The following is a 44,788-nucleotide window of genomic DNA, read 5'->3' on the forward strand; positions in this document are numbered from 1 at the left end:
GCACCACGACGCGCAGGGACACGCCGATATGCGGCGCGGTGATGCCGATGCCCGGCGCCGCATGCATGGTCTCGAGCAGGTCCTGCGCCAGTTCGCGCAGCGCCTCGTCGAACATGGTCACCGGCTCGGCCGGCAATGCAAGGCGCGGATCGGGATAGCGCACGATGGGGCGAATGGTCATGCCCGTGTCTTAGGCCAGCGCATCGCGCCGGACAACATGCTGATGCCGGGCACCGCGTGCGGCGCGCTGTTCAGAGATGCTTTTCGAAGAACAGATCGGGGTAGGGGTCGTCATTGAAGCGCGGGATCTCGGTCCAGCCCGTCCTGCGATAGAGCTGGCCGGCTTCCGGCAGCGCGCTGTTGGTGTCGAGCCGCAACACCGCGATGCCGAGCTCGCGTGCGGCCTGCTCGGCTGCGTCCATCAGGCGGCGGCCAAGGCCGAGGCCGCGCGCGCCAGGTGCGACCCAGAGCCGCTTGATCTCCGCGAACTCGCCGCTGCTGCCCTTCAGCCCGACGCAGCCGATCGGCAGCCCTTCCGACATCGCCACGATGAAGCTGCCGCGCGGGCGCACCATGTCCTTGGCCTCGGGGTCGCGCGACAGCCTGACGTCAAAGCCCGTCTCGAAGCGCCGCGCGAGCTCGGCGTAATATTCGCCGAGGCAGTAGCGCGCCTCGTCGCTGCGCGGATCCATCTCATCGAGGGCGGTGCCGTCGCGGCCGAGCGCCGAGGCGATCAGGTCCATCGCCGCCAGCAGCGCCTCGCGTTGGCTGTGGCGGGCGAGAAAGTCCTTGGCCTGCCGGTTGGAGATCGCCTCATAGGCGCTGAACTCGCGCTTACCCGCCGCCGTCAGCCGTGCGATGCGGCGGCGCGCATCGTCGCCATGCGCCGTGGTCTCGATCAGCTCCTCGTCCTCGAGGCTGCGCAGCAAGCGGCTCATCAGGCCGGAATCGAGGCCGAGATAATCCCTGATCTCGCCGACATCGGCGCGGCCATGCCCGATCGCGTTCAGCACGCGCGCCGCGCCGAGCGGCCGGCCGCGCCCGAGGAACGAGGTGTCGAGCGCGCCGACGGCGGAGGTCACGGCACGGTTGAAGCGGCGGACGCGGGAAACGGGGTCGAGCATATATCTGACTTTAGTCAGATATCGTCGCCGCGTCAATCGGCCGGCGATCCGGACCGAATGAAGCCTTAGCGCCTAAGTGCTGCGATAGGCGACGCGTATCAGCCTGGGACGCAGCGGAACGAAGTCGCCGCTGCGTCGTCTCGTGTCGTTTCGGCGTTCACGCCGCGGCCATCTTGGCCTTGATCACTTGCGGATCGACGAAACCGCCAAAGCCGACCGCGATCCGGTTCCAGCCGTTGATGATGTTGATCAGCAAGGTCACCTTGACCTGCTCCTCCGGCGTGAAATGCGCCTTCAGCGTGTCGTAGGCTGCGACATGGGTATGCTGCTCGCAGATCCGCGTCAGGGCCTCGGTCCAGCCGAGCGCTGCGCGCTCGCGATCGGTGTAGCAGGGCGCTTCGCGCCAGGCCGACAGCAGGTAGATGCGCTGCTCGGTCTCACCCTCATCGCGGGCGAACGTCGTGTGCAAATTGATGCAATTGGCGCAGCCGTTGATCTCTGACGCGCGGATCTTCACGAGCTCGGCGAGCTTCGGCTCGAGGGTGGAGGTGATCGCAAGTGACGCGTCGAACCAGATCTTCATGATCTTGGGGGCGGCGGCGAGCGGATCAAGTCTGACAGTCATGGTCGGTTTCCCTGGTTTGGTTGACGACATCATGACGAACGAGGAACGGCGAATGTGACATGCCGGCGCGATATTTTTATCTGCCGCGGCAGCGGCGGCTCTTACAGGAAGCCGGCGATCGGGCGGATGGTCTCGTCGGCCAGCGTTTTGACCGCCTTGGCCGGAAGGCCGGCAGGCACGCGCGGTCATCCTGCGCACTGTTGCGATTGGAATGACGCGATGATCGCGATCATCAGCGGCGCTACTGGGGCGCGAGATCGCTCGCCGCTTGCCGGAGTTCTTGCAGCAGCTCTGTTTCCCATTGCGAAGGATCCGTCAGGAACCGCGCGAGATTGTCGAAACAATAATATCCGAACTCCGACTTCGATCGGGCGGCGGACGTCGCGGCTGCACGCGCCAGCAATCGCGCGGCATACTGCTGCGCCGTCATCAGGCTCGCCGCGTGCTCGGCCATCTTCGCCATGCGCCAGAGACCCGAGTGGTCGATGGCATTGCCGAGATCGCCGAAATAGAACCCTTCCGCGAGCTCCAGGCGAGCGCTCGCGCTGCCAGCGTTCTCCAGCATTAACGGGGCGATCTTCTCGAAGAAGAAGTTCTCGTGATCGGTATCGACCAGTCCGTAGTAGCGTAGTAGGACGTCGTTGCTCGACTTGTCGAGACGCGCGAGACACCACGCGGCGTAGCCGAACAGTGCGGTCGGAATCTCGTCTCCGTAAGGGTCGTACCAGGCGTTGGTGTGCGGTCCGATGTGCGTGCATGCCGCGTCGATCAGCCTTCGGATCGCAGGCGCGGCGCCGGGGCAATGCCTGGTGACATGGGTGAAGAACTTCTTCTCGTTGAGCCACTTGCCGTCGCAACGGAACACCGCCTGCAGGTGGTTGTCGTGCGGCCGCTCGTTGATATCGGGACCGATCTGCGCCGTCAGCGCATCGATGGCCGCGATACAGTCGGGCTCGCTCATCGAGGCGAGATCGACGGTGTAGGTGCTGAACCGCTTGGCGAGCGTCTCGGCCTTCTTGGCCAGCGCGGCATCCTTGTCCTCTTCTTGCGACTCGGGTGGAGCGGGCCTGAAATGATCCTCCGTTACGGGCACGACCCGGACGCGGTGTATCGGATTGTGCGGCGCGCCGGAGACTGTCACCATCCCCTCCGCGAACCGCATATCGAGGCGCCGGTCGGGCAGGGGTGTCGCCTTCGACCAGCCGCGGGCGCGCGCCAGCCAAGGACGGTCGTCCATCCCGAACCGCTCCAGCATGATCTTGGGCGAAACCGTCCCGTCCACACCGACGCAGGCGACGAACTCATGCCGCTTCAACCAGAAAGCCTGACTATCGGGTTGCCAGCCGATCACGTCGCGCTCGGAGAGTTCGAAGTCGCGGAGATTGCTGCTGACATTGGCGTAGTGGCTGTTCAGATCCGGCCACAGATCGGGGTGCGATTTCGCGTTGATCTCGTTGGTCGTCAGCGTGGCCTCGCGATCGAGCAACCGCGACACCTTGCGGTAGATCTCGCCGCGTCGTGGCGGCAATCCCTGGTTCCGCCTGTCGAGGTCGAGCTGGGTCGTGTCGGGCAACCCTTCGGCCTGCATCCACATCGGCGCGACGGAGTGCAGCCGCCGCAGCGGAAAGGCCTGCCAGATCTCGACGGCAAAGCTGAAATACTGCCGTTGCGCCGTGGTGTCTCTGCCCAACAACCGGGAGACGAGCGAGCTCTCCTCGGTGATCATGGGAAGCCGGGAATTGTCGCCGCGCAGCCAATAGCGCCCGCACGGGCTCGAGCGGATCAGAAACGACCTCGCCCGCGATCCCTCGCAGCTCGACACCTCGTGATGGCCGGTCTGCGGATCGATGCGCAGCAGCAGTGCAACGATTCCGTTGTCATGCCGGAACGCCGAAACCAGAATTCGGCCATCCTGGTCCAGAACCGGCGGGCACAGCGAGTTGCCGCTCGGCATGCCCTGAACCGAGCGGATGCTCGCCCTGCGCTCGAGGTCGATGACATGCAGGTCGGTCGTGTGCACGGCGTGATAAAGCAGCAGATAGACGAACCGGCCATCCTTGCTCTGGAGAAATCCGTAGCTCAGATAGTCGTCGCGCGCGTCCTTTCCGTCGTGTCCGCGCGCCCAGGGCGTTTGCAGCCGATCGACGAGTTGGCGACGCGCGAGATCATAGAAGACGAATCCCGCGTCGGTGTTGAAGAACCAGGCGATGCCGTCCGGCAGTAGCCCGGCATTCCGCGCGGGCCGCTTGCCGAGGGCAGGACGCATGATCCAGTCATCCTGGCCGTCGACCTGGATTGCGAAGTACTCGGTGTTGCCGATTTTGCGGATGGAATTCACGATCGGGTAACCCTGCGAAGCCGCCCCGTGTCCCGAGGCGCTTCATTATGCGGGAGCCGGGCAACATCCGATTAATGCGATCGGGAAACATGAGGTTGACCGGCCGGCGACCGCCGGCGGGGACAACTTGCCGCATGCCTCTTGCTGTGCGCCGACGAGCCGGTCAAGCGCGCGCCAGCACCAGCACGTTGCCGGCAAGGATCGCGGCGGCGCCGGCGAGCACCGGCCAGCCCAGCGTAAGGTGCTCGAACAGCGCCGACAGCACGAGCGCGACGAGCGGCACCAATGCGAGCGTGTAGGCGGCGCGGCCGGGACCGAGCCGGCGCACCAGATCGAAATAGAGCATGAAAGTGATGCAGGACGCGGCAATCGCAAGATAGAGGAAGCTCGCCACGTAGGAGAGCGAGATGTCGGCGGCAAACGGCGTGCCGGTCGCGACGGCCCACAGCGCGCTCGCTGTGGCTCCGACGAACGCGCCGCAGCCGAGCACGGAGACGACGGGCAGTCCGGCGCGCTGGTTGCGCGCACCGACCGTTGTCCCGGCGCCGGTTGCGATGGCCGCGGTGAGCGCCCAGGCGAAACCCGCAAGCGGCGCGGCTCCGTGCGCGGCCGCGCCGGGCAGGAAGATGATCGCGAGGCCAAGGATGCCGCACAGCGCGCCCGATACGAAGCCGGAGGAGATCGGCACGCCGAGCGCGGCGCGCGCGATCACGGCCGCGAACAGCGACGATGTCGACAGGACGAGTGCCGCAAGCCCGCTCGGCATCCGTGCCGTCGCCTCATGAAAGGCGATGAAAGCAATGGCGAAGAACAGCAGGCCCTGCAATGCGACCGCCGGTCGATCCCTTCGCGGGATCGTGAGCGGCACGCCGCGCAGCCGGCCGTAGCCGAGCAGGATGACGCCCGCGAGCACCATGCGCAGTGCGACCGACCACGGCGCGGGCGTCACGCCGGCCTGCATCGCCGTTGCCAGCGCGCCGCCGCCCCAGAGCAGCGCGGTCAGCGCGAACAGCAGGGCCGTCATGGCGCGTCGGCGTCATCGCGCAGTGCGCGCCAGCCCTCGGCATCGATCCGCGCGCTTTCTCCCTCAAGCCGGGTGAGGGCGGAATCCAGTGTCGTTCGCTCGCTCTCCGAGAGCCGCGCCAGCAGCCGCGTCTCGATCGCGCTGCCGAGTGCGGCGATCCGGTTGAACGCGGCCCGGCCGCTGCGGGTAATGCTGACGGCGGCGAAGCGCCGGTCGGTCTTGCCGGGCCGCCGCACCGCGAAGCCGAGCTCGACGAGTTGGCCAATGCCGCGGCTGACCGCAAACGGGTCGAGGGCGCAGGCGCGGCCGATCTCGGAGGCGTTGGCGGCGTCGCGCTCGGCGATGACGGCGAGGATACGCCAGCCGGCCTGGCTTAATCCGAACGTCTCGCCGTAGAAACGCTCGAGCGGTCGGGCGACCTGCGCCGCGACCAGGAACAGGCGGTAGGGCAGCCAGGCACTGAGCTTCAGCCCATCGTCGGACGCAGGCGCAGTCTGTTTCATGGGGTGAGAGGCTCGCGCAGATAGTTGCAAAGTGCAAGCATATCGCAAAGATAGGTTGCGACCCGGATCGCATGCGTGAAAATCCCGACACACTTGTCACTCCCACTCACCGCTGCCGCGGCGTCAGATTGGGGCATGACCAACGGCGAACGGCGGGCGGCGATGGAACCGCGCTGAGGTCCCGGAGTTCGTCCAAATCGGAGATGGAGAGACCATCATGAATAAATCAGCTGAAAACGATCGCGGCGAACTGGCGGCGATGCAGACACCGCCGGTGGTGTCGCGGGAGGCGTGGGAGGCGGCGCGCCTGGAGATGCTGGTGAAGGAGAAGGCCCAGCTGCGGGCACGCGACGCGCTTGCGGCGGAGCGGCGGCGAATGCCCTGGATGGCGGTCGAGAAGCCGTATGTCTTCGAAGGACCGAACGGCAAGGCGAGCCTGCTCGACCTGTTCGAGGGCCGCCGGCAGCTGATCATCTACCGCGCCTTCTTCGAGCCCGGCGTGTTCGGCTGGCCGGACCACGGCTGCCGCGGCTGTTCGCTCGGCGCCGATCAGGTCAGTCATCTCGCCCACCTGAACCAGCGCGACACCACGCTCGCCTACGCCTCGCGCGCGCCGCAGGCCGACGTCGCGCGGCTGAAGGCGCGGATGGAGTGGGACATGCCGTGGTACACGATCACCGACAGTTTTGACGCCGACTTCGGCGTCGCCGAGTGGCACGGCCACAACGTGTTCATCCGCGACGGCGAGCGGATCTTCCGCACCTATCTCGTCAACAGCCGCGGCGACGAAGCGATGGGTACGGTGTGGAGCTATCTCGACATCACGCCGCTCGGCCGCCAGGAACTCTGGGAGGACTCGCCGAAGGGTTATCCGCAGGGCCCGACCTACAAATGGTGGAATTGGCACGACAATTACGACGCCGAGGCCGCGCCGAACGCAAAATGGGCGGCGGTGACCGATGCCGGCGAAGCCGCGTTCCGCAAGATCGCGGAGCAGGAGCGCAAGGCGACGTAAGGGGTAGAGCAGGGAGGGCGCGTGGCGTCCTCCCTAGCGGCCCTCGTTCTTTGCGGCCGAGAGTGCCTTCAGCGCCGACAAGGTCTGCCGCAGCCCGCGATCGAGGCGCTTGTCGCGGCGGATCACCACCGCGAGCCGGCGGTAGAGCTTAGGTGACAGCGACCGGACGATCAGGTCGCGCTGCTTGGTGCTGGCGGGAACGGCCATGCCGGGCAGCACCGCGCAACCTAGCCCGGCGCGCACCATCTCCTTGATCGCCTCGACGCTGCCGAGCGACATCAGCGGCTTCAGCGAAACGCCGCCGCGGGCCAGCCACTCGTCGGCGGTGCGCCGGGTGTTGCCGCCCGGCTCGAACAGCAGCACCGGCCTGGTCGCCAGCACCTCCGGCGTGATCCGCGCGGGCAGTTGCATATCGCGGGGCGCGATCAGCACGAACTCGTCGTTCACGACCGGCGTGATCTCGAAGCTGCGCCCCGACACCGGCAGCGTGACAAGCGCGATGTCGATGGTGTTGTCCTCGACCGCCCGGGCGATCTCCGCGGTGTTGCCGGTCGTGACCGTGATCTCCAGCGAGGGCAGCGCGGTGCGCAGCTCCTTCAGGATCGGCGGCAGCAGGAAGATGCAGGCGGTCGCACCGGTCCCGAGCCGCACGCGGCCTGCCGTTCCGGTTGTCTGCTGTGCAACGGCGTCGACCGCGGATGCCACCGCCGCATTGATCTGATGCGCGTGCGAGAGCAGCGCGACGCCGGCGGCCGTCGGTCTCGCCCGCCGTCCGACCCGCTCGATCAAGGTCGCATTCAGGCTGCGCTCGAGCTGGCGCACCTGCAGGCTCACCGCGGGCTGCGTGAGCTGTAGCCGCTCGGCCGCCGCCGAGAAGCTGCCGCAGTCGATCACGACAGCGAAGCTTTCGAGATAATCGAGGTTGAGGTTCTTCATCAAAGTATCTCTTATGCCACGCATAAGCTGTCAAAGCTTCACTTATATAACGCCGCGGCGCATAGTCCGGCAAGCGACGGCTTCGGCAGACCGGGAGCAGGCATTGTCCGGCCTCAAGTCCATTGGCGGTGTCATCGTCGAGCTGGGGCGCTATCTTGCGGTCTCTTCGCATTCGCGCATCCGCCGCGGGCAGGCGCTGCGTGAGCTCGACGATCGCCTGCTGGCGGATGTCGGACCGTCGCGCAGCGATGTCGAGATGTGCCCGTGGCGCCTGCAGCGTGCGCCGACGCGCCGTCGAAGCACAGGGATGATGCCGCAAGACGAGGCAAGGATGACAGACAACGAAGACACCGTGATCCGCGACGCCACAGAGGTCGACATGGCGGAGGTGCAGCGCATCTACGCGCACCACGTGCTCAACGGGCTGGCGACCTTCGAGGAAGTGCCGCCGGCACTCGATGAGATGCTCGGGCGCCGTGCCGCCGTGCTGGCCGCGGGGCTGCCGTATCTCGTGGCCGATATCGACGGACGGGTGGCCGGCTACTCCTACGCGACAGCGTACCGGCCGCGGCCGGCCTATCGCAACACCATTGAAGACTCGGTCTACGTGTCGGAAGCCCTGCGTGGCCGCCGCGTCGGCGCGGCGCTGCTGCGGGCGCTGATCGAACGGTCGGAGGCGGGACCCTGGCGGCAAATGATCGCCGTGATCGGCAACAGCGGCAACGCCGGATCGATCGCGCTGCACCGACGCATGGGCTTCGAGATGGTCGGGACGCTGAGGTCGGTGGGCTTCAAGCTCGGGCAATGGGTCGACACCGTGCTGATGCAGCGGCCGCTGGGGCCGGGCGCTGCCACGCTGCCGTCAGACAAGGAAACGGCCCGGTGATCGCACGCCGGGTCGTGATTGCCCTCGGGCTGGCTCAACTGATCTCGTGGGGCGCGACCTACTATCTGATCGGCAGCTTCGGCGAGCAGATCGCCGCGGATCTGGGCCGGAGCCGCGACATCGTCTACGGCGGATTTGCCGCGGCGCTTTTGGTGATGGGGGTGACGTCGCCCCTTGCGGGCAGGTGGGTGGACAGAAGCGGTGGCCGGCAGGTCATGGTCGCGGGTGCCGTGATCAACGCGCTCGGCTGCGTCGGTCTCGCGGTCTCGCACCAGATCGGTAGCTATTTCGCATCTTGGATCGTTCTTGGCCTCGGCATGCGGCTGACGCTGTACGATGCCGCCTTCGCGGCGCTGGCCCGGATCGGCGGGCCGGAGGCGCGCCGCGCGATGTCCGGGATCACCTTGCTTGGCGGCTTGGCCGCCACCGTGTTCTGGCCGCTCGGCCACACGCTCTCGGACCATTTCGGTTGGCGCATCGCGGTGCTGGCCTATGCCGGCATTGCGCTATTGACGATCCCGTTGCATCTGCTGATTCCGAACCAGCGATTTGCCGGCGTGCCGGGTTCTGCGGTGGCATCGAGGCAACCGCGCGCGGTGGGGCGGCGGCAGCTTGCAGCGGCGAGCGGACTCTATGCCGTGATCATGACCGGCGCGAACTTTTTGAATGCCGGCATGTCCGCGCACATGATCGCGGTGCTCACCGGCCTCGGGCTCACCGTCACCGTTGCGGTGTGGATCGCAACGCTGCGGGGGATCGGGCAATCCGCCGCGCGTCTCTGCGAAGTTCTGTTCGGCGGACGGATCGATCCGCTCGGGCTCAACCTGATGGCCTGCCTGATCATGCCGCTCTCCTTCATCGCCGGCCTGTTCAGCGGATCAGCGCGGGAGATGGGGATTGCGTTTGCGCTGCTCTACGGCGCCTGCAACGGCATTCTGACCATCACCAGGGGAACGCTGCCGCTCATCCTGTTCGATCATCGCAGCTATGGAACGCTGGTCGGCCGGCTCATTGTCCCGAGCTTCATCCTGCCGGCGGCCGCGCCGCTGATCTATGCAATCGTGATCGACCGGTTCGGCGATGCGAGCGCGCTCTATCTCTCCGCCGGTCTCGCCCTGGTGACGCTGCTTGCCGCCATCCTGCTCAAGCTGCTGTTTCCGCCGCCGCTCGCGGCCGCGAAGCAATAGCCGTGTCGGCGGTGTCGATCTCAACCCGCTGCCGGCTCGCGCGGCAGCCACAGCGACAGCCAGCCGCCGAGCGCCAGCAGCGCGACATTGCAGCCGAGCGCGATCGTGAAAGCGTGCGCGTAATCGTCGGCCTGTGGATGCGGCCCGAGCAGGCTATAGAAGACGCCGCCGATCAGCGCGACGCCGAGTGCGGCGCCGATCTGGAAGGTCGAGATCATCATCCCCGATGCCAACCCGGCATGGCGCGGATCGATGCTGCCGATCACGGCCTTGATCACCGACGGCATCACGGTGCCGAAGCCGAGCCCGCCGCAGATCAGGCCGAATTCCAGGCTTTGCGGCAGCGCGCCGCCGACCGACAACATCACGACACCGAAGCCGATGACCTGGAGCGCAAAGCCCAGCGTCAGCGTGCGCGGGCCGAGCCATTGCATCACCAGCGACGACACCAGCGAGCTGACGAAGAAGCCGGCGGCAAAGGGCAGGGTGGCGAGGCCTGCTTCCAGCGGAGATTGGTGCAGGCCACTTTGCAGGTAGACCGCGAAGGTCAAATAGAACGAGGACAGCATGTAGAAGGCCAGCGCCATCAGCAGCCCGATCACGAAATCGCTGTTGCGCAGCAGATGCAGCGCGACCAGCGGGTCGCCGCCACGGGCTTCGAGCCGCGCCTCGAAGCGGACGAAGCCGGCGAGCATCAGCGGAGAGGCCAGCAGCATCGCGACGATCCAGACAGGCCAGCCGGATTCCCGGCCCTCGATCAGCGGATAGACCAGGAGGCCGAGCGTGAGCGACAGCAGGATGACGCCGCCGACGTCGAGCCGCTGCGCGTGCGCGGCGCGCGAGTCGGCGAGGTACCGCAGGCCGCCGACGAAGGCGGCAAGGCCGATCGGCACGTTGATCAGGAAGATCGCCTGCCAGGCCAGTCCGAACGGATGCGCCGACACGAGCACGCCGCCCAGCAGCTGGCCGCAGATATTGGCAAGGCCGAAGGTCGCGCCATAGAAGCCGAGCGCGCGACCCTGTTCGGCCGCCGGAAACAGCACGCGGATCGAGGCGAGCACCTGCGGCGCCATCACGGTGGCGGTGAGGCCCTGCAGGATCCGTCCGGCGACCAGCATGGCCGGTGACCACGCGATGCCGCACAGCACGGATGCGATCGTGAAGCCGGCGACGCCGGTCAGGAACATCTGCCGCCGCCCCAACAGGTCGCCGAGCCGGCCGCCGGTGATCAGGAACACGGCGTAGGTCGCGGCATAGGCCGAGATCACGAACTGCACCTCGCTTGGGCTGGCGCCGAGATTGTCGCGAATGGCCGGCAGCGCGAGGTTGACGACATTGAAATCGAGGATCGGCAGGAAGGCGCCGGTGAGCAGCACCGGCAACGCCAGCCATCGCCGCGGGTCGACCGTCGCCGGCCGCGCGGCGTGCAATTGCAACGTCTCGGTGGTCTCGCTTGTCACCTGCCAGCGCTCCTCTGCGTTGCCGGCGCGGCACACGAGGTGCGCCCGTCGGCCGAACTTTTCGGGAAGATGGCCTGTTTGTCCGTGATAAGGTATTCGCCAACTCTGCTAATTGAGTTTGCAAAAATGAACAGCCCGCTTGACTGGAATGACCTTCGCCTTGTCCTCGCGGTTGCGCGGGAAGGCAGCCTCTCCGGGGCGGCGCGCAGACTGGGCGTCACGCATTCGACGGTGTTCCGCCGCCTCGGCACGATCGAAGCAGCGATCGGAACGCGCCTGTTCGAGCGTTTCCGCGACGGTTACGCGCCGACACCGGCCGGCGAGATCGCGGCGGCGTCGGCAGCCCGGCTCGAGGACGAGGTGCTTGCGCTCGAGCGCAAGCTGGCGGGACGGGACCTCAGGCCGTCGGGGCCGGTGCGGATCACGACGACGGACACGCTCGGCGCGGTGCTGATGCGGCATCTGCCGGCGATGCGCGCCGCGCATCCGGAGATCCAGCCGGAGATCATCATCTCGAATGCGATGGCGAACCTGACGCGCCGCGAGGCCGAGATCGCGATCCGGCCGACGCCGGCACCATCCGAGCTGCTGGTCGGGCGACGCGTTGCCGATATTGCTCATGCGGTCTACGGATCGCGCGCCTATCTCGCCCGCCGCGGTGACAAGGATCTGTCGGTGCACGACTGGATCGGGCTCGACGATGCGCTGGCGGGGACCGTCATCGCCGGCTGGATGCGCGAGAACCTGCGTTCGGCGCGGACCACATGCCGGGTCGACGCGCTTCCGGCGCTGCGCGATGCCGCGGTAGCGGGCCTGGGACTTGCCCTGCTGCCCTGCTATGTCGGCGATCTCGCGCCCACGCTGCGCCGCCTGACGCCGAAAGCACTCGTGGAGCCGCGCTCGGCGCTGTGGCTATTGACCCATGACGATCTCAAGCGCACCGCGCGCATCCGCGCGACGCTCGATTTTCTCGCCAGGGCGCTCACCTCGGAGCGTGCGCTGTTCGAGGGAAAGCGCGCCGGAGGCGCGCGCCGTTAGTCGGCCGGCGCGCAGACCGTTCAGGAGCCGACAACTTCCGTGACGGTATGGATTTCCTCTGCCGCGCGGTTCGCAGGCATCCGATGATGCTCGCGAAAGGCACCAACGATCGTCTTCAGGACCGCGCGGGATTTTGCATCTGACAGCGCCGACAGCAGCATGATCTCGGACGGCGGAAGCGCAGGCAGGCCGAGCTGCCGGCTGACCTCGATCGTCCCGGCCGGCGCGAGCCGGCGGGAGAACACCGACGTAGCGAGGCCTGCGGCGACCGCGTCGGCGACGGCAAAGGATCCACAGCCGAGGAAAGTTTCCGTCCACGGGATGCCCGCCGCCGCCAGCGCGCGCGTCGCGATGTTGAGTACGCCGCAGGACGGCGAGGAGGCGGCGAGCCGCAGCGGCTCGCCCGCGCGATGGACGAAGTCCGGCGTGGCGAACCAGCCATAGTGATCCGACGCCAGCATCTCGCCGTCGCGGCGGTCGTCCTCGCGGCGGATGATGGCGGCGTCGATCTCGCCGCGATCGAGGGCGCTCAGCAGGTCGCGGGAGTCCTCGAGCCGGACTTCGATGGTGAGCGCCGGGTCGTGCGCGTGCAGCCGCGCCAGCAAGGTCGGAACCTCCGCGCCTCCGACATGGGTGGCGATGCCGAGCGAGAAGCGACGCGGGCGCGCGGGCGACAGCGCCGCGACGGCGCGATCATGCGCGGCGAGCAATTCCTGCGCAGGGGCGAGGAAAGCCGCGCCCTGTGCCGACAGGCGCACCAGACGCGGTGTCCGTTCGATCAGCCTGTGGCCGAGCTGGCTTTCCAGCCGCTTCAACTTGACGCTGATCGCGCCCTGCGTGGTGCCGAGCGTTTCGGCGGCGCGCGTAAAGCTCTTGAGATCGGCGATGGTCACGAATGTCTTCACGGCGTCGACGTCGAGCGTGGTCATGTCAGTCATCCGGATTTGTTGTCTCTGAAATATCTAGTCATCCAATTCACCAATGCTCAAGCCGTGACTAGCTTTGCGCTGTGAAGCGCTGCGGCCACCCGATTCCTGCCGCTGCTGCCTCAATACATCGTGAGTCGATCGACCGACGCTGCTGCCAGCACCCTGGCAACAGCGTGCGGTATGCCGTTGGCTTGCCACAACAAAAGGCCTGATCATGTCTACTGAACTGAGCCGCCGCGGCGCTGTCGTGCTGTCCGCCGTATGCCTTGCCTGCCTGATGTTCGGATTGGAGATTTCCAGCATCCCAGCGATCCTGCCGACGCTGGAGCGGGTGCTGCATGCCGACTTCAAGGCGCTGCAATGGATCATGAACGCCTACACGATCGCGGTCACCACGGTGCTGATGGCGATCGGGACGGTGGCGGACCGCTACGGTCGCAAGCGCATCTTCCTGGTCGCGATCGCGGCGTTCGGCGTCACCTCGCTGATCTGCGGCATCGCCTCGAGCGTCGAAATGCTGATCCTCGCCCGGTTCCTGCAGGGCCTCAGCGGCGGCGCGCTCTTGATCTGCCAGATCGCCGTGCTCTCGCACGAATTCCAGGGCGGCCGGCTGCGCGCCGTTGCCTGGGGCTGGTGGGGCGTCATCTTCGGCATCGGTCTCGGCTTCGGCCCGATCATCGGCGGCGCGGTCGTCGCGGTGCTGAGCTGGGAGTGGGTGTTCCTCGTCCACGTGCTGTTCGCGGCCGTGGCGTTCGTGCTCACGATCGGCGGCGTGCATGAATCGAAGGATCCGAAGGCGAGCAGCCTCGACGTCGCCGGTATCGTGACGATGTCGCTCGCCGTGTTCTGCCTCGCCTTCTACATCACGCAGGGGCCGAATCTCGGCTTTGCCAGCCCGAAGGGGCTTGCGATTCTCGGCGTCTCCGCCGTGAGCTTCATCGCGTTCCTGGTTGCCGAGAAGATCACCCGGCGGCCGATGTTCGACTTTTCAGTGTTTCGGATTCCAGCTTTCTCCGGCTCGATCGTCGGCTCGGCGGCGATGAACCTCAGCTACTGGCCGTTCATGATCTACCTGCCGATCTGGTTTCATGCCGGCCTCGGCTATGACAGCGCGTCCGCGGGAGTTGCCTTGCTCGCCTATACGCTGCCGACATTGGTGATGCCGCCCTTCGCCGAGCGCCTGTCGCTGCGCTATCAGCCGGGCCTGATCATCCCGGTGGGGCTGTTCACGATCGGCGCCGGATTCATGCTGATGAAGTTCGGCAGCGCCGCCGCGCAGACGAACTGGGCGACGATGCTGCCGGGCTGCCTGCTCGCCGGAATTGGTCTTGGCATCACCAACACCCCGGTCACCAACACGACGACCGGCTCGGTCTCGAGCGACCGCGCCGGCATGGCCTCGGGCATCGACATGAGCGCGCGAATGGTTTCGCTTTCAGTCAACATCGCGCTGATGGGCTTTATCCTGGCGAGCGGCGTGCTGGCGCATCTGAAGGCGGTGCTGCCGGCGCTGGACGGCGCGCAACTTCGGGCAATCGCCGAGCGGATCGCGGCCGGCGACGTCGCATCCACGCCGGAGCTGACCGGCCCGGTCGTGCATCAGGCGCTGGCGAGCGGCTTCGGCTGGGTGATGCTCTATGGCGGCATCGGGGTGTGGATCATGGCCGCTCTCAGCTTCCTGATCTTCAACGCGCGGCCGGTGCGGCAGGCCGAGGCTCACGGCACGAAGTGAACATGATGTCGCCGTGCCTGCCCAGGGACGGGGCGGGCAGGCGGTATCGATCACTTCACGAGGGTCAGCAGCGGCTTGTCCTTCTCGACGATGTAGGTCGCAAGCTCGCTGGCGGTGACGTCGCCGACATTCCTCGCGGCATGGACAGTGCCGGCGGGAATGAACAGCACGTCGCCGGCCTTCAGCCTCGCCGGCGGCCTGCCGTCGACGTCGTATTCGAGCGTGCCGGCGAGCACATAGATGATTTCTTCGCCCGGATGCGTATGGCGGCCGAATGCCTTGCCCGGCGCGATGTCGACACGCACCTGCACGGCTTCACGCCCGCCGGCGCTGAGATCGTGGCGCTGCAGGTCGGTTCGTGTGAAGCCCGCCGGTTGCTGCGCCTGTGCGCTCGGTATGGTCAGGAGGCTGGCGGTAAACAAGGCCGTCCTTGCGAGGAGGCGCGTTGCCTTCATCAGCTTGCTGGTCATCTTGAACTCCAGGATTGGCTTGCTGTCCTTGTCCGTTCGCGAGCCGGCAAGCGGCCGGCCCGCATCGGAGATCGTCATGTGCTGGTCTCAGACCAGGGTGGTCGTGACGGCGATGTTGCCGTGAACCGCCTTGGAGTAGGGGCAGATGCCGTGCGCGGCTTCGATCAGCTCCTGCGCAACCTCGCGCTCGACGCCGGGGACGTGGACGTTGAGGCGGGCGCTCAGGAAGAAGGCGCTGCCGGCCTGGTTCAGATCGATCTCGGCGTCGACCTCGGGCTCGCTCGCGAGCTTGACCTTGCGCTGACCGGCGGCGAGCTGGATCGCGCCGATGTAGCAGGCCGACCAGGCGGCCGCGAACAGGTTTTCCGCGGCGGGGTGCGGCTGCGGCAGCTTGACGTCGAGGAAGCCGTCGCGCGAGCGGGCGGCGCCGTTCGGGCCGGCGGTGACGTGGGTCTTTCCCGTGACGAGAACCTTTGCATTGGCGGTCATGGCGAGCTCCTTTGGGATCAATATAGATCGTATCCGATCTAATCGTGTACGCGTCGAAATAGGCCCCGGGCTTGATCGTGTCAAGCACTTCCGATTTAATCGGATGCGATTTATATGGACCGCGACATCACAAACTCCGGAGACGTCCGTGACCCGCTCCTCCAAGGCCGAGACCAAGGGCCGAAAACTCTCGAATTTTCTGTGCTTTGCGGTCTATTCGGCCAATTTGGCCTTCGGCCGCGCCTACAAGCCGATCCTGGACGCGGTCGGCCTGACCTACACCCAGTACATCGCCATGGTGGCGCTGTCGGAGGCGGACGAGCAGACCGTGAGCGCGCTCGGCGAGAAGCTGTTTCTGGAATCCAACACGCTGACGCCGATCCTCAAGAAGCTGGAGCAGAGCGGCTATATCAGCCGCGCCCGCGATCCCGCCGACGAGCGGCAGGTTCGCGTGAGCCTGACGCCGGCCGGCCGACGCCTGCTCGACAAGGACATCAATGTGTCCCTGGTCGAGGCCACCGGGCTCGGGGATGAATTTCCCGTCGTGCAGAGGACCGTTGCGAGGCTGCGCGACAATCTGCTGCGCAACACGCGCGCCGATCCGAAGAAGGGCTGATCCTGCGGGCCAAATTGTAACGCGCTGTATCCGCGCCGCGCCCTTCCGCATTTTCGCCACGGCGCGACCGACAACTCCGCGCCGCTTCGGGATGACGCGGAGGAGAGATCGATTTGCGCAGACAGTTGCTGTCCATCTGCGGGATGATTGCCGTGATGAGCGGGCTTTCCGCGCCATTTCCATTCGCGGCGGCGCAGCCGGCTCCATCAGATCAAGGGCCGCCGCGTCCGCAATCCGGCGGAGAGCGTTCACCGGCGAGCGCGGCCGGGATCTGGGACGACAATCACGACGGCGTCTACACCTGCGACGAATGGAAGGCCTATCTCGGCCGGCTGTTCGATCGCGCCGACCGCAATCACGACGGGCGACTCACGCCCGCCGAGTTCGAAGCGGTTCGCCGCGCCGGCAGCGCGCTCGCCGATGCGGATTTCGGCTATTTCGACGAGGACCGGGACGGCAAGGTCACGCGCGGGGAGTTCGTCGACAAGCCGAACGAGTTCATCCTGCAATTCGACAAGAACGGCGACTGCCGCGTCACGCCGGACGAACTGAAGCAGTCCGGGTCCGATCAAAAGCGGCCGGGCGGCAGGGGCAAGCGATTCTGAACCCGATCCAGAAGCTCCTCTAGCCAACGAGCTCAGGAACTGGGGGGCGAGACGCGCTCGCCCTGCTCCGATCCGATCCGAGGTGCACGGGCCCTGGCAATTTGATGCGGACAAGAAGGCCGTGCGGCGCGTTGTCGTGCAGGGACAACTCGCCGCCATGCCCGCACACCATGGCCTGAGCGATCGAAAGGCCAAGTCCGAACCCGCTTTTCTCGTCCATGGTGCGGGCCTCGTCGCCCCGGACGAATGGCTTCAGCATTTCGGCCCGGCGATGCTCCGGAATCCCCGGACCGTCGTCCGAGACGTCGATGATGGCCTGATCGGCTGACGCGGTCAGCTTGATCTCGACTTCGCTACCGAAGCGCAGGGCGTTCTCCACCAAATTGGTCACGGTGCGGCTGATCTCGCTCGGGCGGATCAGGAGCGAAGCCCTGGTCGGGCCCTGGTAGCGCACGACGTGACCGCAATCGGAGAATTGCTCGCAGATCGTCTGCAGCAGGGCAGCGACGTTCACGAGCGTCGGCTTCGCCGCGCTGCCGCCGCTGAGGAATGACAGCACGGACTCCAGCATGGCCTGCATCTGGTCGAGGTCGTGCAGGGTCTCCGCGCGCTGGGCGTCGTTCTCGATGTATTCGGACCTGAGCCGTAGCCGGGTGATCGGCGTGCGCAGGTCGTGACTGATGGCGGCGAGCATGCGCGTGCGGTCATTCATCAGCGTGGTGATGCGTTCGCGCATGCGATTGAGCGCGACCGCCGCGGCGCGGATTTCCTCCGGGCCGGTCTCCGGCAGCGGCGCGGCCGCCTGGCTGATGCTGAAATTCTCGGCGGCGCGGGCAAAAGCGGAGAGCGGCGCACTGAGCGCGCGGCCGGCCCACACGCCGAGCAGCGTGACGCTGACGAACAGGAACAGGAACGTGCTGACCCAGAACCCACCGAAGAAGGGCGGCATTTTCGTCGGGCCGATCGTGGCTTCGAACAGGGCTCCGTCCGGCAACCGAATCGCCGCCGGCGCGGTCTTCGAGGAAAACTCATCGACATCGTCGACGCCGGGTGCCTCGGACGAAGCCTCATCGGCCAAGCCCGGACCTGCGTCGCGCAATGTGAGATGCAGGCGGGGAAAGGCGCGATCGGCAGCGCGCAACAACGTAGCGCGATCGGCCGCAGGGGCCTCGGCCAGAAGCCTGGCAACCAGCTGGAACTGATGGACCGGCCTGTCCGCAAACGATCTCGGCTTCTGGCTGACGAAATAGAGCCCGATCAGCGCATGGATGAGCACCAGCGAAAGCAGGATCAGCGCGGCGATCTGACCACTGATCCGGTGGAAGCTGAAAAGCGCGGCAATCCTGCGGGTCCAGCTCATGCGTCCTCCACATGCGGCGTGAAGATGTAGCCGCCGGTGCGAACCGTCCGGATCACCGACGATCCTTCGCTCGTATCGAGCTTGCGGCGAAGCCGGCTGACCAGCACGTCGATGCTGCGCCCGAACGGACTGGCCGGCCGGCTGCGCGTCATGGTTAAGAGGCCATCCCGCGTCAGGATCCGGCCGGGTCGCTCGCAGAACACCTGGAGCAGGTCGAACTCCGCGCTGGTCAGCGGGACCTGGGCGCCGTCGGGATCGCGCAGTTCGCGCAGGCGCAGATCGATGGTCCAGTCCTGGAAGCGCAGGCGCGCGGCGCTCTGGCCCGAGCGCCCGGCAAGGCCGGCCTGGGCCTGGCGGCGCAGCACGGCGTTGATCCGCGCCAGCAGCTCGCGCGGATTGAACGGCTTGGCGAGATAATCATCCGCGCCCATCTCAAGCCCGAGGATCCGGTCGAGGTCCTCGCCCTTTGCCGTGAGCATGATGATCGGGATCGTCGAGTCGCCGCGCAGGCGGCGACACAGGGTTAGTCCATCCTCTCCGGGCAGCATCAGATCGAGGACGACGAGATCGAGCGAATGCCCGGCAAGGTAACGATCCATTTCCCTGCCGTTCGAGGCGGTGGCCACCAGGCAGGATTGGTCGCGCAGGTAGCGGGCAATCAAGTCTCTGGTTTGCAGATCGTCTTCGACGATCAGGATCTTCGGAGTGTTTGCAAGCATGATCCGCGACTGGGTCCTCATCATGACGTTACTGACGCGCGTTCCAGCGCGCTCAGCCACCAATTGACCAGCATACGCGTCGCTTGTGGGCGGCATTGCGCCTTTTCGTAAGCATAGTGTTTCTGAACTGTAAGCGTCGCGCGCAGCCCGAAACAATCCGCGATGCCGGCCGCGTCACGTCGCGCTAACAGTCCCAAACCACTGGAAATAATCCCGCAATCCTGCAGCCACACCGCAGCCATCACCATCCCGTCACAACGGGCTTCTTGTTCGCGAGGTGTGGAATGAAGACGTGGCGGGGCTTTGTCGCGGCGATCGTGCTGTCGAGCTTTTCGATCCCGGGGACGCCGGTGACAGGGCTGTTGTTGGCACCGGTGGCAGCCCAATCGGTTGATGCGATCAGGGTCGAAGGCAACCGCAGGGTAGAGGCGGAGACCATCCGCTCCTATTTCAGGCCCGGGCCCGGCGGCCGTCTCGATCAGGCTGCCGTCGACGACGGCCTCAAGGAGCTGGTCGGGACCGGGTTGTTCCAGGACGTCAAGATCAATCAGGCGGGCGGCCGGATCGTCGTTTTGGTGATCGAGAATCCGGTAATCGACCGCGTCGCGTTCGAGGGCAACAAGAAAATCAAGGACGAGCAGCTCTCGGCCGAAATGCAGTCCAAGCCGCGGGGTACCCTGTCGCGGCCGATGGTGCAGTCGGATGCACTGCGGATCGCCGAGATTTATCGGCGGTCAGGCCGCTACGACGTGCACGTCACGCCGGAAATCATCGAACGCTCGAATAACCGCGTCGATCTCGTCTTCACCGTCGACGAGGGAGCGAAGACCGGCATCAAGACCATCGAATTCACGGGCAACAACAGTTTCTCGGCGGCGCGCCTGAAGGACGTGATCAAGACCCATGAGACGAACTTCCTGAGCTTCCTCGGCAATGCCGACATCTACGACCCGGATCGGGTCGAGGCCGATCGTGACCTGATCCGCCGCTTCTACCTGAAGCACGGCTACGCGGACGTCCAGGTCGTGGCTGCACTCGCCGAGTATGATCCGAAGCGCAAGGGCTTTCAGGTGACGTTCAAGATCGATGAGGGGCAGCAGTACCGCGTCGCGACGGTCAGTTTCCGCTCGAACATAGCGGGCTTCGATCCGACGACGCTGCGTTCATTGTCGCGCGTCGGCGAAGGCTCGCTCTACAATGTCGAGGCGGTCGAGAAATCGGTCGAGGACATGCAGATCGAGGCGTCGCGCCGCGGCTACGCTTTCGCGGTGGTCCGTCCGGACGGCGCCCGGAATTTCGAGGCCCACACGGTGGGCATCGTGCTTCGCGTGGAGGAGGGGCCGCGCACCTATATCGAGCGGATCGACATTCGCGGCAACGGCCGCACCCGCGACTACGTGATCCGGCGCGAGTTCGATCTCTCCGAGGGCGATGCGTATAACCGTGCGCTGGTCGATCGCGCCGAGCGGCGGCTGAAGAATCTCGACTACTTCAAGACCGTCAAGATCACCACCGAGCCCGGCTCGACGAGCGATCGCGTGGTGTTGGTCGTCGACCTGGAGGAAAAGTCGACCGGCGACTTCTCGGTGTCGGGCGGTTATTCCACGACGGACGGCGCGCTCGCCGAAGTGAGTATCTCTGAACGCAATCTGCTCGGCCGTGGCCTGTTCGCCAAGGCGACGGTCAGCTACGGCCAGTACTCGCGCGGCCTGTCGCTGTCCTTTGTCGAGCCGTATTTGCTCGACTATCGCGTCGCGCTCGGGCTCGATGCGTATTACAAGGAGCAATTGCCGACGGACTACACGACCTATGGCGTGAAGACGATCGGGTTCTCGCCGCGGCTCGGCCTGGCCTTGCGCGAAGACCTGACCCTCCAGCTGCGATATTCGCTCTATCAGCAGGAAATCTCGCTCGATAGCGCCTACGCGAACTGCAACAACAATCCGGCCAACCCGTCGCTCGCGTTCAATCCGACACCCGCCTACATCCAGAGTGTGCTCGGCGGCGTCGATCCTACGAACTCGGTCTCGTCAGGGCTTTATGGATATGGCTGCTACGGCGACGGCGAATCGACCTTGCCGGTGCGCAAGGAGCTGGCCGCGGGGGCGACCTGGACCTCGCAGATCGGCTACACGCTGACCTACAACACCCTCGACAACAACAAGAACCCGACCGACGGCCTGCTGATCGACTTCAAGCAGGATTTTGCCGGCGTCGGCGGCGACGTGACATATCTGAAGAGCGCGGTCGACGCGAAATACTATACGCCGCTGGTGTCCGACCTGATCGGGCTGATCCACCTGCAGGGCGGCCTGCTCACCAAGGTCGGCGACAATGATCTGCGCATGCTGGACCATTTCCAGATGGGGCCGAATCTCGTACGCGGCTTTGCCACCAACGGCATCGGGCCGCGTGACATCACCTATGCGAGCCTTGGCGCAGTCGGGGATGCGCTCGGCGGCACCAAATATTGGGGCGCGTCGATGGAGCTGCAGATGCCGTTCTGGTTCCTGCCTTCCGAGGTTGGGTTGAAGGGGGCTGTCTATGCGGACGCCGGCTCGCTCTGGGGTTATGAAGGCCCGACGTCGTGGGCCGCCACCGGCGAGGTGAATACCGCTGCTTGCAAATGCGGCCTCCAATACGACGACGGGAACGTGGTGCGAACCTCGGTCGGTGTCGGCCTGATCTGGGCCTCGCCGTTCGGCCCGCTGCGCTTCGATTACGCCGTGCCGATCACGAAGGGCAAATACGACATCGTGCAGGAGTTCCGGTTCGGAGGCGGGACGTCATTCTGAGGTGACAATCGTCGTGCCTGCGGCGCGCGTCCTCGCCGGCGCCGACCTGTCGCGATACTTGCCATGCTGGCCTGCGGCTTGCGGTATCAGGCGAAGCGGGGCAGGCTGCTTCGGTTCATTTCCGATCCGAGGCAAGATCCATGTCACGCGTGTCAATCAAGATCAGGAACGACCTGCCGGGCGAGCTCAAGCCGCTGTGGGACAAGATGACCACTTATGGCGCGTTCGAGAACCAGGCCGGCGTCATGGCGCAGCGCCCGCCGATCTTCAAGCACATGTGGTCGCTGCTGGTCGATCTCGCCGACGAGGCGGTGGTCTCGAAGCGGCATCTCGAGCTCGCGCTGGTGACGGTGTCGCTGCTCAACAAGTGCGACTATTGCGTGTCGCACCATGCGCCCAAGCTCGCGATCCAGGGGGTCTCGGAGGCGGGTGCCGAACGGCTGCTCGACTATCAGGATCATCCCGAGCTCGATGCGCTCGACAAGCTCGTAGTCGAATATGCGATCGCCGTCACCAACAACTGGAACAAGACCCGCGACGAGATTTTCGCACGCCTGCGCGAACACTTCTCGGAAGCGCAGATCGTCGAGCTGACCTGGCGGATCGCGCTGTGCGGCGCCTTCAATCGCTTCAACGACATCCTGCAGCTCGATGTCGAGCAGGGCGTTCCGCATCGCGAGGCCGCGGAGTGACGGCCTGATCAGGCCTTTTAGGTAGGACGCAGCCGCCGAGCGTAGCCAGCACGAAATCGGCCCGCTCTGCGGGCGATGTCTTCAGCAGGCTGATGACGTTGTAGCCGAGCGTCGGCAGCGCCTCCATCAGACGCTGATACTCCGCCACCGCCATCTCGAAGCCGTGCCGTCGCTCCGCATCGGTGACGTAGATCTCGGGCCATGGCGGCGTCACGAACACGCGCCGGTCGTAGCGATGTGCGGAGCAGATCGGGTGCAGCACCGGCTCGCCCGTCAACGCCTCAAGGGCTGACGCCGCGTCGACGAGGCCGCGATCGAAGAACACCCATCCGGAATGGGCCTTGGCCATCTCGACATCTTGCAGTGCGACGTCAACGGCGCGACGCAGGAAGGCCGTTGTATCGACCCAGGGCAGGGCGTTGCCGCCGGACGCAAGCTCATCGGCGATGATGCGGCGGCCGGGCTCCTCGACGACCGGATAGCCGCGGGCGCGCAGTTCAGTGAGCAAGGTCGATTTTCCGCCGCCGGAGCAGCCGGAGATCAGGACGCAGCGGTTTTGCAAAGGGTGTCCTTTCATCAATCGTCACACCGCATGAACGAGCACGCCGCGAAGGCGGGTTGCCCGATAGGTCAGAAATGTTGGGGAGGAAGGCGCGCGGAAATGTCTCGACGCGCGGAGTGAGCATAGCCTCGAATGTGACGCAAATGGGGGCGCGCTTGACGAATTCTTCAGTGCCACGCCGATAAGATCGATCAAACTGGATGCTTCCTGTCTGAAGGAAAGACGCACATGGCATCACGCTCGATCATCTGCACGACGCTCGCGCTTCTGCTCTGCGGTGCGATGCTTCAGCCGGCGCGCGCTGCCGAACCCGGCGAACCGATCCGGGTCGGCGCGGTGCTGCCGTTTTCCGGTGGGGTCGAGCTCTACGGCCAGCAGGCGAAACTTGGGCTCGATCTCGCCGTCAGGGACATCAACGCGGCCGGCGGCATTCTCGGCCGACCGGTCGAGGTGATCTATGTCGACGACAAGACACGGCCGGGTTCGGCCGCCGAGGCGATGCGCTCGCTGGTCGAAAAGCAGGACGTGCTGGCGGTGGTCGGTCCGATCACCTCGCAAAACCTGAATGCGCTGGTGCCGATTGCCGAGAGCTCGAAGACGCCGCTGCTCTATGCCACCAATTACGAGGGCGGCAAATGCAGCCGCTATCTGTTTTCGTTCGGCGCGGTGCCGAACCAGGAGCTCGGCCAGCTGCTGCCCTACATGACCCGGACTTTCGGCAACACCTACTTCCTGCTCGGCGCCGACCGGGTCTGGCCGCATCAGATCTTCGGCATCGCGCAGCCTCTGATCGAGAAGCTCGGCGGCAAGGTGGTCGCGACGAAATACACGCTGGGGACCGAGACCGACTTTTCACCGCTGATCAAGGAGATCGCGGCGAGCAAGGCCAAGGTGCTGCTGTTCGCGCTGAAGGGCGACGGGATGGATTTCATCCGGCAGGCCGACGAGGCCGGGCTGTTGAAGGACATCACCGTCGCTTTCCTTGGATTGTCGGAAGTCGACCTCGGCATCTTCCGCGGCAAGGGGCAGAACATGGTGACCGTGGTGCCGGCGGTCGCGGCGAGCGAGGATCCTGCCGTCAAGGCGTTCGTCGCGAAGGCCCGCGCCGCCGCGGAGCCGGGTATCGCGGTGTCGAACTATGTGATGACGCATTACAACACGCTGATCGCGCTGAAGGCGGCGGCCGAGAAGGCCGGCAAGCTCGACAAGGAGGCCATCATCGACGCGATGGCGGGCCTCGCCATTCCGTCGCCGACCGGCCCTGTCACGCTCGGTCGGGATCATCACGCGGCGATGAGCATGTTCATCGCCAAGACGCTAGGTCCCGAGCTGGTGCAGGTCCACGCCCTCGGCGAGATCGCGCCGCAGCCGGGGTGCAGTTTGGCTGACCGCTGACCAGCCGGAATATCTCGGTAGCCGCGCTAGACGCCGTGCTCGCAAAAAAGTGAGCTGGAACGCTCGTCGCCTGTCGGTTCCAGCCCTGTCCGCTCGTCTTCCAGCCAGAACGAGCTGCATGGGAGTTCCGGAATGAGCAATTCGACCTATCGCTGGGTGATCGTCGCGGCCGGTGGCCTGCTCGGCTGCGTCGCGATCGGCGGCATGTTTTCGCTGCCGGTGTTCCTCCAGCCCATGGCGCGCGAGACCGGCTGGTCGGTGACCGGTATCTCCAGCGCGATGACGATCGGCTTCCTCGCGATGGCCTTCACCAGCATGATCTGGGGCACGCTGTCCGATCGCTTCGGGCCGCTCCCGGTGGTGCTGACCGGATCGGTCGTGCTGGCGGCAAGCCTCGCGCTGGCCAGCCAGGCGACATCGCTGCTGGCCTTTCAGTTCGTGTTCGGCGCGCTGGTCGGCGCGGCAACGGCGGCGATCTTCGCCCCGATGATGGCCTGCGTCACCGGCTGGTTCGACACCCATCGAAGCCTCGCCGTCTCGCTGGTGTCGGCCGGCATGGGCATGGCGCCGATGACGATGTCGCCGCTCGCGGCCTGGCTGATCTCCCACCACGACTGGCGTACCGCGATGTTGATCGTGTCGGGTGTGGTCGGCGCGATCATGATCCCGGTCTCGTTCCTGGTGCGCCGGCCGCCGGCGCTGCAGGGCGACCACGTTGAAGCGGTCTCCGAGAACGGCGAGCCGCCGATGTCGCTGGCGCAGGCGCTGCGCTCGCCGCAATTCATCATCCTGATCGCGACCAATTTCTTCTGCTGCGCCACCCATTCGGGCCCGATCATCCATACCGTGAGTTACGCGGTCACCTGCGGCATCCCGATGGTCGCCGCGGTGACGATCTACAGCGTCGAAGGGCTCGCCGGGATGGGCGGCCGCATCGCCTTCGGCCTGCTCGGCGACCGCTTCGGCGCCAAGCGCGTGCTGGTGCTTGGTCTGCTGGCGCAGGCGTTCGGCGCGCTCGGTTACGTCTTCGTGCGCGAGCTTGCCGCATTCTACGCGGTCGCCGCCATCTTCGGCTTCATCTATGCCGGCACCATGCCGCTCTATTCCGTGCTGATCCGCGAGAACTTCCCGCTGCGGATGATGGGCACCGTGATCGGCGGCACCGCGATGGCCGGCAGCCTCGGCATGGCGACCGGACCGCTCGCCGGCGGCCTGATCTACGACACCTTTGCGAGCTACACGTGGCTCTATGTCGGCTCCTGGGCCGTTGGCATCGGCGCCTTCCTGATCATGATGACCTTCCGCCCGATCCCGGCGGCGCGGCCCGTGGCGGTGCCGGCGCCGGCATGAGGTTTGACCTACGTCATGCAGCGCGCCGCTCGGACAGACGCAATGTTCTTGCCGAGCGGCGGGCAAAGGGGCAACGTTGCGGCGTCATTGCATCGGTCGGGCGTCCACGGCTGAATGCCATGATTGTTGGCACCACGCCAGACGCATGAGAGCCCACTATGTACCGTGATCTCCAATGGTCCCCGGCCGAAAAGAAGATTGCGCGCAAGGCCTATGATTCTGCGGTGGAGTGCGCACTCGCCAAGGTGATGGTCGAATTCAAGAGCAGGGCCGTTGCGGCAGCGACGCCGTCGGAGGTGTGGGAAGTTGGCGCCTATCTGCACCAGCAAAGGAGGGAGCTCGATGAGATGTTCGACTATCGATACTCGCAGCTCCCGCTTGTCTTCGCGCGGCTCATCCGAGAACAGCATCTCGACGAGGCGCTGCTCGCGGGTTTGTCGGACGAGAAGCGCCAGGTGATCCGCTCCATTCTTTCTCTGGCCGAAAGGTAATCGCAAATCGCTTCACGCGCGGCTGCGCTTCGGTCGCCGGATGGCACGCACCTTGTTATTGGCGGAGCCGCTTCCGCAGAAAAAGCGGTCGCCGCCGTCGGACTCCAATCCGGAGACGAACACGCCCTGCGGCATCTCCAGCTTTTCCATGACTTCACCGGTCTGCGGGTCAATGCGTCGCACGTCGCTTTCATCGCCTTCCCAGGTGCCGTGCCAGAGTTCGCCATCGACCCAGGAGACGCCGGTGACGAACCGGTTGCTTTCGATGGTGCGCAGAACCTTGCCGGTTTCCGGATCGATCTGAACGATGGTGCGATCGCGATACTGGCCGACCCACAGCGAGCCCTCGGCCCAGGCGAGGCCCGAGTCGCGGCCGCCGCCGGGCGAGGGGATGGTGGACACCACGCGCCCGCTGTTCGGCTCGATCTTCAGAATGCGGTCCTCGGCGATCTGATAGAGGTGCTTGCCGTCGAAGGCGGTGCCGGCATGGGCCGCGATATCGAGGGTGCGTGTGGTATTGCCGCTGTCGGGATCGAAGGCCACCAGGCGGTCGCCGGCCGCGAACCAGACCTGCTCGCCGTCGAAGCTGACGCCGCCGACGTTCTCGACGCCGTCGAAGGGACCGTATTCCCGGATGATCTCGGCCGTGGCCTTTTTCATGCTGCGCTCCTTTCGCCTGGAGTTTCGGTTCTGACTGAATCAGAATCGAATCTCCAGATTCCCTGACGCGTTTTCTTCACACGAAGCGATATCCGCTTCGCTCGAAAACGCTCCAATTGCGCCCCGATGCTAGCCGTTCGGCAGCGGCGCAGGGAGTAACAACGTCGTCGTGAATCCCGGTACCGGCGGCGTCATCCAGCGCCGGGCGCGGGCACGGCCGACCGACTGCACCTTGCCGGTGGCGGCCAATGTGTCGAGCGCACGCTGCACGGTGCGCTGGCTCGCCCCCAGCGCGACCGACAGCGCCGAGCTCGACCAGGCCTCGCCGTCAGCGAGAAAGGCCAGCACCGCCGCATGCTCCTCCTCGACCGGCAGCGCCAAAACGCTCACCTCGCGCCGGCCATGTGGTTCCAGCACAAAGCCGTCAGGCGTGGCGCTGAGATCGGCGAGCGGCCGCAGCGCGCGGCGCAGCCGTCCGATCTCGACGCGTAGCCGCGCCCGGTGCGATTCATCGGCGTGCTTGCCGCGAAACGCCCGCTGGATCAGCGTGCCGCGCGACACGTCCTGCGGCCACGCTTCGCCCAGCGCGCGGGCAAGCGCGAACAGCACCGGCCGTCGCGTCAGCGAGACCGTCGTGCCGATATCGCGCACGACATAGCGGCAGGCATCGACGACGAGCACTTTCGACGCCATCAGGGCCTCGACCTCCTCGAGCAGCAGCGGCCGCTCGCTGCCGCGCGCGATCAGACGCGCCGCGGGCGTGGCGAGCAGGCGCGCGGTGCTTTCGACCTCGGCTGCGAGCTCGGCGATGCCGGCGCGGCGCGCGGCTTCCCTCGCGCGGGCCAGTGCTTCGCGTGCCGGCTTGGTCCGCAGCCGCCGCATCGCGATTCCGGCGACGACCAGTTCATGGCCGACCCGCAGCGCCGGCGGGAACGGCGCCGGGTCGAGGCCGTCAAGCATGCGCTCGGCCGCATCGAGGCTCCCGATCAGCAGCAGGCGGCGGATTTCGAGATAGCCGGCGTGGGCGGCGTTGAGTGCATCGCCTCGTGCCGCGAGCGTTGCGCGTGCCGCGGCGAGGCTCTTGCCGGGAAAGGAAAGGTCGCGCGACACCAGCGCGATCTCGGCCTCCGCCACCACGCAGCGCGCCCGCGCGACGGCTTCGCGCGGGCCGAAGGCGCGGCCTGCGCGCCGCAGCAGCTCCTTGGCGCGGGCGAAATCGCCGAGCCGGGCCATCGCGATGCCGCGCAGCGCCAGCGCCGGCGCATCGTCGCGCAGGGCCACCCGTTTCAGTGCGCCGAGGGGATCACCCGCCGCGAGCGCGCGCGCCGCAGCTATGATCAGCGAGTCCATTCGAATCCCGACACACTTGTCACTCTCACCCTCCGAGGCCCGGTCCTAACCTAGCACATGACAACATGGATCATCTCCAGAGAGATCGAACGATGACCGGTATTGAAACACGAGAAGATTGGGTGAGGGGGCGGCTCAGTGGACGCGGGCCCATCGTGGCGCGCTTTCTGTCGCTGGCGGCGGCGCCGACCTTCGCCGTGATGGCGCTGATTGCCGCGATGGCGCCGGCCGACATGATCTGCGGCGCGATGCAGGGGCCGCTGTCATTGCAGGGCATGGTCCCGATGTACGCGCTGATGAGCGCATTTCATCTGGCGCCATGGCTGCGCCTGTTCAGATGACCGGCTCAAGTCTCCGGCAAAGTGAAGACCGCGCATGGCCGCGCGATGCCGCGCAATTCATGACTGCCGAGCGCGACCAGCGGCGTCTCGGTCTCGGCGGCGAGGGCGCCCGAAACCAGCACGGTCTGCTCGAGCGGCTTGCAGAGCCCTTCGAGCCGGCTCACCAGATTGACCGCGGCACCGATCGCGGTGAAGTCGAGGCGGTCGGCGGCGCCGATATTGCCCCAGTGCACCTCGCCGAGATGCAGCGCCGCGCCGAATGGCAACGGCGGCAAGCCCTGCTTGCGTCGCTCTGCATCGAGATGCGCCATGCCGACGCGCGCCGCCGACACCGCGCGCAATGCAGCCTCGGATGCGCTGCGCGCGCTGGTCGTGACCGGAAAGATCGCAAGCAGGCCGTCGCCGATGAATTTCAACACCTCGCCGCCGAAGGCGTGGATGGCGCCCGCGATGCGGTCGAACCAGGCATCGAGCGCCGCGATCACCTCGGCAGGCGGATAGCTTTCCGACAGGGCGGTGAAGCCGCGGAGGTCGGCGAACAGCAGCGCCGCCCGGATGGTTTCGCCGGTATTGCGCCGCAATGGCGATGCCAGCACGCGCGCCGCGCTGCGCCGGCCGAGATACGCCTCCAGCGCCGCCGTCAGTGTCGCGCGCGCCGCCAGCGCGGCGAGCGGCGCGGCCATGAACCGCGCCGCCTCGCGCAATTGATCCGCTTCGGCAGGTGTGAAGGCGCGTGTCCCGATCCAGCCGAGGGTCGGGCCATCCGGCCGCGTTCCAATCGTGCCCTCGTGGATCGGGCCGGACGCGAGAGTTCCGAGCCAGCGCCGGCCGGCGTCGCCGGATCCCACCATATCGGGCATCGCAAAGGGTTGTTCCGGCGCGAATCCGAGCGCTTCGATGACCTCGCCATTGTCGGCACGCCACAGCCAGGTTCGTCTTGCAATCAGGGGGTGCGGAACCTCGAGCGTCAGAGCGCCGCCGGCAAGCGGCAGGCCATCCGTGATAAGGTGGCTACCGAGGTCCGCCAACAACCGGTTGGCGCCCGCGGTCTCAGCGGCGGCGTCGACCAGCCAGCTCAACGTCGAGGTCAATTGCATCACGCCATCATGGGGTTGACGCACCACTTTTGTCACGAATTATCCCGAGCACCGACTGTCAATGGAGCATGGATCGATGACTGAAGCCTTCATCGTTCAACGCGAGATCCAGATCGCAGCCCCGGCTGCAACCGTGTTCGCCTTCCTGACCGATCCGCAGAAGATCGTGAGCTGGATGGGGCTGGAAGCCGCGACCGAGACGCATCCCGGGGGCCTCTACTTCCTCAAGGGGCTCGGCAGCGATCGCAGCCGCGCCGCGCGCGGTGCGTTCCGCGAGGTCGTGCCGGTGCATCGTCTCGCCTACAGCTTCGGCTGGGAGGGCAGCGAGGAAGTGCCGCCGGGCTCGAGCCTGATCGAGATCGACCTGATGGAGCAGGACAACGGCACGCTGCTCCGCATGACCCATAGCGGCCTGCCGAACGCCGCGCAGTGCGAGAGCCACGACAAGGGTTGGGCGCACTATATGAGCCGGCTCTCGCACGCGGCCGCCGGTCGGGATCCCGGCCCCGACCACGGTCCCGCCAATCGCCATTGACGTCGCGTCATGTCGGCCATTTCGAGCCGAGGATGATCGAGCAGAAGTTCATCCTGGTGTAGTTCATGTTCTTCAGCGCCAGCACGTCGGCCTTGACGTTGCCGAAGGTCGTCAGCGGCTTGTTGATGGTGCCGGCGGCGAAATGATCGATGATGTTCTCCTTGAAGTTCGCCTCGCGCGGATGGTGCGCGCAGACATGGTCGCGGTGCTCGTGCGAGAAATCGTCATAGGCGATGCCGAGCACGTCCATCTCGACGCCGGCGGTGACCAGCGCAATGGTCGGACGCATATGCTCGGGGAGACCGGGCGTGGTGTGCAGGGCGATTGAGGTCCAGACGTCCTCGATGTCGCGCTCCGGAACGCCGTAGCCCTTGAGGAAGTCGCGCGCGGCGTTGGCGCCGTCGACCTCGAAGCGCAGATCGGGGCTCGCATGAGCGGCGGTGAGGCCCATGTCGTGAAACAAGGCGCCGATATAGAGCAACTCGGGGTCGAATTTCAGCTTGCGGCGGTTGCCGGTCAGCGCGCCCCAGAAGAACACGCGGCGGCTGTGATTGTAGAGCAGGTCGTCCTCGGTATCGCGCACCAGTTGGGTGGCGGCGCGGGCCATCGCGCTGTCGGGTACGCGGATGCCGGCGATGATCTCGGTCATTTCAAGACGCTCCTCGATGTGGCAAGACGATGCCGTGGCGTGCGAACACGCGAGCCCGGCGCTTGTCTCTGCGGTGTGTGCGGATCGCCGGATGGCGCGATCCGTGGGGTGTTTGTCGTCCGTTTTGACCCGATCCCGCAACGATCGCGCGCCGCCGGATCGGGCCAACCAGACGTCGTTTCGCGCCAGCGGGCAGGGAGAAGGTATGGCGGTTCAGAGGGTCGCGATCGCGATTCACGAAGGGGTTCAGGCGCTCGATGTCGCGGGTCCCGTCGATGTGTTCGCGGAGACGAACGGCTTTGTGCCGGCGGGCGATGGCTATGAGACCGTGCTGGTCGGGGCCGGCTGCGAACCGCTGCGCGCATCGAACGGCATGAAGATATCGGCCGATCTCAGCTTCGCCGAGGCACAGGAGAGGTTCGATATCCTGCTCGTCGCCGGCGGGCCGGCATTGCCCGACGCCGCGCCGGATCCCGAACTGACACAGTGGCTGCGTGGGGCGCCCGCGCGCGCCGAGCTCTACGGTTCGATCTGCACCGGCGCCTTCGCGCTCGGCCATGCCGGGCTGCTCGACGGCCACAAGGTGACGACGCATTGGCAGAATGCGCAGCGGCTGGCGGCGCGCTTTCCAGCGGCCGAGGTGATCTTCGACCGCATCTACATTCGCGACGGACATCTGATGACCTCGGCCGGCGTGACCGCGGGGATCGATCTCGGCCTCGCGCTGGTCGCCGAGCGGCACGGGCCGCAGGTTGCGGTCGCGGTGGCCAAGCGGCTGGTCGTGGTGGCGCAGCGCCAGGGCGGGCAGTCGCAATTCAGTCCCTATCTCACCGCGCCGGTCGATGAGGATTCGCCGATTGCGCGCGCGCAGGCGCATGTGATGCAGCATGTCGGCGAGCGCCACACGCTGCTGTCGCTGGCGGAGGCCGTCGGCATGAGCGTGCGCAATTTCGGCCGCGCCTTTGCGCAGGAGACCGGCATCACGCCGCACGAATTCGTCGAGCGAGCGCGGGTCGACGCCGCGCGCCGGCTGCTCGAGGGCTCAGACCGGCCGCTGAAGGCGGTGGCCTTCGACTGCGGCTTCGGCTCGGCCGACCGGATGCGGATCGTGTTCAGCGAGCGGCTCGGCGTGTCCCCCGCGCAGTACCGCGCGAGTTTTCGCAAATTGTGACGCCGTTCATGACGCGGAACATGCCGCCAGCGTAGGATGGAGATTGCCGTTGTCAGCTACACATCTTCCCCCGCGAGGCCGCCATGGACGCGCTCACGCTCTTCATCATCCGTCACGCCGAAAAGCCTGATGATGGCTGGCCGGGGCCCGGCTTCACCGCGGACGGTGTGTCCGATACCGAGTCGCTTGTCCTCCGCGGCTGGCAGCGCGCCGGCGCTTGGGCTGCATTGTTTGGCACCGACCTCGCCAAGGGCGACTATGCCAAGCCTGACGCGATCTATGCCGCAACTCCCGGCACCACGCCCAACCGGGGCCCGAGCAGCCGTCCCGCCGAGACGATCTCGGCGCTGGCGGCGCGTCTTGGCGCGACGCCCAACGAAGATTTCGGCAAAGGTCATGAACCGGCGCTGATCAAGGCGCTGCTGGCGCTCAATGGCGTCGTGCTGCTGTGCTGGGAGCACAAGGCTATCATCGCCGACGTCCTTCCGTTGATACCAGTCAGCAGGGGCAAGCCGCCCACCAAATGGGACGCCAGCCGGTTCGACGTCGTGCTGCGCTTCCATCGCGCCAAGGGCGAAGACAAGTTCACCTTCAAGGAGCTGTTTCCGAAATTGCTGTCGGGCGATTCCGACAAGCCGCTGGACGGCTGAATAGCGTCGCAGCTTGGCCGATCAGTCGAGCCCGAGCGCCTTGCGCGACTTCCGCGTGAGCTTTCCGGCGATCAGCGCATGCGCCTGGTCGAGATAGGCCTTGAGCTCGGCGTCGGGCAGGGCGTCGTTCGCCAACAGCTGCACCCATTTGGCGCGCGCCAGATACGGCGCCGGCCGCGCGAGGCCCTGCTCGATCAGCAACTCGTAGGCCATGTTCGAGGTCTTGAACATGAAGCCGCCGGTGCTCTCGATGTAGCCGCCGGCCAGCGCGAACATCTTGCCGCCGACCTTGAACACCGACGTGCCCTCCCATTGCACCACCTTGGTGGCGGCGGGCAGGCGCAGGCAATGGGTTTCGAAGGTTTTTGGGCGCATGGATCACGGGGTTGAGTGGAATGTTCACCGTCAACGTCGCATATTTGCGACATGGGCAGTACCCTTCCGAATTGGCTTAGGAACGTCAGCACAGCGCGCGTCGTGACGTATGGCGTTGTACTTCTGATGGCGGCGCTCTTCCTCTACGGCCTCATCAGATTCCCTGATGCTCCGCTGCACCTGTGCGCCAGCGGATATTGTGGAAAGCAGGGCCAACCACATACGCTCGCCGAGTACAGCGACTTCAAGGTCTGGGAGCGAACGCTGTTCATCTGTTGGCCGATCGGAATGGTCGCCCTGTTTCTCCTCCAACGTTGGACGAGGGGCGGCAAATGACCCCTCAGGAACCCTAAAGCCCCAAAGCTGCTCCCCGAGCTGCCGACCGGCCGGCGGCGGGCCACTCACGAAAATGTGGGTTGCCGCCGCTCCATCTGTAGATATATCGTAAGATATGTTTTTAGTAAGGAATGAACAAATGAGACGATCGATGTTTCGCGACCGGGACGACAACGGATTCCGGTTTGGGTTCTTCGCCATGGGCCGGCACGGCAGGGGCGGCCACCGCTTTGGCCGCGGCGGCCATGGCTTCTTCGGGCGGGGTGGCGGCGGTGACTTTCCGGGATCGCGGCGGCTTTCGTCGCAGGATCTGCAACTGGTCATCCTCGCGCTGCTCGGCGAGCAGCCGGCACACGGCTACGAGCTGATCAAGCGGATCGAGGAACGGTCGGACGGCTTCTACAGCCCGAGCCCGGGCGTGATCTATCCGGCGCTGACATTCCTCGAGGAGATCGGCCATGCCAGCGTCACCCAGGACGCGGCACGCAAGCTCTACAGCATCACCGAGCAGGGCAGGGCATATCTCGGCGAGAACCGCGCGACCGCAGACACCATTCTCGAGGCGCTGTCGCGGATCGGCCGCCGCATGGAGGAGGTGCGCGAAGCCTTCGCCGGCGTGAGCGATCTCGATGGCGAAGCGTCCGACGAGGTGCACCGCGCCCGTCACGCGCTGAAGAGCGCACTGCGCCAGAAGCGCGGCTGCGATGCCACCGAGGCGCGGCGGATCGCAAAGATCCTCGACCGCGCGGCCGCTGAGATCCTGCAGCAATGACGCAGTCGCAAAGGAGACCCTTCATGTACAACGCCGAACCGCACAGCGCGATCCGTGATGCGCGCGTCACGGCCGTCATCGAGCGCCTGCAAGCCGCCCGCCGGGCGCCGGTGCGCGGCAACCCGATGCAGAGCGGCAGCCGCGACCCGCACGACTATGCCGAGCAGGGATTCTCGATCCACCCGGAGCAGGGCGAGCTGATCTATCTGTTGTGCCGCGGCCTGCGCGCCCGGCGCGTCGCTGAGTTCGCGACCTCGGTCGGAATGTCGACGCTCTATTTCGCCGCCGCGATGCGCGACAATGGCGGTGGCACCGTGATCGGATCGGAGATCGTGCCGGCCAAGGTCGCAGCGGCGAAGCGCAATCTCGCGGAGGCCGGCCTTGCCGATTACGCCGACATCCGCGAGGGCGATGCGCGCAAGACGCTGCGCGATCTCGGTGGTCCCGTCGACTTCATCCTGATCGACGGGTGGCCAGGCAACAAGGGGCCGACGTTGGCGCGCCAGGTGATCGAGATCGTCGCGCCGCAGCTTCGCGTCGGCGGCTACGTCATGAACGACAATGCCGAGGCGGATTTCCTGGAGTTCGTGCGCGATCCCAACAACGGCTTCGTGTCGATCACGCTGCCGCTCAAGGGGGGCACCGAGCTCTGCCTGAAGGTGGCGTAGCGGGTTTCACCTGCTGGCGTGATTGTGAGCCACAACCACAACACGCCATGCTGGATTTTGCCGGCGCTTCTTGCTCTGTTCGAGGAAAATCAGGAGCGAAGCGCCGCATGTCCGAAGCCCTGCCGATTCATCCGCTCGATCGCCCAATCTGGAGCGCGCTGACCACGAGACAACGCGAACTGGCGGAAGGCGACGCCGACGCGCGCCGCTTTCCGCTCGCGATCGCACCCTTCGCCGACATGGTCGACATGTCGCCAAAGAGCTTTGCCGCGCTCGGAGCGCTGCTGTCGGGACCTGAGATCGCGGTGCTGTTCACGCCCGATCCTGTCCCGGTGCCGCCGGAGTTCAAGGTGCTGCTGGCCGAGACCGGCGAGCAGATGATCGGCACGCCCGCTGACCATTCGGTGCCCGGCGTCGAGATCGTCACGCTCGGCGCTGCCGACGTTCCTGCGATGATGACGTTGACCGAGCTGACAAAGCCCGGACCGTTCAGTGCGCGAACGCATGAGCTCGGCAGCTTTTTCGGCATCCGCATCGATGGCGAACTGGTCGCGATGACCGGCGAACGGATGAAGCCGGGGAACTACACCGAGATGACCGCCGTCTGCGTGCATCCGGAGCATCGCGGCCGCGGCTACGCGCAGGCACTGCTGTCGGCGGTTGCCCGCCAGATCGTGGCGCGCGGCGAAATTCCATTCCTGCACGTCTTCACCAGCAACGTCTCGGCGATCGCGCTCTATCGCCGCCAGGGCATGGAGATCCGCCGCCGCCTGCACATCACGGTATTGCAGAAACAGGGATAGGGATGCTCGGCAAACTGGGTTGAGGGAAATCCCTCATTCCTCATCGCCGATCTCGTGCTTACCTTTGCCGGATCGCAACACGATGAGAGAGGATATCTCGATGTCCGAGCAATCCCAGGACAAGCGTCCGGTAGCCGATCCGGCGGAGAACAACGCTTTCTTTCCGTCACCTTACTCGCTTGGGCAATTCACCTCGGCCAAGTCGGATCTCTCCGGCGCGGATTATCCCAACGCCTACAGGGGTGGCCGCTGGAAAATTCTGATGATCGCCGCGGACGAGCGCTATCTGCTGTTGCAGAACGGCACGATGTTCTCGACCGGCAACCATCCCGTCGAGACCTTGTTGCCGATGTATCACCTCGACAAGGCGGGCTTCGAATTCGACATCGCGACCGTGTCGGGTAATCCGGTCAAATTCGAGCTCTGGGCGTTTCCGAAGGAGGACGACGCGGTCAAGAGCATCTACCAGAAATATCTCGGCAGGCTGAAGCAGCCGCTGAAGCTCTCCGACGTGATCGAAAAAAAGCTCGGCAAGGATTCCGACTATATCGCGGTGTTCATTCCCGGCGGCCATGGTGCGCTGATCGGCTTGCCCGAAAGCACCGACGTGAAGGCCGCGCTGAAATGGGCGCTCGACAACGACAAGCACATCATCTCGCTTTGCCATGGCCCGGCGGCGCTGCTGGCGTCCGCGGTCGGCGAAGCCAAGGGCAACTATCCCTTCAAGGGCTACAAGATCTGTGCATTTCCCGACGCCATCGATCGGACGACGCCTGATATCGGCTACATGCCGGGCGCGCTGACCTGGGCCTTCGGCGAACAGTTGCAGGCGCTCGGCGTCGAGATCCTGAACAAGGACATCACCGGCAAGACCCATCAGGATCGCAAGCTGATCACCGGTGACAGCCCGTTCGCCGCCAACAATGTCGGCAAGGCGGCCGCAAAGGCTCTGCTCGATACGCTCGGCGGGCGCTGAGCGGTCGGCGGCTCGACCTCCGGGCGGCGCGAACCTCGCCGCGCCTCCGGCGGCGGGCCAATGTCGCGCGCCTTGCAGGCCGACCTCGCTTGAGGGAAAATCCTCAACGCGCTGGGCCGCGCCTCCGGCCTCCCGCAAGACACGATGGCACCGCATGGACCGCTACATCGAAGCCGTGGTTGCGATCGAGGGTAGCGGAAGTTTGCCCGCGATCCAGGCGGCAGTGCGGTCTGCGAGCGTTCCGCTCGGCTACGACCGGTTCGTGATGTTCTCGGCGTCGCCGGCACGTGATGACCTGGTTGACCGGATCTACTGGGTCGAAGGCGACTGGTTCGGAAGGGGCGTGACGGTCGATGCCGAAACCTATGTCCGGCATTGCCCGGTGACGCGCAATTTTCTCAATGTGGACGAGGCGTTTTTCTGGACCAAGGTGATGTCGGCGCGCGGAGAGAAGTACCGTGTGGTGCGCACGCCGCGCGGGCCCGGTTTCCATGGACTGCAGGTTCCGGTGTTCGGGCGCACCGGCCTTGAGGGCGCGATGAGCTTCGCCGGCACGCGGATCGATGCGTCGCCGCGGACCCGTGCGGCGCTGACGATGATCGGCGCAGCCGCCTTCCGCGCCGCCCGCGGGCTGATGGAAGCGCACGAGCCGAACGGTGCGTCGAGCCTGTCGCCGCGCGAGCGCGAGGTGCTGCGCTGGATTTCGGCGGGACGGCGCCAGGCCGACATCGCGGCATCGCTCGGCCTGTCGGAACGTACGGTCGAGAACCATTTGCGGCGTGCGCGGCTTCGGCTCGGCGTCGCCACGACCGCGCAAGCCATCCGGCTCGCGATCCGCAGCGGCGAGATCGAGGACTGAGGCGCTTGCGGACGGCCGCCACAGAGCCCGGCGAGCGATCGCTGCGGCTCAGTGTCTCTTCGCCGTCTTCGCCCTGACCTTCGGCGTATGCGTTCCCGCAGCGATCCGCGTCAACGCGTCCGCGAACGCGCGTGCGGCGGGACCGAGCGGTTCATCGAGCCGGTGGGCGAGATAGGCCTCCATTGCAAGCGCGGCGTTGCGGCCGAGCGCGCCGGTTTCGACCCGCACAAGGCGGCGCTCCTTCAGGTCGCGCGCCACCTGCCAGAGCGGCAGGCGGCCCCAGCCGAGCCCGGCCAGGATCATGGCGTGCTTGGTGTCCTGATTGCTCACCCTGCAAATCTGCGGCGAGAGCACGCCGAAGCTGCGGCCCTCCGACAGCAGGGTCGGATCCGACAGCACGATCTGCAGATGATCGGCGAGATCCGCCACGCTCTTGCGGCCGCGGCGCGCGAGCGGATGGCTGGCGGAGGCGACGGCGACGATCTGCACCGCGCAGACCGCATCGAGCGCGAGGCGGGGATCGCGAAAATCCTCACCGACCGTGACCGCGAGCGCGCTGTGCCGCTCGGTCAAGCCGGTGATCGGACCGCCCATCGGTTCGACCGCGAGCCGCACGCTGACGGACGGATAGGCCGCCCGCATTTCCGTCAGCGCCGCGCCGACGGCGGCGATCGGAAACAGCGTATCGACGACGAGCGAGAGTTCCGATTCCACCCCTTCGCCCAGGCCGCGCGCTCGCGCCCGCATCGCGTCGACGCGGAGCAGCAGGTCGCGCGCGTTGCCCAGCAGTGCCTTGCCTTCGGCCGTCAGCGCCGGGCGATGGCTGGAGCGGTCGAACAGTGTGAGGCCGAGCTCGGCCTCGAGGTTGGCGATGGCATGGCTGACCGCGGATTGCACCCGCGCCAGCTTGGCCGCGGCGGCGCGAAAGCTGCCGCTCTCGGCGATGGCGACAAAGGTGCGGATCTGATCGAGCGTGAGGTTATCGAGCATGATCTATGAAATCGATCAATTGGATGCAAAACATATCACTCCTGTCGATGGTCGGGAAACGCTATCTCTATGCCCTGAGCCAGGGGCGGAGTGGACGCATGACGATCGAGACGGCCGTGATGCAGCAGAGCGAGGCGAAACGATGGGCCACGGTCGCCATCGTGATCGGTTGCGGTATCGGCGCGGCGCTGCAGGTCGGCAAGGTTCCGATTGCCGCCTCGATGCTGCAACAGAGCCTCGGCATCGACCTTGCCACGGTCGGAACGATCGCCGGCATCTTTGCGGTCCTGGGGCTTGTCGGCAGCGTGCCGGCGGGCGTGGTGATCGCCGCGGTTGGCGCGCGCAGGGTGCTGCTGTGCGGCCTTGCGGCCATCACGCTGGGGGCGGCCTCGGGCGCGCTCGCGCCACAGCTCGCGGTGCTATTGGCATCGCGCCTGCTGGAAGGGCTCGGCTTCCTGCTGGTGATGGTCGCGGCTCCTGCGTTGCTCGATCGTGTCGTCGATGTCAGCGCGCGTGACGTCACCATGGCGGTGTGGAGCTGCGTGATGCCGTTCGGGATCGCGCTGGCGCTGGTCGCCGGCCCGATCTTCGATGGCTGGCGCGCGATCTGGTGGGCCAGCGCTGCCTTTGTCGCTGTGCTGTTGATCCTTGCGAGCCTCATCGCGCCTGAAGTGGCATCGCGGACCGGCGCGGCGCGGAGTGGTCTGATGCAGGAAGCCACCGCGCTGGCGCGGCGCCGCACCCCGGCGCTTCTGATGGTGCTGTTTGCGCTCTACAGCCTGATGTTCTTTGCGTTGTTCAGCTTCCTGCCGATCCTGTTGTCCGAGCGGCTCGGCGTGTCCAGCCAAGGCGCCGGCGCGCTCAGTGCGTTGGCCGCGGCCGGCAACGTCGTGGGCAATCTCGCCGCCGGTCATCTGCTTGCGCGCGGCGTCAGCCGCAACCTGCTGATCGCCGTGGCGGCATTCGTGATGGGCGCGTCCGCGCTCGGAATCTTCCTGCCGGCGCTCGGCGGGTGGGGGGCATTCTGGCTGTGCCTCTTGTTCTCCGCGATCGGCGGCCTGATCCCGGCGACGTTGCTTGCAACCGCACCCGCCGCGGCGCGATCGGCGGCGATGGTGCCGGTGATGATGGGCCTGCTGATGACGGGCAGCAATTTCGGCCAGGTCACCGGTCCGATCGCGGTCGGCGCTGTGGTCTCGGCATGGGGCTGGGGCGCGGCTTGCGCGATGGTGGTGGCCGCGGCGATCCTTGCCGGTCTCGCGGCGTGGATGTTGGCGCGCGGCGATCACAAGCGCGTAAGCGAGGCGACGGACCCGGCTTGACGCCGCGCGCGCAGGGGCCGAAGGAGTGAAGGTCTCTCACGCCAACGACAATAGGAACCTTCATGACACGCGTGCGCTGTATCACCGAAATGGGCATGGGCGTCGACGTCCACGGCCGCGACGCCACCAAGGCCGCCAAGCGGGCCGTCTCGGATGCCATCCGCCATTCCAGCCTCGGCTTCTTCCGCATGCTCGGCAAGACCGCCAACGACATGTTCGTCGACGTCACGATCGCCGTGCCGAATCCCGAAGACGTCGATACCGCAGCGGTCGCGAAGGAATTGCCCTATGGCACCAAGACCGTGAAGGCGATCGCGGGCGGGCTCGAGATTCCGTCCGATCTCGGCAACGACCCGATCCTGATCGCGAACGCTGCCGTCATTGTCAGCTTCGACGACGGCAAGTGACGCAAGCGCGTCGGGCGACCGGCATGCGTGCGCTATTCGGCGCCTCTGAAATAGTCGGGCTTGCCGGTCGTCCAGGTCTCGCCCCAATGCTGGCCGCCGCCATCGACGGTCAGTGTCTCGCCGGTGATGAACTTGCCGGAGGGCGCGGCGAGGTAGACGGCTGCCTCCGCAATGTCCCAGGGCGTGCCCGGTCGCATCATCGGATTGGAGCGCGGATAGGCGGCGCGCGCCGCTTCGCTGTAGACGTTCCAGCCCTCGGTCTCGATCGCGCCGGGCGCGATGCAGTTGATGCGGATGTCGAGCGGCGCCCATTCGACCGCGAGCGCGCGCGACAGGCCGATCACACCGGAGCGTGCCGCGATCGAGTGCGCAATGCCGTAGAGGCCGTGCGTCGTGACTACCACGATATTGACGATGCTGCCGGGATGCTTGCGGTCGCGCCAGCGCTGCGCCGCGGCCTGCATCATGTACCAGGTGCCGTTGAGGTTGGTGTTGATGACCGCATTCCAGCCCTTGATCGAGACGTCGATCGCGGGTTGCGGGAACTGGCCGCCGGCGCTGTTGACGAGATGATCGACACGGCCGTGCTCGGTCCACAGCGCCTCGAACATCGCATTGACCGCGTCGGGATCCTTGATGTCGGCGACATGCGCGGACGCCTTGAGCCCGCGATGGCCGAGATGATCGACCAGTGCGTCGAGCCTGTCGGCATTGCGGCCGGCGACCACGACATGCGCGCCGAGCCGGGCGAACAGCCACGCGATGGCGCGGCCGATACCGCCTGCGCCGCCGGACACCACGACCACCTGACCGGCGAGCGCATCGGCCGCGAACACGGTCGGGTGCGTTGCGAGTTCGTCGTCGGAGAGGCCAAGCGTTGCGCTCGTTGTTGCGCCTGTCTGTTGATCGTTCATGGCCGGTTGCAGACCTTGCGGCTTTCACTGAGCTCCGTACATTAGCCATCCAACAACAACCATGCAAAGAATGTCGACATGACCGACTTGTCTGCCTTTCCCATCACAAAACGCTGGCCCGCCCAGCATCCGGACCGCCTGCAGCTCTATTCGCTGCCGACGCCGAACGGCGTGAAAGTCTCGATCATGCTCGAGGAGATCGGGTTGCCCTACGAGGTCCATCTCGTCGACTTCAACAAAGATGCCCAGAAGACGCCGGAGTTCCTGTCGCTGAACCCGAACGGCAAGATCCCGGCGATCCTCGATCCCAACGGTCCGGGCGGCAAGCCGCTGCCATTGTTCGAATCCGGCGCCATCCTGCAATATCTCGCCGACAAGACCGGCAAGCTGTTGCCGGCGGACGTCGCGCGCCGCTATCAGGCCATCCAGTGGGTGCATTTCCAGATGGGCGGCATCGGACCGATGTTTGGCCAGGTCGGGTTCTTCCACAAATTCGCCGGCAAGGATTACGAGGACAAGCGGCCGCTGCAGCGCTACGTCGCCGAGTCCAAGCGCCTGCTCGGCGTGATGGAGACGCATCTCGCCGGACGGCAGTGGTTCATGGACGATGAATACAGCATCGCCGACATCTCGATGCTCGGCTGGGTGCGCAACCTGATCGGCTTCTACGGCGCGCGCGAGCTCGTCGAATTCGACCAGTTCACGCAGGTCGCGGCCTGGCTGGAGCGCGGTCTCAAGCGGCCGGCGGTGGAGCGCGGCTTGAATATTCCGAAGCGTCCCTAACGCGCCGACGTCAGCAGCTCATAGACGACGGGATTGTCGGCACAGGCGGCAAAGCCACACTCGAGCAGGGTGGAGAGCACATTCAGCGCCGTCAGCCCGACCACCAGCCACACCGCACCTTGCGCGAACCTGCCGGGCGAGTTGCCCGGCGCCGCGCGGTGCTCGAACTGGCGGTCGAACAGCAGCATCGCCGCGAGCAGCACGATCGCGGCGACAAAGCCGATCAGCGCCCACGTATAGTAGTGATAGCCGAGCAGCGCCGAACCGTAACCGGCATCGCCGGGGAGGATGTGCAGCAGCACCTGCCGGGTCGAGACCGTGGCGCCGAGGACGGCCGTCAGCAGCGACAACGCATAATGACTCGGCCGCGGCCCGAAGCGGATATTGAGGATCGGCCCGATCGCCAGCAGGGCGAACAGGATGCGCTGCAACAGACAGAGCGGGCAGGGTAGTTCGTGGAGCAGCAGCTGCGCGGCAAAGGCGGCGGCCAGTACCAGCGCCAGCCCATAGAGCGCGACGGCATTGAGGGTGACGGCCTGCGTGTCGTTCATGGCTGGCCTCAGAACGACAAGGTGAGACGGTCGGTGGCGTGGTGCAGCAAGGTCGCGGCGCAGGCGATCAGGATCACCGCGAACAGGCCGATCGCGACGGGGCGTCGGCTACGCCAGGCCACCAGCATGGCGATGGTGATGGCGAGAAACAATGCAGTGAATTCCATTCCCAGCCTCCCGATGCGAGCCGGCCGCAGTCTATGACAGATTCGTGTGCGCTCGCGACGCCACGAATGGGCATTGTCGCTTGCGCGCGGCTCCGCCAAGATGGCATCACCAGTTGAGTTCATCCTAGCCGGGGCATCTCATGACCACAGCCGCGATCAAGCCCGTTGCCCGTCCCCATCATCAGCCCTGGTACAAGATCCTCTACGTCCAGGTGCTGATCGCGATCGTGGCAGGTGTCCTGATCGGATATTTCTATCCGAATCTCGGCAAGGAATTGAAGCCGCTGGGCGACGGCTTCATCGCGCTGATCAAGATGATGATCGCGCCGGTCATCTTCTGCACCGTGGTGCACGGCATCTCCTCGATGGGAGATCTCAAGCGCGTCGGCCGGGTCGGGTTGAAGACGCTGATCTATTTCGAGGCGGTGTCGACGGTGGCGCTTGCGGTCGGCCTTCTGGTCGGCGAGCTGCTGCAGCCCGGCCACGGCTTCAACATCGATCCTTCCACGATCGATCCGAAATCGGTCTCCAACTACGTCACGCAGGCCAAAGAGCAGGGCATCGTCGCCCATCTGATGGCGATCATTCCGGACAGCTATCTCGGCGCGGTCGCGCGCGGCGACCTGTTGCAGGTGCTGCTGATCTCGATCCTCTCGGGCTTCGCCATCGCTCTCATGGGCAAGGTCGGCGAGCCGATTGCGTCCGCGATCGACACGGCCGCCAAGATGTTCTTCGGCATCATCCGGATCATCGTCCGCGTCGCGCCGCTCGGCGCATTCGGCGCGATGGCCTTCACGGTCGGCGCCTACGGCCTCGGCTCGCTGTTGAATCTGGCGGCGCTGATCGCGACCTTCTATCTCACCAGCATCCTGTTCGTGCTGATCGTGCTGGGCGCCATCGCACGGCTCGCCGGCTTCTCGATCATCCGCTTCATCGCCTATATCAAGGACGAGCTCCTGATCGTGCTCGGCACATCGTCGTCGGAGACGGTGCTGCCGCAGATGATCCAGAAGATGGAGCATCTCGGCGCCTCGCGCTCGGTGGTCGGCCTCGTGGTGCCGACCGGCTACAGCTTCAATCTCGACGGCACCAACATCTACATGACGCTGGCGACGCTGTTCCTGGCGCAGGCCACCAACACGCATCTGACGATCTGGCAGGAGCTCGGCATTCTGGGCATCGCCATGATCACCTCGAAGGGCGCTTCCGGCGTCACCGGCGCGGGCTTCATCACGCTGGCCGCGACGCTGTCGATCGTGCCCGACATTCCGATCCAGTCGATCGCGATCCTGGTCGGCATCGACAAGTTCATGAGCGAGTGCCGCGCGCTCACCAACCTGATCGGCAACGGCGTCGCCTGCGTCGTGATCAGCCTGTCGGAAGGCGAGCTCGACAAGCAGGCGCTGCACGAGACGATGGCGCATCCGCTCCAGCTCGGCGAGGCGCTGGAGCCGGGCGGCTCCGGCTAGAGCAATATGAAGTGATGGGGCCGTCGCAGGGGGCGCTGCCAAAATATCGAAAACAACCCCATGCAAAGGAGCCGGCGGCGGCCGGCGTTCGACCAGGCAACTTGACACGTCGGGCAACTCAGGGGTATTCTTCTAATATTCCGAAATTGCGCAAGTGTCCGTCCCAAGGCTGTCGCATATGGCATTTGCGGGCTTCTGCAACTGACGCTTCCACGTCGCGGGCGGGAGAGGGAACGCGTCTTGTTCGCGGCCGCAGCCTGGGTCGTGAACCCATAAGGTCGGAAGCGTGCGCACGGTAGGATGACGACTATGCGCCAAGCCTTGAGTGCATGATGCGCCATCGATCGTCCGTTGCGCGGCTGGCTTGCCTCTGCGAGTTCCTACATCCAGCCCAATCCAGGAATGCTTAACTATGCTCACCGTCTATGGCGAAGGTCGTGGCTTCCGTGTTGTCTGGCTACTCGAGGAATTGGGATTGGCTTATCGGCTGCGCCCGGTCGATCTGCTCGCAGCCGGCGGGGGGGGTGGGGGTGTAGGAGCGCGGCAAACCCCCCCCCCCAAAAAACCCAAAACACAAGGGGCGGCCGGACTCTTTGAGAAGC

General features: G+C 65.9%; 48 protein-coding genes and 1 pseudogene. 26 read left to right on the forward strand and 23 right to left on the reverse strand.

What is annotated here, in order from left to right; genetic code table 11:
- The 6 genes from PMN64_RS20085 to PMN64_RS20110 all read right to left on the reverse strand — a co-directional run.
- The coding region (locus PMN64_RS20085; RefSeq protein WP_411781859.1) for a peptide deformylase at positions 1-181 on the reverse strand (181 nt) is incomplete at its 3' end.
- 70 nt (positions 182-251) lie between these two features.
- Positions 252-1,124 (reverse strand): GNAT family N-acetyltransferase, encoded by an 873-nt coding sequence (locus PMN64_RS20090; protein WP_411781860.1) that lies wholly within the window; start codon positions 1,122-1,124, stop codon positions 252-254.
- A gap of 157 nt (positions 1,125-1,281) precedes the next feature.
- Positions 1,282-1,749, reverse strand: a complete 468-nt coding sequence (locus tag PMN64_RS20095) for a carboxymuconolactone decarboxylase family protein (protein WP_411781861.1) — start codon at positions 1,747-1,749, stop codon at positions 1,282-1,284.
- Positions 1,750-1,990: 241 nt separating this feature from the next.
- The gene (locus PMN64_RS20100) at positions 1,991-4,087 is read right to left on the reverse strand and encodes a hypothetical protein (RefSeq protein WP_411781862.1); all 2,097 of its coding nucleotides are present in this window, start codon (positions 4,085-4,087) and stop codon (positions 1,991-1,993) included.
- Positions 4,088-4,250: 163 nt separating this feature from the next.
- Positions 4,251-5,111: a DMT family transporter gene (locus PMN64_RS20105; protein WP_411781863.1), complete on the reverse strand. Its 861-nt coding sequence runs from the start codon at positions 5,109-5,111 to the stop codon at positions 4,251-4,253.
- Positions 5,108-5,614: a MarR family winged helix-turn-helix transcriptional regulator gene (locus PMN64_RS20110; RefSeq protein WP_411781864.1), complete on the reverse strand. Its 507-nt coding sequence runs from the start codon at positions 5,612-5,614 to the stop codon at positions 5,108-5,110. The genes PMN64_RS20105 and PMN64_RS20110 overlap by 4 nt, the downstream gene beginning before the upstream one ends.
- Positions 5,615-5,831: 217 nt before the next feature.
- Between PMN64_RS20110 and PMN64_RS20115 the strand changes: the two genes are divergently transcribed.
- Positions 5,832-6,629 (forward strand): DUF899 domain-containing protein, encoded by a 798-nt coding sequence (locus PMN64_RS20115; RefSeq protein WP_411781865.1) that lies wholly within the window; start codon positions 5,832-5,834, stop codon positions 6,627-6,629.
- A 33-nt stretch (positions 6,630-6,662) separates the two neighbouring features.
- Here the strand turns inward: PMN64_RS20115 and PMN64_RS20120 are convergent, their stop codons facing one another.
- The gene (locus PMN64_RS20120) at positions 6,663-7,565 is read right to left on the reverse strand and encodes a LysR family transcriptional regulator (protein WP_411781866.1); all 903 of its coding nucleotides are present in this window, start codon (positions 7,563-7,565) and stop codon (positions 6,663-6,665) included.
- A gap of 103 nt (positions 7,566-7,668) precedes the next feature.
- Here PMN64_RS20120 and PMN64_RS20125 point away from each other — a divergent pair, with 103 nt between their 5' ends.
- Complete coding sequence (locus PMN64_RS20125) at positions 7,669-8,451, forward strand: N-acetyltransferase family protein (protein ID WP_411781867.1); 783 nt, start codon at positions 7,669-7,671, stop codon at positions 8,449-8,451.
- Complete coding sequence (locus PMN64_RS20130; protein ID WP_411781868.1) at positions 8,448-9,638, forward strand: MFS transporter; 1,191 nt, start codon at positions 8,448-8,450, stop codon at positions 9,636-9,638. Before PMN64_RS20125 ends, PMN64_RS20130 begins: the two co-directional genes overlap by 4 nt.
- Before the next feature lie 20 nt (positions 9,639-9,658).
- Here PMN64_RS20130 and PMN64_RS20135 read toward each other — a convergent pair whose 3' ends face one another.
- A complete protein-coding gene (locus PMN64_RS20135) occupies positions 9,659-11,098 on the reverse strand; it encodes an MFS transporter (protein ID WP_411781869.1) in 1,440 nt (479 codons plus the stop codon).
- A gap of 126 nt (positions 11,099-11,224) precedes the next feature.
- On the opposite strand from PMN64_RS20135, the gene PMN64_RS20140 reads away from it, so the two are divergent.
- Positions 11,225-12,136, forward strand: a complete 912-nt coding sequence (locus PMN64_RS20140) for a LysR family transcriptional regulator (RefSeq protein ID WP_411781870.1) — start codon at positions 11,225-11,227, stop codon at positions 12,134-12,136.
- Between the two features lie 20 nt (positions 12,137-12,156).
- On the opposite strand, the gene PMN64_RS20145 is transcribed toward PMN64_RS20140, so the two are convergent.
- Positions 12,157-13,065, reverse strand: coding sequence for a LysR family transcriptional regulator (locus PMN64_RS20145; protein WP_411781871.1), 909 nt, complete (start codon positions 13,063-13,065; stop codon positions 12,157-12,159).
- Between the two features lie 214 nt (positions 13,066-13,279).
- Between PMN64_RS20145 and PMN64_RS20150 the strand changes: the two genes are divergently transcribed.
- Positions 13,280-14,797 carry an MFS transporter gene (locus PMN64_RS20150; protein WP_411781872.1) on the forward strand — a complete coding sequence of 506 codons (1,518 nt, stop codon included), beginning with the start codon at positions 13,280-13,282 and terminating at the stop codon, positions 14,795-14,797.
- A 50-nt stretch (positions 14,798-14,847) separates the two neighbouring features.
- Here PMN64_RS20150 and PMN64_RS20155 read toward each other — a convergent pair whose 3' ends face one another.
- Together PMN64_RS20155 and PMN64_RS20160 are read right to left on the reverse strand one after the other, a co-directional pair.
- Complete coding sequence (locus PMN64_RS20155) at positions 14,848-15,252, reverse strand: cupin domain-containing protein (protein ID WP_411781902.1); 405 nt, start codon at positions 15,250-15,252, stop codon at positions 14,848-14,850.
- A 102-nt stretch (positions 15,253-15,354) separates the two neighbouring features.
- Positions 15,355-15,756: an Ohr family peroxiredoxin gene (locus PMN64_RS20160; protein ID WP_411781873.1), complete on the reverse strand. Its 402-nt coding sequence runs from the start codon at positions 15,754-15,756 to the stop codon at positions 15,355-15,357.
- A 148-nt stretch (positions 15,757-15,904) separates the two neighbouring features.
- Here PMN64_RS20160 and PMN64_RS20165 point away from each other — a divergent pair, with 148 nt between their 5' ends.
- Positions 15,905-16,372, forward strand: a complete 468-nt coding sequence (locus tag PMN64_RS20165; protein WP_411781874.1) for a MarR family winged helix-turn-helix transcriptional regulator — start codon at positions 15,905-15,907, stop codon at positions 16,370-16,372.
- Between the two features lie 155 nt (positions 16,373-16,527).
- On the forward strand, positions 16,528-16,977 hold the full coding sequence (locus tag PMN64_RS20170) for an EF-hand domain-containing protein (protein WP_411781875.1): 450 nt from the start codon (positions 16,528-16,530) through the stop codon (positions 16,975-16,977).
- Between the two features lie 19 nt (positions 16,978-16,996).
- On the opposite strand, the gene PMN64_RS20175 is transcribed toward PMN64_RS20170, so the two are convergent.
- Both PMN64_RS20175 and PMN64_RS20180 read right to left on the reverse strand, forming a co-directional pair.
- Positions 16,997-18,337, reverse strand: a complete 1,341-nt coding sequence (locus tag PMN64_RS20175; RefSeq protein WP_411781876.1) for an ATP-binding protein — start codon at positions 18,335-18,337, stop codon at positions 16,997-16,999.
- Positions 18,334-19,056: a response regulator gene (locus PMN64_RS20180; RefSeq protein ID WP_026192667.1), complete on the reverse strand. Its 723-nt coding sequence runs from the start codon at positions 19,054-19,056 to the stop codon at positions 18,334-18,336. Before PMN64_RS20180 ends, PMN64_RS20175 begins: the two co-directional genes overlap by 4 nt.
- A gap of 284 nt (positions 19,057-19,340) precedes the next feature.
- On the opposite strand from PMN64_RS20180, the gene bamA reads away from it, so the two are divergent.
- Positions 19,341-21,851, forward strand: a complete 2,511-nt coding sequence (gene bamA / locus PMN64_RS20185; protein ID WP_411781877.1) for an outer membrane protein assembly factor BamA — start codon at positions 19,341-19,343, stop codon at positions 21,849-21,851.
- A 140-nt stretch (positions 21,852-21,991) separates the two neighbouring features.
- Positions 21,992-22,543: a carboxymuconolactone decarboxylase family protein gene (locus tag PMN64_RS20190; protein ID WP_411781878.1), complete on the forward strand. Its 552-nt coding sequence runs from the start codon at positions 21,992-21,994 to the stop codon at positions 22,541-22,543.
- On the opposite strand, the gene PMN64_RS20195 is transcribed toward PMN64_RS20190, so the two are convergent.
- Positions 22,482-23,120 (reverse strand): AAA family ATPase, encoded by a 639-nt coding sequence (locus tag PMN64_RS20195; RefSeq protein WP_411781879.1) that lies wholly within the window; start codon positions 23,118-23,120, stop codon positions 22,482-22,484. The genes PMN64_RS20190 and PMN64_RS20195 overlap by 62 nt on opposite strands.
- 213 nt (positions 23,121-23,333) lie before the next feature.
- Here PMN64_RS20195 and PMN64_RS20200 point away from each other — a divergent pair, with 213 nt between their 5' ends.
- From PMN64_RS20200 to PMN64_RS20210, 3 genes are all read left to right on the forward strand, one after another.
- Positions 23,334-24,500 carry an ABC transporter substrate-binding protein gene (locus PMN64_RS20200; RefSeq protein ID WP_411781880.1) on the forward strand — a complete coding sequence of 389 codons (1,167 nt, stop codon included), beginning with the start codon at positions 23,334-23,336 and terminating at the stop codon, positions 24,498-24,500.
- 132 nt (positions 24,501-24,632) lie between these two features.
- Complete coding sequence (locus tag PMN64_RS20205; protein WP_411781881.1) at positions 24,633-25,850, forward strand: MFS transporter; 1,218 nt, start codon at positions 24,633-24,635, stop codon at positions 25,848-25,850.
- A gap of 158 nt (positions 25,851-26,008) precedes the next feature.
- A complete protein-coding gene (locus PMN64_RS20210) occupies positions 26,009-26,341 on the forward strand; it encodes a hypothetical protein (protein WP_411781882.1) in 333 nt (110 codons plus the stop codon).
- 12 nt (positions 26,342-26,353) lie between these two features.
- Here PMN64_RS20210 and PMN64_RS20215 read toward each other — a convergent pair whose 3' ends face one another.
- Positions 26,354-27,001 carry a glutaminyl-peptide cyclotransferase gene (locus PMN64_RS20215; protein ID WP_028344734.1) on the reverse strand — a complete coding sequence of 216 codons (648 nt, stop codon included), beginning with the start codon at positions 26,999-27,001 and terminating at the stop codon, positions 26,354-26,356.
- Between the two features lie 129 nt (positions 27,002-27,130).
- Positions 27,131-28,351 (reverse strand): helix-turn-helix domain-containing protein, encoded by a 1,221-nt coding sequence (locus PMN64_RS20220; RefSeq protein WP_411781883.1) that lies wholly within the window; start codon positions 28,349-28,351, stop codon positions 27,131-27,133.
- Positions 28,352-28,443: 92 nt separating this feature from the next.
- Between PMN64_RS20220 and PMN64_RS20225 the strand changes: the two genes are divergently transcribed.
- The gene (locus PMN64_RS20225) at positions 28,444-28,692 is read left to right on the forward strand and encodes a hypothetical protein (RefSeq protein WP_411781884.1); all 249 of its coding nucleotides are present in this window, start codon (positions 28,444-28,446) and stop codon (positions 28,690-28,692) included.
- Between the two features lie 5 nt (positions 28,693-28,697).
- On the opposite strand, the gene PMN64_RS20230 is transcribed toward PMN64_RS20225, so the two are convergent.
- Entirely contained in the window at positions 28,698-29,789 is a 1,092-nt protein-coding gene (locus PMN64_RS20230) for an adenylate/guanylate cyclase domain-containing protein (RefSeq protein WP_411781903.1), read from the reverse strand.
- 76 nt (positions 29,790-29,865) lie between these two features.
- On the opposite strand from PMN64_RS20230, the gene PMN64_RS20235 reads away from it, so the two are divergent.
- Entirely contained in the window at positions 29,866-30,324 is a 459-nt protein-coding gene (locus PMN64_RS20235; protein WP_028344737.1) for an SRPBCC domain-containing protein, read from the forward strand.
- A gap of 7 nt (positions 30,325-30,331) precedes the next feature.
- On the opposite strand, the gene PMN64_RS20240 is transcribed toward PMN64_RS20235, so the two are convergent.
- Positions 30,332-30,973 carry an HD domain-containing protein gene (locus tag PMN64_RS20240; protein WP_411781885.1) on the reverse strand — a complete coding sequence of 214 codons (642 nt, stop codon included), beginning with the start codon at positions 30,971-30,973 and terminating at the stop codon, positions 30,332-30,334.
- Positions 30,974-31,178: 205 nt separating this feature from the next.
- On the opposite strand from PMN64_RS20240, the gene PMN64_RS20245 reads away from it, so the two are divergent.
- Positions 31,179-32,144 carry a GlxA family transcriptional regulator gene (locus tag PMN64_RS20245; protein ID WP_411781886.1) on the forward strand — a complete coding sequence of 322 codons (966 nt, stop codon included), beginning with the start codon at positions 31,179-31,181 and terminating at the stop codon, positions 32,142-32,144.
- Positions 32,145-32,227: 83 nt separating this feature from the next.
- Complete coding sequence (locus tag PMN64_RS20250; protein WP_411781887.1) at positions 32,228-32,794, forward strand: histidine phosphatase family protein; 567 nt, start codon at positions 32,228-32,230, stop codon at positions 32,792-32,794.
- Between the two features lie 21 nt (positions 32,795-32,815).
- Here PMN64_RS20250 and PMN64_RS20255 read toward each other — a convergent pair whose 3' ends face one another.
- Positions 32,816-33,169 (reverse strand): MmcQ/YjbR family DNA-binding protein, encoded by a 354-nt coding sequence (locus PMN64_RS20255; protein ID WP_411781888.1) that lies wholly within the window; start codon positions 33,167-33,169, stop codon positions 32,816-32,818.
- A 475-nt stretch (positions 33,170-33,644) separates the two neighbouring features.
- Between PMN64_RS20255 and PMN64_RS20260 the strand changes: the two genes are divergently transcribed.
- The 5 genes from PMN64_RS20260 to PMN64_RS20280 all read left to right on the forward strand — a co-directional run bounded on the left by PMN64_RS20260 (position 33,645) and on the right by PMN64_RS20280 (position 37,583).
- Positions 33,645-34,277: a PadR family transcriptional regulator gene (locus PMN64_RS20260; protein ID WP_411781889.1), complete on the forward strand. Its 633-nt coding sequence runs from the start codon at positions 33,645-33,647 to the stop codon at positions 34,275-34,277.
- Positions 34,278-34,300: 23 nt separating this feature from the next.
- On the forward strand, positions 34,301-34,945 hold the full coding sequence (locus PMN64_RS20265; protein ID WP_411781890.1) for an O-methyltransferase: 645 nt from the start codon (positions 34,301-34,303) through the stop codon (positions 34,943-34,945).
- A 107-nt stretch (positions 34,946-35,052) separates the two neighbouring features.
- Positions 35,053-35,748, forward strand: coding sequence for a GNAT family N-acetyltransferase (locus PMN64_RS20270; RefSeq protein WP_411781891.1), 696 nt, complete (start codon positions 35,053-35,055; stop codon positions 35,746-35,748).
- A gap of 100 nt (positions 35,749-35,848) precedes the next feature.
- Complete coding sequence (gene hchA / locus PMN64_RS20275) at positions 35,849-36,724, forward strand: glyoxalase III HchA (RefSeq protein ID WP_411781892.1); 876 nt, start codon at positions 35,849-35,851, stop codon at positions 36,722-36,724.
- A gap of 154 nt (positions 36,725-36,878) precedes the next feature.
- Complete coding sequence (locus tag PMN64_RS20280; protein WP_411781893.1) at positions 36,879-37,583, forward strand: PA1136 family autoinducer-binding transcriptional regulator; 705 nt, start codon at positions 36,879-36,881, stop codon at positions 37,581-37,583.
- 48 nt (positions 37,584-37,631) lie between these two features.
- Here PMN64_RS20280 and PMN64_RS20285 read toward each other — a convergent pair whose 3' ends face one another.
- The gene (locus tag PMN64_RS20285) at positions 37,632-38,573 is read right to left on the reverse strand and encodes a LysR family transcriptional regulator (RefSeq protein ID WP_411781894.1); all 942 of its coding nucleotides are present in this window, start codon (positions 38,571-38,573) and stop codon (positions 37,632-37,634) included.
- Between the two features lie 98 nt (positions 38,574-38,671).
- Between PMN64_RS20285 and PMN64_RS20290 the strand changes: the two genes are divergently transcribed.
- A complete protein-coding gene (locus tag PMN64_RS20290) occupies positions 38,672-39,895 on the forward strand; it encodes a CynX/NimT family MFS transporter (protein WP_411781895.1) in 1,224 nt (407 codons plus the stop codon).
- Between the two features lie 62 nt (positions 39,896-39,957).
- The gene (locus PMN64_RS20295) at positions 39,958-40,302 is read left to right on the forward strand and encodes a Lin0512 family protein (RefSeq protein WP_026192671.1); all 345 of its coding nucleotides are present in this window, start codon (positions 39,958-39,960) and stop codon (positions 40,300-40,302) included.
- A 32-nt stretch (positions 40,303-40,334) separates the two neighbouring features.
- On the opposite strand, the gene PMN64_RS20300 is transcribed toward PMN64_RS20295, so the two are convergent.
- The gene (locus PMN64_RS20300; RefSeq protein WP_411781896.1) at positions 40,335-41,216 is read right to left on the reverse strand and encodes an SDR family oxidoreductase; all 882 of its coding nucleotides are present in this window, start codon (positions 41,214-41,216) and stop codon (positions 40,335-40,337) included.
- 78 nt (positions 41,217-41,294) lie between these two features.
- Between PMN64_RS20300 and PMN64_RS20305 the strand changes: the two genes are divergently transcribed.
- On the forward strand, positions 41,295-41,999 hold the full coding sequence (locus tag PMN64_RS20305; protein ID WP_411781897.1) for a glutathione S-transferase family protein: 705 nt from the start codon (positions 41,295-41,297) through the stop codon (positions 41,997-41,999).
- Here PMN64_RS20305 and PMN64_RS20310 read toward each other — a convergent pair.
- Complete coding sequence (locus tag PMN64_RS20310) at positions 41,996-42,550, reverse strand: disulfide bond formation protein B (RefSeq protein WP_411781898.1); 555 nt, start codon at positions 42,548-42,550, stop codon at positions 41,996-41,998. The genes PMN64_RS20305 and PMN64_RS20310 overlap by 4 nt on opposite strands.
- Before the next feature lie 8 nt (positions 42,551-42,558).
- A complete protein-coding gene (locus tag PMN64_RS20315) occupies positions 42,559-42,717 on the reverse strand; it encodes a DUF5993 family protein (RefSeq protein ID WP_411781899.1) in 159 nt (52 codons plus the stop codon).
- Between the two features lie 140 nt (positions 42,718-42,857).
- Here PMN64_RS20315 and PMN64_RS20320 point away from each other — a divergent pair, with 140 nt between their 5' ends.
- Positions 42,858-44,186 carry a dicarboxylate/amino acid:cation symporter gene (locus tag PMN64_RS20320; RefSeq protein WP_411781900.1) on the forward strand — a complete coding sequence of 443 codons (1,329 nt, stop codon included), beginning with the start codon at positions 42,858-42,860 and terminating at the stop codon, positions 44,184-44,186.
- A gap of 412 nt (positions 44,187-44,598) precedes the next feature.
- Positions 44,599-44,788: pseudogene (locus PMN64_RS20325) on the forward strand (hypothetical protein); the annotation flags it as partial.

The organism is Bradyrhizobium sp. UFLA01-814 (assembly GCF_046718885.1).
GTDB classification, from domain to species: domain Bacteria; phylum Pseudomonadota; class Alphaproteobacteria; order Rhizobiales; family Xanthobacteraceae; genus Bradyrhizobium; species Bradyrhizobium elkanii.

Excerpts from the sequence above, each read along its gene's own strand:
- PMN64_RS20090 (WP_411781860.1), bottom strand. The coding sequence starts at position 1,124 with ATGCTCGACCCCGTTTCCCGCGTCCGCCGCTTCAACCGTGCCGTGACC.
- PMN64_RS20095 (WP_411781861.1), bottom strand. The coding sequence starts at position 1,749 with ATGACTGTCAGACTTGATCCGCTCGCCGCCGCCCCCAAGATCATGAAG.
- PMN64_RS20105 (WP_411781863.1), bottom strand. The coding sequence starts at position 5,111 with ATGACGGCCCTGCTGTTCGCGCTGACCGCGCTGCTCTGGGGCGGCGGC.
- PMN64_RS20110 (WP_411781864.1), bottom strand. The coding sequence starts at position 5,614 with ATGAAACAGACTGCGCCTGCGTCCGACGATGGGCTGAAGCTCAGTGCC.
- PMN64_RS20115 (WP_411781865.1), top strand. The coding sequence starts at position 5,832 with ATGAATAAATCAGCTGAAAACGATCGCGGCGAACTGGCGGCGATGCAG.
- PMN64_RS20120 (WP_411781866.1), bottom strand. The coding sequence starts at position 7,565 with ATGAAGAACCTCAACCTCGATTATCTCGAAAGCTTCGCTGTCGTGATC.
- PMN64_RS20140 (WP_411781870.1), top strand. The coding sequence starts at position 11,225 with ATGAACAGCCCGCTTGACTGGAATGACCTTCGCCTTGTCCTCGCGGTT.
- PMN64_RS20145 (WP_411781871.1), bottom strand. The coding sequence starts at position 13,065 with ATGACCACGCTCGACGTCGACGCCGTGAAGACATTCGTGACCATCGCC.
- PMN64_RS20150 (WP_411781872.1), top strand. The coding sequence starts at position 13,280 with ATGTCTACTGAACTGAGCCGCCGCGGCGCTGTCGTGCTGTCCGCCGTA.
- PMN64_RS20155 (WP_411781902.1), bottom strand. The coding sequence starts at position 15,252 with ATGAAGGCAACGCGCCTCCTCGCAAGGACGGCCTTGTTTACCGCCAGC.
- PMN64_RS20160 (WP_411781873.1), bottom strand. The coding sequence starts at position 15,756 with ATGACCGCCAATGCAAAGGTTCTCGTCACGGGAAAGACCCACGTCACC.
- PMN64_RS20170 (WP_411781875.1), top strand. The coding sequence starts at position 16,528 with ATGAGCGGGCTTTCCGCGCCATTTCCATTCGCGGCGGCGCAGCCGGCT.
- PMN64_RS20175 (WP_411781876.1), bottom strand. The coding sequence starts at position 18,337 with ATGAGCTGGACCCGCAGGATTGCCGCGCTTTTCAGCTTCCACCGGATC.
- PMN64_RS20180 (WP_026192667.1), bottom strand. The coding sequence starts at position 19,056 with ATGCTTGCAAACACTCCGAAGATCCTGATCGTCGAAGACGATCTGCAA.
- bamA (WP_411781877.1), top strand. The coding sequence starts at position 19,341 with ATGAAGACGTGGCGGGGCTTTGTCGCGGCGATCGTGCTGTCGAGCTTT.
- PMN64_RS20190 (WP_411781878.1), top strand. The coding sequence starts at position 21,992 with ATGTCACGCGTGTCAATCAAGATCAGGAACGACCTGCCGGGCGAGCTC.
- PMN64_RS20195 (WP_411781879.1), bottom strand. The coding sequence starts at position 23,120 with ATGAAAGGACACCCTTTGCAAAACCGCTGCGTCCTGATCTCCGGCTGC.
- PMN64_RS20200 (WP_411781880.1), top strand. The coding sequence starts at position 23,334 with ATGGCATCACGCTCGATCATCTGCACGACGCTCGCGCTTCTGCTCTGC.
- PMN64_RS20205 (WP_411781881.1), top strand. The coding sequence starts at position 24,633 with ATGAGCAATTCGACCTATCGCTGGGTGATCGTCGCGGCCGGTGGCCTG.
- PMN64_RS20210 (WP_411781882.1), top strand. The coding sequence starts at position 26,009 with ATGTACCGTGATCTCCAATGGTCCCCGGCCGAAAAGAAGATTGCGCGC.
- PMN64_RS20215 (WP_028344734.1), bottom strand. The coding sequence starts at position 27,001 with ATGAAAAAGGCCACGGCCGAGATCATCCGGGAATACGGTCCCTTCGAC.
- PMN64_RS20220 (WP_411781883.1), bottom strand. The coding sequence starts at position 28,351 with ATGGACTCGCTGATCATAGCTGCGGCGCGCGCGCTCGCGGCGGGTGAT.
- PMN64_RS20225 (WP_411781884.1), top strand. The coding sequence starts at position 28,444 with ATGACCGGTATTGAAACACGAGAAGATTGGGTGAGGGGGCGGCTCAGT.
- PMN64_RS20230 (WP_411781903.1), bottom strand. The coding sequence starts at position 29,789 with ATGCAATTGACCTCGACGTTGAGCTGGCTGGTCGACGCCGCCGCTGAG.
- PMN64_RS20235 (WP_028344737.1), top strand. The coding sequence starts at position 29,866 with ATGACTGAAGCCTTCATCGTTCAACGCGAGATCCAGATCGCAGCCCCG.
- PMN64_RS20240 (WP_411781885.1), bottom strand. The coding sequence starts at position 30,973 with ATGACCGAGATCATCGCCGGCATCCGCGTACCCGACAGCGCGATGGCC.
- PMN64_RS20245 (WP_411781886.1), top strand. The coding sequence starts at position 31,179 with ATGGCGGTTCAGAGGGTCGCGATCGCGATTCACGAAGGGGTTCAGGCG.
- PMN64_RS20250 (WP_411781887.1), top strand. The coding sequence starts at position 32,228 with ATGGACGCGCTCACGCTCTTCATCATCCGTCACGCCGAAAAGCCTGAT.
- PMN64_RS20255 (WP_411781888.1), bottom strand. The coding sequence starts at position 33,169 with ATGCGCCCAAAAACCTTCGAAACCCATTGCCTGCGCCTGCCCGCCGCC.
- PMN64_RS20260 (WP_411781889.1), top strand. The coding sequence starts at position 33,645 with ATGAGACGATCGATGTTTCGCGACCGGGACGACAACGGATTCCGGTTT.
- PMN64_RS20265 (WP_411781890.1), top strand. The coding sequence starts at position 34,301 with ATGTACAACGCCGAACCGCACAGCGCGATCCGTGATGCGCGCGTCACG.
- PMN64_RS20270 (WP_411781891.1), top strand. The coding sequence starts at position 35,053 with ATGTCCGAAGCCCTGCCGATTCATCCGCTCGATCGCCCAATCTGGAGC.
- hchA (WP_411781892.1), top strand. The coding sequence starts at position 35,849 with ATGTCCGAGCAATCCCAGGACAAGCGTCCGGTAGCCGATCCGGCGGAG.
- PMN64_RS20280 (WP_411781893.1), top strand. The coding sequence starts at position 36,879 with ATGGACCGCTACATCGAAGCCGTGGTTGCGATCGAGGGTAGCGGAAGT.
- PMN64_RS20285 (WP_411781894.1), bottom strand. The coding sequence starts at position 38,573 with ATGCTCGATAACCTCACGCTCGATCAGATCCGCACCTTTGTCGCCATC.
- PMN64_RS20290 (WP_411781895.1), top strand. The coding sequence starts at position 38,672 with ATGACGATCGAGACGGCCGTGATGCAGCAGAGCGAGGCGAAACGATGG.
- PMN64_RS20295 (WP_026192671.1), top strand. The coding sequence starts at position 39,958 with ATGACACGCGTGCGCTGTATCACCGAAATGGGCATGGGCGTCGACGTC.
- PMN64_RS20300 (WP_411781896.1), bottom strand. The coding sequence starts at position 41,216 with ATGAACGATCAACAGACAGGCGCAACAACGAGCGCAACGCTTGGCCTC.
- PMN64_RS20305 (WP_411781897.1), top strand. The coding sequence starts at position 41,295 with ATGACCGACTTGTCTGCCTTTCCCATCACAAAACGCTGGCCCGCCCAG.
- PMN64_RS20310 (WP_411781898.1), bottom strand. The coding sequence starts at position 42,550 with ATGAACGACACGCAGGCCGTCACCCTCAATGCCGTCGCGCTCTATGGG.
- PMN64_RS20315 (WP_411781899.1), bottom strand. The coding sequence starts at position 42,717 with ATGGAATTCACTGCATTGTTTCTCGCCATCACCATCGCCATGCTGGTG.
- PMN64_RS20320 (WP_411781900.1), top strand. The coding sequence starts at position 42,858 with ATGACCACAGCCGCGATCAAGCCCGTTGCCCGTCCCCATCATCAGCCC.